This window comes from Dechloromonas sp. HYN0024 (assembly GCF_003441615.1).
In the GTDB taxonomy this organism is placed as follows: domain Bacteria; phylum Pseudomonadota; class Gammaproteobacteria; order Burkholderiales; family Rhodocyclaceae; genus Azonexus.
The window spans coordinates 2,749,639-2,805,050 of sequence record NZ_CP031842.1 but is presented as its reverse complement, the minus strand read 5'-3'; the positions used below and the strand labels follow the sequence as shown (position 1 = coordinate 2,805,050).

The window sequence follows — 55,412 nt, the reverse complement described above, 5'->3', positions numbered from 1 at the left end:
GCTGGAGCATGCCAAGACAGACGATCCACGTACCGAGGCGGCGACACTCATGCTTGACGCCGAAATGGCCAACGAGGAGCGGCGCTTCGATGCCGCGCTGGCCGCGCTCGACAAGCTGCAGGGCAAGCAGGGGCGTCATATTGCCGCCCTGCGCCTGGAACTGCGGGCCCGTCAGGGGCTGGGTGACTGGGACGGCGTCCTCAAGCTGGCACGTCAGTTGGTCAAGCGTGATGCCCTGCCGCTTGAAGTGGTCCGCGAAGTGTTCAGCCAGGCTCACCTCGGCAATATTGCCAGGCGGGTGGCCGATCAGGGCAAGCTGACCAGCTATCTGCGCACCGTGCCTGACGATGAGCGCGGTCGCCGCGTGGTGCTCGCCGCCGCACGTGCGCTGGTTGGTCTGGGGGCCGAGGCAGAGGCGCAGAAGCTGATTGAAAGTGTGCTTGATGCCGCCCAAGACGACGAATGGCAACCCGACCTGGCGGCCATTTATGGTCGTCTGGCCAACAGCGAGCAGACCGCCCGTATCGCCAAGGCTGAGGGCTGGCTGCGCCGCCATCCTGACGATGCTCGCCTGCTCAAGGCCCTGGGTCGCATGTGCCTGCGCCAGCGACTGTGGGGCAAGGCGCAAAGCTATCTGGAAGCTTCCCTGTCGGTGCACCCATCGCAGCAGGGCCATCTTGAACTGGCCCGGCTATTCGATCAGCTGGAACGCCCCGAAGAAGCCAACAAGCATTACCGGGCCAGCGCCCTGCTCGATAGTCGGTAGTTTGGTCGCTGGCTTTTCGCTAGCGATGGCCGGCCAACAACGCTAAACCACCCAGTCCTGCGGCTTGAGGAACACCTCGTAGAGTTCTGCTTCCGGCGTGCCGGTTTCCGGCTGCCAGTCGTAGCGCCATTTGACGATGGGCGGTAGCGACATCAGGATCGATTCGGTACGGCCACCGGATTGCAGGCCGAATAGCGTGCCGCGATCCCAGACCAGATTGAATTCGACGTAACGACCCCGACGATAAGCCTGGAAGTCGCGTTCACGTTCACCGTAAGGCACCTCGCGGCGCTTGGCCAGCACCGGCAGATAGGCCGTGGTGAAGGCATTGCCGACGGCCTGGGTGAGGTCGAAACAGCGTTCGAAACCGCCTTCATTGAGATCGTCGAAGAAGACGCCGCCGACACCGCGCGGTTCGTTGCGATGCTTGAGGAAGAAGTAGTCGTCACACCAGTTCTTGTATTTCGGATAGACCATCTCACCAAAAGGGGTCAGGGCATCCTTGCAGGTCTGGTGAAAATGGACGACATCGTCACGCTGGCCGTAGTAGGGGGTCATGTCCATGCCGCCGCCAAACCACCAGACATCCTCTTCACCTTCCTTGCGGGCGACGAAGCAGCGGACATTCATGTGGGCTGTCGGGCAATAGGGATTGCGCGGATGGAGGACCAGGGAAACGCCCATCGCCTCCCAGGCGCGGCCGGCCAGTTGCGGACGGACAGCGGTGGCCGAGGCCGGAAGTGACTGGCCGGTGACATGTGAGAAATTGACGCCGCCCCGCTCAAAGAAGCTGCCATCCTCGATCAGTCGCGAAATGCCGCCGCCACCTTCCGGGCGTTCCCAGCTATCGGTACGGAAGGACTGTCCGTCGAACGCTTCGAGTTCGGCCACGATACGGGTTTGCAGGCCGGTGAAAAAGGTTTTTAGCTGGGCGGTGTCGATGCTCATGGGGCGTTTTCAGGAGTCTGTGGTGGGGGGGAGGGCGTAGCGGTTTCGGCCTTCGGCCTTGGCCTGGTACATGGCAGTGTCAGCCTGGCTGACCAGTTGTTTGACGGTCATTGTTGCGGCTTGTTCGCTGCTGCAGGTGGCAATGCCGATGGAAACCCCGAGATGTATCTCCAGATTGTTGATGGAGATTGTTTCGGCAAGTGCGGCAATACATTTTTGGGCCACCCGTTCGGCGGCATCCTGCGGCTTTTCGGTGTCGGTGAGCAAGATCAGGAATTCGTCGCCGCCGAGGCGGGCGACGGTATCGACATCGCGGACGGCACGCGTAAGGCGGCCGGCGATTTCGGCCAGAACCAGGTCACCGACGGCGTGCCCGTGAGTGTCATTGACCGGCTTGAAGCGATCAAGATCAAGGAAGAGCAGGGCCAGACCAAGCTGGTTACGCTGTATCCGGTGCAACTCGATGTCCAGGCGCTGGTCGATCATCCGCCGGTTGGGCAAGCCGGTCAGCATGTCGTGGTGAGCCATCTCGGCCAGGCGCTGCTCCTGGGACCGGAGGCGTTCCTGCAAGCGATTGAAGCTGAGGGCGACGTCGGCCACTTCGTCAGCCGTATGGGTTGCCACTGGTTGCATCGGGCGCGTCCCGTCGGCCATGTCGTGAAGCTCGCGGGCCAGTTGGGCGATCGGTTGGAGCAGGCGGTTCAGTACCCAGAGCAGAATGATGATGCTGGGCAGGGAGAGCAGGGCGGTAATCAGCAGGGTGTTGCGCAGGGAGTTTGACACTGGCTCGAAGGCCTCGTCGGTCGGCTGTCGGGCCACGAGAAGCCAGTTGGCGCGCGGTACCTCGGCCGTGGCAATCAGTTCATCCTGGAGTGCTGCGTTGCGGATGATTTTGATGCCGCGCTGGCCCTTGATCGCCGCATCAATTATCGGGTCGTCGCCGGCGGCGGGGATAGGGGTGACTGCCTTGCTGGCATCCGAGGTAATAACGAAGAGGCGATGCTGCGGCGAAACGAGTTGGTAGCTGCCATGTTTACCAGGGCTGGTGCCGTGGATCAGGTCGAGAAAACCGGGCGCCGCGAGCGGGGTCACACCGGCCAGAATGCCGAGCAGCTTCTTGTCGTTATCAAATACGGGGATGGCGATGACCAGTGCCGGCTCGCCCGTGGCCCGGGCGATCAGCGGCTTGCTGATGACCGGGCGGCCGGTACTGGTTGCAGCGATATACCAGTCGCGATCAACAAACGATTTTGGGCGGGTTTTCAGGCGCGGAGCGTCGCCGATCGTCGGGCCGCCATCAGCCGGCACAACCATCAGCCCGATGGTGAACAGGGTGTGGATGGCCTTGCGGTCCTCCAGCCATTGCTGCATCGCCGGGGGGTCGGTGAACAGGGCTGGCGGCATGTTCAGGGCAACCCGTTTGAGGCTCTCCTGACGCAGCGTCAACTTGGCGTCAATGTCGCGCGCAATATAGCTGACGCCGGTCATCTGCCGATTGGAGAGCATGGCCTGCATGTCGTCATGCAGGATGCGCGTCGCAAAGAAGGTGATCAGGCTGATGCCGGCGAGAAACAGCAATACCGAAACGACGGCGATCCGCGCCTTCAGACTGCTGCCCAGGGTCGCCAGCATGGCCTCTGAGCCTTAGCGGGAAATGGCCCGGAAGCCAATGTCCTTGCGGTACTGCATGCCATCCCAGCTGATCTGTACGGCCGCCTCGTAGGCTGCCTTCTGGGCCAGTTTGACGTTTTCACCCAGGGCCGTGACGCAGAGGACGCGGCCGCCATTGGTGACTACCTTGCCATCCTGCTCGGCCGTGCCGGCGTGGAAGACATGGGCGTCGGTGCCAAAACTGTTGCCAGCCGGCAGCCCCTGGATGACATCACCTTTTTTCGGGGTGTCGGGGTAATTGGCCGCGGCGAGAACGACACCGAGGGCGATGCGACGATCCCATTCGGCTTCGACCTGGTCAAGCGTGCCATCGATGCCGTGTTCGAGCAGATCGACGAAATCGGACTTGAGGCGCATGAGGATCGGCTGGGTTTCCGGGTCGCCCATGCGGCAATTGAATTCCAGGGTCTTGACCGAGCCATCCTTGCCAATCATCAGACCGGCATAAAGGAAGCCGGAGAAGGGAATGCCGTCGGCCGCCATGCCACGCACCGTCGGCAGGATGATTTCGCGCATGGCCTTGGCGTGAACTTCCGGGGTGACGCACGGGGCTGGCGAATAAGCGCCCATGCCACCGGTGTTCGGGCCCTGATCGCCATCGAAAATTCGTTTGTGATCCTGGCTCGAGGCGAGGGCCAGGACGTTCTTGCCATCGACCATGACGATGAAGCTGGCTTCCTCGCCGTCGAGGAAGTCCTCAATGACGACGCGGGCACCGGCGTCGCCGAGCTTGTTGCCGGACAGCATGTCGTCGATGGCAGCGTGGGCTTCCGGCAAGGTCATGGCGACCACGACGCCCTTGCCGGCGGCCAGGCCGTCGGCCTTGATGACGATAGGCGCACCCTGCTTGTCGATGTAGGCATGGGCGGCAGCCGGTTCGGAAAAGGTTTCAAAGCCAGCGGTCGGAATGTTGTGGCGGGCCATGAAGCGCTTGGCGAAATCCTTCGAGGATTCGAGCTGCGCAGCTTCCTTGGTTGGCCCGAAGATTTTCAGGCCACGGGCCCGGAAAGTATTGACCACCCCGGCGGCCAGCGGGGCTTCCGGTCCGACCACGGTGAGGTGCACCTTGTTCTGTTCAGCGAAGTCAGCCAGCGCTTCCGGATCGGTTATGTTGACGTTCTCCAACTCGTGCTCGCGCGCCGTACCGGCATTGCCGGGAGCGACAAAGACGCGTTGCAGGCCGGGCGTTTGTGCCAGGCGCCAGGCCATGGCGTGCTCGCGGCCGCCGGAACCGATGACTAGAAGTTTCATGGCTGTTTCCTTGTTAGTTGCACCACTGTCTTTCGCAGGGGATGCCGTCGTTATTGCCGTCCATCTTGGTCCCCGGGCAGTTTCTGAGGAACCAGGTTGCTTCTTCGCAGGATTTCATCTGCGAGCAGTAAATTCGTCCGTCGCAATGGTAGTTCACACTGGCCGGTCGCTCGGGCCGGCTTTGCGGTCGTTCCCCTGGCAGGTCGGCGAGGGCTGTTGGGCTCCCCGCTGCCAGCGTTCGTGCCGTCGCCAGCTGATATTTGCCGTAGCCGTGCCAAGCCAGTGCTGCAAGTATCAACAGGACGATGACGTGTTTCATCAAGTATCTGGTGATTGGTCTGGACGTTTAGCCGCTGTGCGCGCCCTAACCATCCAGACTGCTTTTAGTGGCGGAAGTGACGCGCACCGGTGAACACCATGGCCAGGCCATGCTCGTCGGCTGCCGCGATGACTTCGTCGTCGCGCATCGAGCCACCCGGCTGAATCACCGCCTTGGCACCGGCCGCCGCCAGAACGTCGACGCCGTCGCGGAACGGGAAGAAGGCATCCGAGGCGACGACCGAGCCGTTCAGGTCGAGGCCGGCGTGCTGGGCCTTGATGCTGGCGATCTTGGTCGAATCGACGCGGCTCATCTGGCCGGCACCGACGCCGAGGGTCATGCCGCCGCCACAGAAGACAATGGCGTTGGACTTGACGAACTTGGCAACGCGCTCGGCGAAGAGCAGGTCTTCGATCTGCTGGGCGGTCGGCTGGACCTTGGTGACGATCTTCAGACCCGAGGCCTGGGCCGTGAAATCATCCGGCGTCTGGACCAGCAGGCCACCGCCGACGCGCTTGTATTCAAGGGCGTTGAGCTGGCGCGAGATGGGCACGACGAGGACGCGCAGGTTGGTCTTGCCGGCCAGCGCGGCCTTGGCTTCCGCCGTGTAGGACGGGGCGATCAGCACTTCGACGAAGTGCTTGCGCTCGTTCATGGCATTGACGACGTCGAGGCCAACTTCGCCGTTGAAGGCGATGATGCCGCCGAAAGCCGAGGTCGAGTCGGTCTTGAAGGCCTTTTCGTAAGCAGCGAGCAGGGTGCCGTCGATGGCCACGCCGCACGGGTTGGCGTGCTTGACGATGACGCAGGCCGGGGTGTCAAAGGACTTGACGCATTCCCAGGCGGCATCGGAGTCAGCGATGTTGTTGTAGGACAGTTCCTTGCCTTGCAACTGGCTGTAGGCGGCGATGCTGCCGGCGACCGGGCTGGGTTCACGGTAGAAGGCGGCAGACTGGTGTGAGTTTTCGCCGTAGCGCAGGATTTCCGTGCGGTCGAAGGCCAGTTGCAACTTGGCCGGGAAGATGGCCGGGACCGGGGCAGCCGCTTCCGGCGTAGCTTCGACGCCGTCGTCGAGACCGGTCAGCCAGTTGGCGATCATGCTGTCGTAGCGGGCGGTATGGGTGAAGGCCTTCTTGGCCAGACCGAAACGCGTTGCCAGTTGCAGGGCGCCGCCATTGGCCTTCATCTCTGCCAGCAGGGGGGCGTAGTCTTCCGGGTCGGTGACGATGGCGACGCCGGCGTAGTTCTTGGCCGAGGAGCGGACCATGGCCGGGCCACCGATGTCGATATTCTCGATGGCATCGGCCAGCGTGACGCCGGCCTTGGCGATGGTGGCGGCGAAGGGGTAGAGATTGACGCAGACCAGATCGATGGTCGGGATACCGTGCGCTTCAATGGTCGCCAGATGTTCCGGCAGGTCGCGCCGGGCCAGGATGCCGCCATGCACCTTCGGGTGCAGCGTCTTGACACGGCCATCGAGCATTTCCGGGAAGCCGGTGTAGTCGCCGATTTCGGTGACAGACAGGCCGGCATCGCGCAGCATCTTGGCGGTGCCGCCGGTCGACAGCAGCTTGACGCCCTGGGCGGCGAGGCCTTGGGCGAATTCGAGAACACCCGTCTTGTCGGAGACGGAAATCAGGGCTTGTTTGATGGTCATGGTGATTACAGTAGTTGGTGTTCTGTCAGTTTCTTGCGCAGCGTATTGCGGTTGATGCCCAGCATCTCCGCCGCCAGCGTCTGGTTGGCACCGGCCTTGGCCAGCACCACTTCGAGCATCGGCTTTTCGACGCTCTTCAAAACCATGTCATAGATTGCGCCCGGCTTTTCGCCATCGAGGTCGCGGAAGTACTGCTCCAGTGCACTGATGACGCACCGCCCCAAGTCTTGTTGGCTCATGCTGCCAACGCCTCCTCTTTGTCATATTTTAAGATGTCGTTTTCTTCCGCCTGGCGGATGAAAAACTCGTTCACTGCCTGCATCTGTTGTTCGATGCTGGGCAGGACGTTCATTTCCTTGCGGAAGGCCGCCGAGCCAACCAATCCCTTGGTGTACCAGGAGATGTGCTTGCGGGCGACCTTGAACCCCGTTTCCGGGCCGTAGAAAGCGTAAAGGTCCTCGAGATGGGCCAGCAGAATGGCGTGGATCTCGGTGACTCTGGCCGGCGGCAAATGCTCGCCGGTCTTCAGATAATGTTCGATTTCGCGGAACAGCCAGGGGCGGCCCTGGGCGGCCCGACCAATCATGATGCCGTCGGCGCCGGTGACGTCGAGCACGTGCTTGGCTTTTTCCGGTGTCGTGATGTCGCCGTTGGCGATGACCGGGATGCGGATCAGCGTCTTGACCAAGGCGATGGTGTCGTACTCGGCTTCCCCTGTGTATTGCTGGCAGCGCGTCCGGCCATGGATGGCGACGGCACGGATACCGGCCGATTCAGCAATGCGCGCGATGGTCGGCGCGTTCTTGTTGGCGATGTTCCAGCCGGTGCGGAATTTGAGCGTGACCGGCGTGTTCGGCACGGCAGCGACGACGGCGTCGAGAATCCGACCGACGTGTTCCTCGTCCTGCATGAGGGCCGAACCGGCCATGACGTTGCAGACCTTTTTGGCCGGGCAACCCATATTGATGTCGATGATCTGGGCGCCGTTATCGACGTTGTGTCTGGCCGCTTCGGCCATCATCTTGGGGTCGGCCCCGGCAATCTGCACCGAAATCGGTGCCACTTCGCCTTCGTGATTGGCCCGGCGCAAGGTCTTCTTGCTGCCGTAGAGCAGCGAGTTGGATGTAACCATCTCGGAAACGGCCAGCCCGGCCCCGAGTTTTTTGCACAACTGGCGGAAAGGCCGATCCGTCACGCCGGCCATGGGGGCGACGAACAGATTGTTGCGGAGCTGAAAACCGGCAAATTCCATGGGCGTACGAAGGGTCGGGTAAATCTTGGGGAGCCACGAATTTTACCCGAGTCGGCGCTTAAAAAATAGTCAAATCGTCAGGCTCAGCGTTAAGAGTAGGGCAAACCCTAATTGCAGTCCGGCCGTCGCAGCAAGGATGCTGTTGAACGCCGGACCCGGTGCTTCGCGGTAAAAGCGGTGGATCAGCCGGAGAGCCAGCGGCAGCGTCAGCAGCGGCAGGGCTGTGGGCCAGCCGAGGTTGGCGAGGAGGGGCAGCAGCGCATAAGGGGCGAGCATTTCTGCGGCGTAGATGCGGCGGCAACCCGGTCGGCCGAGGCGAACAGCTAGGGTGTTCTTGCCATTTTTTGCATCGCCATCGAGATCGCGGTAATTATTGACGGTGATCACTGCCGCAGCGTGAATTCCGACCAGAGCGCCGGCCAGCAGGGCAGTGGGAGACAGGCTCAACGTCTGCAGGTAGTAGCTGCCGCCGACAGCGATCAGGCCGAAGAAGATGAACACGAACACTTCGCCCAGCGGTCCATAGGCAATCGGTTTTGGCCCGCCGGTGTAGGCCCAGCCGGCGGCGAGTGAGGCGAGGCCGATGGCAACGATGGGCCAGCCGCCGTGGGCGACCAGATAAATGCCACACAGGAATGCCAGGGCGAAACTGAGCCAGGCCCCCGACCTGACCTTGCCCGGGGTCAGCCAGCCTTCAGCTGTGGCGCGCTTCGGGCCGAGGCGTTCGGGCGTATCAGTGCCGCGCAGAAAATCGCCGACATCGTTGAACAGGTTGGTGCCAATCTGGATGAAGGCCGCGCCGAGCGCGGCCGCGAGCAAGGGCAGCCAGAGCAGGGTGGCGCTGTCGTGCCAGGCGACGGCCGTCCCGACGAGGACCGGCGATAACGAGACCGACAATGTCTTCGGACGACAGGCAAGAAACCAGGCGGTGCTTGTCTTCATGCGAGGGTGCTTTGGCGTTGCAGGCGATGCCCGGAACTGATGCCGTGAAGGGGGTTCAAGGCCAGGCCCGGGCGCCCCAGATCATGCGTTTGGCGACGAAGTGGCGGGCTGGTGGGCAGAGGTCAAGCGCGAGGAGGCCGAGGCCGCGGGCCAGTTTGAGCGGGCCGAAGTTGTTGGAGAAGCCGCGCACGATCTGGTCGGTGAACAAGGCGCTGCCGCGGCGGTCGAGGCGGCGGCTGGCGGCGTAGTCGGCGAGTGCGGCGGGGTCGAGGCCGTTGCCGAGGAGAATTTCGGCCAGTTGCCAGGCGTCGCGGATGCCGAGGTTGAAGCCCTGGCCAGAAACCGGGTGTAGCGTTTGCGCGGTATTGCCGATCCAGACCTCGTTGTCCTTGACCAGGGTGTCGCGCAGGCGCAGGGCGAGCGGAAAGCGGCTGCGTTTGCCCGGATTGGCGAAGCGCAGGCGCTGACCAAGCTGTTTTTGCAGAGCGTCGATGAAGGCGTCGTCGTCCATCGCCATCACCGCATCGGCCTTGGCCGGCGGCAGGGTGAATACGATGGAGTACTCGTCGCCGAGCGGCAGCAGGGCGAGCGGGCCGTCCGGTGTGAAACGTTCCCAGGCGCGCCGGTTGTGGCCCGGTGTCGGGATCACTTCGCAGATCACCGCGTGCTGGTCGTAGTCGCTGACCTTGACGGCCGGATTGTCGCCGGGAGTGCCCTCGGCGTGGACCAGCAGTCGGGTTTGGATGTTGCGCAGTTGACCGGCGTGGCGCAGCGACACGGTGACGTGCTCCGCGCCTGGGGTGATGTCGATCACTTCGGCTTCCGACAGAACGGCGTCGGCGGCAAGATTGGCAGCGAGTGCGCTAGCCAGGTCGCGGTAACGGACGACGTAGCCGAGGGCGGGCAGGGCGTATTCCTGATGGTCGATCAAGGTGCGGCCAAAACCATCTTTCTGTGAAACGTGAATGGTTTCGATCGGTGTCGCGGCACGGGTTGGCCAGCTATTGATCTGTTCGAGCAGCTGGCGGGCGCCATGTGACAGGGCAAGGGCGCGCGGGTCACCTTGCTGGGCTTGCGGCGGGCGACGGTCGAGCAGCAATGATTTTATGCCGCCGGCGGCAAGGGCCAGATGCAGCGTCATGCCGACCGGGCCGGCACCCATGATCAGGATGTCCACGTTTTCAATAACCGGGTTAGTCATGGCGCATGACTTCCTCAATCTCGGCCACCGTTTTCGGCGCCGTCGTGAATACCGCACAGCCATCTTCCGTGACCCGCACATCGTCCTCGATGCGGATGCCGATACCGGCCAGGGCGGGCGGAATGTCGGTCCCGGGGCGGATGTAGAGGCCTGGTTCGACGGTAAGTGTCATGCCGGGGACGAGCGTCGTCCATGCATCGCCGACTTTGTATTCACCGGCGTCGTGTACGTCGAGGCCGAGCCAGTGGCCGGTGCGGTGCATGTAGAAGCGGCGGAAATCGCCCTTGTCGATCAGGTTGTCGACGTTGCCGTGCAGCAACTTGAGGTCGACCAGGCCTTGCGTCAGGACGCGTACGGCGGCGTCGTGACCTTCCATGAAATGGCGTCCGGGGACGGTGGCCGCGATGGCTGCCGCCTGCGCGGCGAGGACGATTTGGTAAACGTCGCGCTGCGCAGCGTTGAAGCGGCCATTGACCGGGAAGCTGCGGGTGATATCGGCGGCGTAGCCGGCAACTTCGCAGCCGGCATCTATGAGGACCAGGGTGTTGTCGTTGAGGATCTTGTCGTTGGCCACGTAATGCAGCACGCAGGCATTCGCCCCGCCGGCGACGATGGGCGTGTAGGCGTGCGCGTCGGCACCGCGCTTCCTGAATTCATAGGTCAGTTCGGCTTCCAGTTCGTACTCTGCCATGCCGGGGCGGCAGGCGCGCATGGCGCGGGCGTGGCCGGCGCTGGCAATGTCGGCGGAGCGTTGCTGGATGTCGGCTTCGGCGTTGTCCTTGATCAGGCGCATGGCGTCGAGTTCGCAGCGCAGGTCGTGGATGGCGCGTGGCGCCCGCTTGCCGGCCCGGGTCTGGGCGCGGACTTCGTTGAGCGCTTTGGCGATGCGGCTGTCCCATGCGGCGTCGTGGCCGACGGCATGCCATAGCGTGTCGCGGTCAACAATGAGTTCAGCCAGTTTCTTGTCGAGTTGCTCGATGGGATAGGCAGCGTCGAAACCGAAGGCGGTCTTGGCGGCTTTCGGGCCATAGCGGTAGCCGTCCCAGATTTCCCGCTCTTCGTGCTTTTCGCGGCAGAAGAGGATGGATTTTGGCTTTTTTCCACCGACCAGTACGACGACGGCTTCCGGCTCGGGAAATCCGGTCAGGTACCAGAAGTAGCTATCGAAACGGTAGAGGTGGTGGGCGTCGCGGTTGCGGATGACTTCCGGTGCAGTGGGCACGATGGCTACGCCGTCGCCGATGATTTTCAGCAGGCGCTGGCGACGGGCGAGAAAGTGGGCGTGGCTCATGCGGTTGTCAGTTCCCGATCCAGTTCGGCAAGGCGTTGCGGTGTTCCTACATCGACCCAGCGGCCGGTAAAGCGTTCCCCAGTCAAGGTGCCGGCGGCGATCGCGGCGTCGAGCAGGGGGCGCAGCTTCATGACTGTGCCGGCTTGAATGTGGGCGAAGAAGGATGGCGAAAAAACAGAAATTCCGGCGTAGGTGAGCGTTTGCTCACCATGGGCGTAGATAACCTGCTCGCCATTCAGGCTGAAGTCGCCACCGGTGTGATGGGCCGGGTTGGCGACCATGACGAGGTGGGCCGATTTGTCGGCTAATAAGTGGGCACGGTTGAAATCCCAGTCGCAATAAACATCACCATTGACCACCAGGAAGGGCTGCTCGCCCAGCAGAGGCAGGGCGCTGGCAATGCCGCCGGCGGTTTCCAGTGCGCCCGGTGGTTCGGGTGAGTACTGGAGGCGCAGGCCCCACCGCGCCCCATTGCCAAGTGCTTGCTCGATCTGTGCCCCGAGATGGGCGTGGTTGATGACGATTTCCTTGAATCCTGCGGCCGCCAGTCGTTCCAGGTGCCAGACAATAAGCGGCTTGCCACCGGCCACCAGGAGCGGCTTGGGGGTGTGGTCAGTCAGCGGTCGCATGCGTTCGCCACGACCAGCGGCGAGGATGAAGGCTTTCATTGGGCTTTAGCGGCGATAACCGATCTGCTCGGTATTGCCTTCGAGCTTGTCGAGCAGGTTGAGCAAGGGCTTGAGCTGGACGTAGCGGTGGGCCGTCTTGCGGGCGTAGTTCATGAAGCGGGGCAGGTCTTCGCTGTATTTTTCCTTGCCGTCGCGGTATTTCAGGCGGCAGAAGATGCCGAGCACCTTGAGATGGCGTTGCAGGCCCATCAGTTCGTAGTCGCGCCAGAAGGCACCGAAATCCTCGCGTACGGGCAGGCCGGCGGCGCGGGCTTTTTCCCAGTAGCGGACGACCCAGTCGATTTCCTGTTCTTCTTCCCAGGAAATGAAAGCGTCGCGGAAGAGCGAGACGACGTCGTAGGTGATCGGGCCGTAAACCGCATCCTGGAAATCGATGATGCCCGGCGTCAGGCGCTCGGCACTTTCGACAACCATCAGGTTGCGCGGCATGAAGTCGCGATGGACGAACACCTTGGGCTGGTTGAGCGCCGAGTTGATGAGGAACTTGAAGGTCCGGTCGAGCATGGATTTTTCAGCGTCATCGAGTTCGACGCCGAGGTGGCGGCCGATGAACCATTCCGGGAAGAGATCGAGCTCGCGGCGCAGCAGGCTGCCATCGTAGGGCGGCAGGACCCCGGCGGTGGACGAGCATTGCCACTGGACCAGTGCGTCGAGTACCGGGCGGATCAACAGGTCGGCCAGGCTGAGGTCGGCGTTGAGCGCATCGAGGTAGCCGATGCGGCCGAGATCGGTGAGGACCAGGAAACCGTTATCGAGATCCTTGTCGAGAATGCGCGGCGCGGCGAGATCAGCCTTGGCGAGCAGGCCGGCGACGTGAATGAAGGGTTTGCAGTCTTCCTTCTCCGGCGGGGCGTCCATCAGGATGCGCGTCTGGCCATCCGGCCAGGTCAGGCGGAAATAGCGGCGAAAGCTCGCATCGGCCGAGGCCGGGGTGATGTGGACGGACTGTTCGGGAAAGCGACTGGCAACCCAGTCGGTAACAAGTTGATCGCGCGGCATGGGTTCCATAAGCGGCTTGGGTTCGCTTCGTTGTAAAATGGCGCGATTTTAACACTCGGGCATCGGCCGTTCCGGTCCCGGATTTTCACAGATTGCCCAGATGCCCGGTTTTTGCCGTCGTCCGCTTGCTGTTTTTGTCTGCTGCCTGTTTGTCGGGGCGCAGTCGAGCCATGCCGCCGACGATATCCTGCATCTGCGGCTGGCCAGCCTGGGGAACGGTGGCGAAGCACAGGCTGTATCTGAAGTCATGCAGCTGGCGGCGCTCGATGTACCGCTCCGGCTCCGTACCGAGCGTCGGTTCAATGTGCTGGGCAAGAAAAGGAATGTGCCGACGCCGGTCGTCGTCGGCATCGAACTGCCGGCTGCGCTACAAAAGGACGATACCTACCCGCTGTTCATCACGGCCGACCAGATCGAAGGCCAGACCGACGATTTGACGGTGGCCGAGGGCAATGTCGAGATGCGCAAGACGGGGTCGCTGGTTCTCGCTGATCGCATGACCTATCGTATGCTTGACGACGAGATCGAGGCTTTTGGTTCGGTTCGCGTGCTGCAGGACGGGGCCGAGATCAATACGCCGCATTTCCGGATGAAGCTTGACGAGCAACTGGGCTCGGCCGAAAAGGTCAGCTACCAGATACTCAAGGAAACCAAGAGCCGTTTCTATAGCCCGACGCAGACCGTCGTGACGGTGGCGAGCAGCAACGCCAACACCTCCGGTGCGCCGATGATGCTCAATGTCGCCAACAGCTACGGCCTGCCGACGCAGTCGCCGCCGCAGCGGCCGACCGAAGCCAACGGTCGGGCGGAACGCGTCGATTTCGAGGGTGAGAACCAATACACCTTCTGGTCGAATTCGTTTTCGACCTGCAAGCCGGGGCGTGAAGACTGGTATCTGAATACCGCCGAAACTCACCTCGATTACGACCGCAACGAAGGTACGGCCAGCCATGCCTCATTGTGGTTTGGCGGCGTACCGATCTTCTATTCGCCCGTTGTTTCTTTTGCCTTGAATGGTGAGCACCGCTCCGGTCTGCTGCATCCGCATTTTTCCATCTCGTCACGTAGCGGCTTCGACTTCACCCAGCCCTATTACTGGAATATCGCCCCCGACTACGATCTGACGCTGTATCCACGCTACATGAGCAAGCGCGGCTTTCAGCTCGGTGCCGAGGCGCGTTATCTGCAGCACAATTTCCAGGGCATGACCCGCGTCGAGTATCTGCCCAACGATGAGGTGCTCAATCGCCAGCGTTATGGCTACCGCATCGAGCATGTGCACAATCTCGGTCGCGGCGTGTCGGCCGCCGTTAACCTGAACGGTGTTTCCGACGATTTCTACTGGCAGGACATGTCGTCCCGCCTGTTGCAGACCTCGCTGACCCAGTTGCCCAGGCAGGTGGCGCTCAACTACTCGCCTTCGCCGTGGCTGCAGAGCAGCATGCAGGTCTTGCGCTACCAGACCCTGCAACTTGATCCGACGGCACCGGTGGCGCGTCCCTATTTCCTTGAGCCGCAGATCAATGTCATCGGCTACCGGCCGAATGTCCTGCATACCGATCTGAGCATGATCGGTCAGTATTCGCGCTTCACCCACGTTGATGTCGCCAAGGACCAGGGCGATCGTATCGTGTTTTATCCGCAGGTCTCGGTGCCTTTCGTCAATCCGGCTTTCCAGATCACGCCGAAATTCGGTCTGCACATGAGCAAGTACGCCCTGGACCGGCGCGACCCGGCGAGCACCGGTTTTCCGGATACCATCAGTCGCGCCCTGCCGACATTTACCCTCGATTCGACGGTGATCTTCGAGCGCGAAGGGGACTGGTTCGGCAAAGGCTATATCCAGACCCTGGAGCCGCGCCTCTACTACGTGAATATTCCATATCGCGACCAGAGCAAGATTCCGCTGTTTGATACCGGCCTCTCCGACTTCAATTTTGCCCAGATATTTTCCGAGAACCGCTACAGCGGCTACGACCGGATCAATGACGCCAACCAGTTGACGGCCGCCGTGACGACCCGTCTGCTCGACGGTGAAACCGGTGTCGAGCGTTTCAAGGCGATGGTGGGTCAGCGCAGTTACTTCAAGCCGCAGCAGGTCTCGATTGCCGGTGAAGTCGTTCGGACGGCCAATACCTCGAACCTGGTGGCGGCGGTAAACGGGCTGATTGCGCCGAAGACCTACTCCGACGTGGCCTGGGAGTACAACTACCACGACAACCTGAGTGAACGTTTCTCAGCTGGCGTCCGTTTCCAGCCGGAACTTGGCAAGGTCCTTTCGGCTAGTTACCGCTATACACGCAATCCCCTGACTACTACGTCAACCGTCGATCAGATCGACATGGCCGGGCAGTGGCCGCTGTCCTCGAAATGGTACGTGGTCGGGCGTTACAACTACTCGCTGCGTGACAAGAAGACACTGGAATCGATTGCCGGCGTCGAGTACAACGCCGGTTGCTGGGCCGTTCGCGTCGTTGGTCAGCGGCTGGCGGCGATTTCCGGGGCGCCTAACGACACATTGTTTTTCCAGCTAGAACTCAACGATTTCGGTAGTATCGGCACCAATCCGATCGGCCTGCTCCGGCGCAGCATTCCCGGCTACGGCAAAATCAACGAACTGCCCAATAGCGATCTGCTTGGCAATTAACGCAAAATGAAAGCCCGTTCCCGCTTTTCCGGCGCTCTTTCGCCAATTACCCAACAGGCCGCTCGCGGCACTCTGCTCAACTCCCAATGAACGCCATGACCAAACTTATCCGTCACCTGCTTGTCTTCATCTGCTGCCTTGGTGGCCTGCTGGCGCACCCGGTATTCGCGGCCCCGGCCGAGCCGGTCGAGGCCGACCGTATCGTTGCTGTCGTGGGCGACGAGGTGGTCACCTATGTCGACCTGCGGACCCGCCTGGCTGCTGCCCTCAAGCAATTGCAGAAGCAGGGTACGCCGCTGCCGCCGCAGGACGTGCTGGAACGCCAGATGCTGGAACGTCTGATCATGGAACGCGTACAGCTTCAATATGCCCGCGATTCCGGCATGAAGGTTGATGACAACCAGCTCGACCAAGCCATCGGACGCATTGCCGCAAGCAACAAGATGACGCTGCAGCAGTTCCGCTCGGCACTGGAAAAGGATGGCATGGAGTTCAAGCAGTTCCGCGAGGAAATCCGCAACGAGATGGTGACTGTTCGCCTGCGTGAGCGCGAGGTGGAAAGCAAACTGGTTATCTCTGACGGTGAAATCGACAATTATCTGGCCGACCAGACCAAGACAGGTGCCAGCGGTGGTGAGGAGTATCAGCTCGCGCACATCCTCCTGCGTGCCCCGGAGTCAGCCAGTCCCGAGCAGTTGCAAAAGCTGCGTCTGCGCGGCGAGCAGGCCCTCAAGCGGGCCGAGGCTGGCGAGAATTTCGCCCAGCTGACAGCCGCTTTCTCTGATGCGCCGGACGCCCTTCAGGGCGGTGACCTTGGCTGGCGTCCGCTGGACCGTCTGCCCGCCCTTTACGCCGAAGCCGGCGGCAAGCTGCAACCGGGGCAGGTCAGCCCCCTGCTCCGCTCGTCGGCCGGTTTCCATATCGTCAAGCTGATCAACAAGCGCGGTGGTAGCGCGCCGGCTTCCGTCCAGCAGACCCATGCTCGCCATATTCTGGTTCGCATCAACGAAGTGGTATCCGAAGCCGAGGCCAAACACCGGCTTGATGTGATTCGTGAACGGATCGTCAATGGTGTTGATTTTGCCGAGCAGGCCCGTCTTAACTCGCAGGATGGCTCGGCCGCCAAGGGCGGTGATCTGGGCTGGCTGAACCCGGGCGATACCGTGCCGGAATTCGAGCGGGCGATGGATGCACTGAAGATCAACGAACTCAGCCCGGTTGTCCAGTCGCCCTTCGGCATGCACCTGATCCAGGTCACCGAGCGCCGCGAGCGCGATGTCTCGGAAGAGCGCCAGCGCGGCTCGGCTCGTCAGGCCCTGCGTGAGCGCAAGCTCGATGAGGCCTACCAGGACTGGCTGCGCCAGTTGCGCGACCGTAGCTACGTCGAAAATCGCCTCGAAGAAAAGTGATGTACCCGGTCATCGCCGTGACCAGTGGCGAGCCGGCCGGTATCGGACCGGAAATCTGCTTGCGTCTGGCCGGCTATGCGGGTGATGCCCGGCCGGTCATTCTCGGTGACCGCGTCCTGCTGGCCGCACGGGCAGCGCAGCTTGGCCTTGAGGTCAGCCTGCGCGATTACGCGCCGGAAAATCCATTTTATCCGGACTGTCTCGAGGTCCTGCATCTGCCCGTGGCGGTGCCCTCGCGGGCCGGTCAACTCGATGCCGCCAATGGCCCCTATGTGCTGGCCCTGCTCGATCGGGCGCTGGCCGGCTGTCAGTCCGGTGAGTTTGCCGCGATGGCGACGGCACCGGTGCACAAGGGGGTCATCAACCAGGCTGGCGTACCGTTCACCGGCCATACCGAATACCTCGCCGAGCATACGGCGACGCCGCTTGTCGTCATGATGCTGGCCGGCGATACCGAACGCGGCCCACTGCGCGTCGCACTGGCCACGACGCATTTGCCGCTCAAGGACGTGCCGGCAGCGATTACCGCTGATGTCCTGGAAAAGACCTTGCGCATCCTGCACGCCGATCTGCGCGGCAAGTACGGCATCGCTCAGCCCCGCATCCTGGTCGCCGGCCTCAATCCGCACGCCGGGGAGGGGGGCTATCTCGGCATGGAGGAAATCGAGGTGATCACACCCGTGCTCGACAAGTTGCGGGCCGAAGGTATGTTGCTGTCCGGGCCGCACCCGGCAGACACCATGTTCACCCCGCCGATCCTGGCGCAGGGCGATGCCGTTCTGGCCATGTATCACGACCAGGGCCTGACAGCGCTCAAGTACGCGACTTTTGGCAAAGGCATCAACGTCACGCTCGGCCTGCCCATCATCCGCACCTCGGTCGATCACGGCACGGCGCTCGAACTGGCCGGCACCGGCCGGGCCGATCCCGGCAGCCTGTTCGAGGCGGTAGCCGAAGCGGCCCGTATGGCCATAAGGAAAACACAATGAAGGGTCACGTCGCCCGCAAACGCTTCGGCCAGAATTTTCTCGTCGACCACGGCATCATTGCCGCCATCGTCTCGGCCATCAATCCCGGGCGTGGCGACACGGTTGTCGAAATCGGTCCCGGTCTCGGGGCGATTACCGAGCCGCTGATGCAGCGTGTCGATCATCTGCACGTCGTTGAAATTGACCGCGACCTGATTGCACGCCTGAAAAAGCAGCACACGCCGCAACGCATGACCATCCACGAAGGCGACGCCCTGGCATTCGACTTTGCCAGCATCGGCAAGGATCTGCGTCTGGTCGGCAATCTGCCCTACAACATTTCGACGCCCCTGCTTTTCCATCTGGCCGACTATGTCGATGTCGTGCACGACATGCATTTCATGCTCCAGAAGGAGGTTGTCGAGCGTATGGTGGCCGAACCGGGCAATGCGGATTTCGGTCGCATGTCGGTGATGCTGCAATACCGTTTCTATCTGGAGTGGCTGATCGATGTGCCACCGGAAAGTTTCGATCCGCCGCCCAAGGTTCAGTCGGCTGTGGTCCGCCTGATCCCGAAGCCGGTATCGGAACTCAATGCGAAGAATCAGGAAAAGCTCGCGCAAGTCGTGCTCACGGCTTTTTCTCAGCGTCGCAAGATGCTGCGTAACACGATGAAGACCCTACTCAGTGACGAGGCGTTTGCCGAACTGGGTATTGACCCGACCAATCGACCAGAAAATATCCCGGTCGAGGATTACGTACGTATCGCCAACTATCTGAGCTGAGGGGCAACATGTTTCCCGAAGAAAAAAGAAAGCAGGAACGACATTCCTTCGAAAATCCCCCCGAAGGTGCGCTGTTTCTATTGAGTAATGGCGCCCGTCTGGAAGTCGCGGGAATCAACGATATTTCCAATTCCGGCGTCAGCCTCGGCCTGGATCAGCCACTGGTCGTTGCCCAGCAGGTTACGGTTGGATTCGCCGACGCTGCCGTTTGCGTGCAGGTGCGCGGTACCGTCACCTGGTGTGCGCCGGCTGACGATGCCACAAAGCCGGGCAGTTTTGCCGTCGGTATCGAACTGACCAGCCCGATGCTGCTTCTGTCGATGCTCAAGAAGCACTGAACTGCTTGCGCAGAAAAAAGGCGGATCAGGTCACCCTGTCCGCCTTTGGCATAAAGCCTGAAAAGCCTTGTGCTGATTCAGTCCTTCTTGGCCGGGCAGGTGTTCATGCCGAGCAGCGGATACAGCGGGCACCAGCCCATCAGGCCGGTGGCCAGGGGGACGATGCCGATGTAGCCCCAGACCGGCAGCATGCCGGCTGCGGTGGCGCCGATCAGGCCGGCGCCGGCAACGATGCGAAGGATTTTGTCGATACCGCCAACATTTGCAGCCATGGTGTGTTCTCCGTCAGTTTGTGTGGACAACGCCAATGTAACGGTGCTGCCGGGCAGTGTATGTAACCTCTGTCACACAGCCGCGAGTTTTTGCAGGCCGGCCCGGTCGGTAATGGTGATTTGTTCGCGGCCGAGCGTGACCAGCCCTTGCGCGGCAAAGCCCTTGAGCAGGCGGCTGACAATTTCGCGGACACTGCCCAGTTCGTCGGCTAATTGCTGGTGCGTGACGCCGAGGCTGGTTTCATTGCGGGCGACAATCAGCTTGGCCAGGCGCTGGTCGAGGCGGGCGAAAGCGACTTCCTCGACCAGTTGCATGAGTTCGCCGATGCGGTCGGCAAACAGGTGAAAAACGAAATCGCGGAAGGGCGGGTGTTCGACCATTAACGTGGCAAATGCACCGACGGGCAGGGCGAGCAGGGTCAGCGGCGTTTCGGCGATGCCACGGGCGTTGTAGTCGGTGTGGCCGAGCAGACAACTTGAGGAAATGATGCACGAACCACCCGGGGTGACGCGGTAGAGCATCAGTTCACGCCCGCTGGCCGCCAGTTTGATGACCTTGATGGTGCCTTCCAGCAGGAGCGGGAAGCCCTGGCAGGGCTGGCTTTCGGCAAAGACCTGGGTGCCGGCCGGCAGGTGCATGAGGGCCTGCGCCGTGAGCAATTCGGCCAGACGTCCGGCCGGCAAGCCGGCCAGTGCCGGGTACAGGGCCAGTACTTTTTCCCGGTTGGCGACGGCGTTCATGATCAGGCGTTCACCTCGGCCCACACCGGCGCATGGTCAGAGGGGCGTTCCAGTTTGCGCGGTGCGCGGTCGATGCCTGCTGCCGTGCATTGTTCGGCCAGCGGCTTGGAGAGCAGGACATGGTCGATACGCAGCCCCTGGTTTTTCTGGAAGCCGAGCATGCGGTAATCCCACCATGAGAAGGTCTTTTCCGGCTGCTCGAAGAGTCGGAAACTGTCGCTCAGGCCGAGGTCGATCAAACGCCGGAAGGCTGCCCGCTCAGGGGGTGAAACCAGAATGCAGTCGGCCCAGGCCTTGGGGTCATGTACGTCGCGGTCGTCGGGGGCGATGTTGTAATCGCCGCACAGGGCGAGTTTGGGGTGCTTCGCCATTTCCTCGCCGAGCCAGACTGCCAGCCCATCCAGCCAGCGCAGCTTGTATTCGTACTTGTCGCTGCCGACGGCCTGGCCGTTCGGCATGTAGGCGCCAATGATGCGGGTGTCGCCGACGGTGCCGCTGATCAGGCGCTTCTGTTCATCCGGGAAATGCGGGTTGCCGCAGACGACGTCGTGAATCGGCTGGCGGGCGAGCAGGGCGACGCCGTTGTAGGTTTTCTGGCCGGAAAAAGCGACGTGATAACCGGCTGCCTCGATCTCGGCGCGCGGGAAATTATGGTCTTCGAGCTTCAGTTCCTGCAGGCACAGGGCATCCGGGCTGGCGGCTGCGAGCCAGTCGAGGAGGTGTGGCAGGCGGACCTTCAGCGAATTGACGTTCCAACTGGCGATCTTCACTTGCTTGCGCCCACCGCCGGTTTGCTGCCCGGAGGCGCTGATTTCGGATAACTCGCCAGATCGAGCAGGTTGTTGTAGGCACCGGCCTCGAAGCCACGGAAACGCTGGCTGCCGACCTTGAGCGATGGAACGAAGACATCGCCGATCAATTGTTTCAGTTCCTCGAAATCCTCCGGCTTTTGCATCACCTTCTCCGTGAAGGGAATACCCCGGCTGTTGAGCAGGTCACGCGCCGCCTTGCATTCGCCGGGGCAGTCAGCCGAGGTGTACAGCACCACCGGGAAGGACTCGACCGCCCGCTTCATGGCAAACGAGAGCTTGTCGTCCGGCTCACCCTTGCCGCCTAATCGGCTTAGTCCTTTGGCCTTGCCCTGCGGCGGGGTGTCCGATATGACGGTGTTGCCGCTGGTGTCGGTCCACCGATACGTCTCGGCGGAGGCGCCGGCGGCGAGAACAATCAGCAGGCAGGTAAACAGATAGCGCATGGATATTCTCCGTGAACGACTTAGGCTGCAATCATACCGCTATGACGGAGCAGTGCATCGACACTCGGCTCGCGACCGCGAAACGCCTTGAAGGACTCGATGGCCGGACGCGATCCGCCGACCGACAGGATTTCGTCGAGGAAGCGCCGGCCGACCGTGGCGTCGAACGGATCGCCGGCCTCTTCGAAGGCGGCATAGGCATCGGCCGACAGCACCTCGGCCCACTTGTAGCTGAAATAGCCGGCCCCATAGCCGCCACCGAAAATATGCGAGAAGCTGTTGGGGAAGCGGTGCCAGGCCGGCGGCAGGAGCACAGCGACTTCCTGGCGAACCTGGTTGAGCACATCCATCACGGTCAGGCCCGATTTCGGGTCGAAGTCGGAATGGATGAGCATGTCAAAGAGCGAGAACTCGATCTGGCGCACGGCCATCATGCCGCTCTGGAAGTTGCGGGCAGCCAGCATCTTGTCGAACAGTGCGCGCGGCAAGGGGGCGCCGGTATCAACGTGGGCGGTCATGCCTTCGACGACTTCCCATTCCCAGCAATAGTTTTCCATGAACTGGGAGGGCAGTTCGACAGCATCCCATTCAACGCCGTGGATGCCCGAAACGCCGAGCTCTTCTCCACGTGTCAGCAGGTGATGCAGGCCGTGCCCAGTTTCGTGGAAGAGCGTGGTGACGTCGTCGTGCGTGAAGGTGGCCGGCTTGCCGCCAACCGGACGCGAGAAGTTGCAGTTGAGATAGGCGATCGGCTTCTGGATGCCATTACCCACCCGGCGGCGCGACCGGGCTTCGTCCATCCACGCCCCGCCGCGCTTGGTTTCGCGGGCGTAGAGGTCGAGGTAGAACTGGCCGACCAGATCGCCGGACGGCGTTTCCAGGCGGTAGAAGCGGACATCCTCGTGCCAGACCGGGGCAGTGTCGGGCTTGACCCTGACGTTGAACAGGCTCTCGATCACCTTGAACAGCCCGGCGAGTACCTTGGGCTCGGTGAAGTATTGCTTCACCTCCTGCTCGGAGAAGGCGTAGTTGGCCTGCAGCAGCTTTTCCGACACGTAGGCGGCATCCCACGGCTGGAAATCGGCGAGGCCGAGTTTGTCCTGGGCAAAGGCGCGCAGTTCGGCGATGTCCTTTGCGGCAAAGGGCTTGGCCTTGGCCGCCAGTTCGCGCAGGAAGGCGAGCACCTGGGCGGGGGTGTCGGCCATTTTTGGGGCCAGCGAGACTTCGGCGAAATTGTTGAAGCCGAGCATTTTCGCGTCATCCTCGCGGAGTTCGAGCATGCGGGCGATGATTGGCGTGTTGTCCCATTCCGGCTTGCTGGATCCGTCGTGGAATTCGGCGGCGCGCGTGGCGTAGGCACGATACAGGCGGGCGCGCAGGTCGCGGTTGTCGGCGTATTGCATGACCGGGCCATAGGAGGGGGCCTGCAAGCTGAAACGCCAGCCATCGACACCGGCTTTCTCGGCGGCGGTTTTGGCTGCTGCCTTGGCATCCTCGGGCAGGCCGGCGAGCAGGGTTTCGTCGGTGACTACCTCGGAGAAAGCGTTGGTGGCGTCGAGGAGGTTTTCGGCGAACTTGGCCGAGAGCTGCGACAGCTCTTCCATGATGGCCTGGAAACGCGGCTTCTGGTCTTCCGGCAATTCGGCACCGGAGAGGCGGAAGTCGCGGATTTCGTTGTTCACGACCTTTTTCTGTTCGACCGTCAGCGTGGTGTATTCGGTGCTGTCACGTAGCGCCTTGTATTTCTCGAACAGCTTGAGGTTCTGGCCGAGTTCGGCATAGAAGCGGGAGACTTCCGGCAGCATCTCGTTATAGGCCTCGCGCCAGGCGGGAATGTCATTGACCGAATGGAGGTGGCCGACAATGCCCCAGGCCCGGCCAAACGGCTCCAGGCCATCGGACAAGGCGCCGGCAAAGTCAGGCCAGGTGGCCGGCGTGGTGTCGGCCGTCAGACGTTCGATCAGTTCGCGTCCTTGTGAGAGCAGCGATTCGATGGCTGGTTTGACGTGTTCGGGCTGGACGGTGTCGAAGCGGGGGAGGTCAGTGAAGTCGAGAAGGGGATTGGTCATGTCGGCTCTGGGGAAATGAAAAAAGGGCGGTCATGGCCGCCCTGTGTTGTGTTTGCTTACAGCGTCTTGCCGGTCAGCTTTTCGTAGGCCTCGATGTACTTGGCGCTGGTTTTTGCAATGACGTCGGCCGGCAGCGAGGGGCCGGGGGCCACTTTGCCCCAGTCCAGGGTTTCCAGATAATCGCGGACGAACTGCTTGTCGTAGGAAGGCGGGTTCTTGCCTTCTTCGTACTGATCGGCCGGCCAAAAACGCGACGAGTCCGGGGTCAGGGCTTCGTCGATCAGGTGCAGGGTGCCGGCGGCGTCGATGCCGAACTCGAACTTGGTGTCGGCGATGATGATGCCGCGGGTACGGGCAAAGATGGACGCTTCTTCGTAAAGGCGGAGGGCAGCAATACGGGCTTCATCGGCCAGTTGGGCGCCGTTCTTGCCGGTGCCGGCGAGGGCCTCGGCCAGATCGGCAGCGCAGTTGGCCTGGGCGACGGCGAAGGAGACGTTCTCGTCGTGATCGCCGACGGCGGCCTTGGTGGCCGGGGTAAAGATTGGGGCGGGCAGCTTTTGCGCCATTTTCAGGCCGGGCGGCAGGGCGATGCCACAGATGGCGCCGGTTTCCTGATAGTCCTTCCAGCCGGAACCGATGACGTAGCCACGGACGACGGCTTCAATCGGCAGCGGACGCAGGCGCTTGACGACGACCGAGCGACCACGCACCTGAGCACGTTCGTTTTCGGCAACGACGGATTCCGGATCGACGCCGGTCAATTGGTTCGGCACGATGTGGCCGAGTTTTTCAAACCAGAAATCGGCTACGGCGGTGAGCACTTCGCCCTTGCGCGGAATCGGGTCCGGCAGGATGACGTCGAAGGCGGAGAGGCGGTCGGAGGTGACAATCAGCAGCTTGTCGGCGTCGACGGCGTAGATGTCGCGGACCTTGCCTTTGGAGAGCAGCGGCAGGCTGGTGATGGAGGACTGGAAGAGGGGAGCGGTCACGGCAGATTTCCCGAAAGCAAAAAAGAAGGATTATAAATTAATGTGCGCCATCTGCTTCGGCGGCGAGCTTTTTGCGCATCCGGCGTGTGCCCCAGAAAACCAGCCCAGCGATGATGGGGATCGACACGGCAGTAATCATGTCGGTGTTGAGGTGGTGCAGTTCTTTGGTGCCCTTGGCCAGGTACTGCACCAGTTGCGAGCCGTAATAGGTGAGGACGACGACGGAGAGTCCTTCGACCGTTTCCTGCAAGCGAAGTTGCAGCTTGGCGCGGCTATTCATCTGGCCGAGGAGTTCCTGGTTCTGGCGCTCCAGTTCGATGTCGACGCGGGTGCGCAGCAGCTGGCTGTTGCGGGCAACGCGGGCCGAGAGTTCTTCCTGGCGACGGCTGATCGCCTCGCAGGTATTCATCGCCGGCATCAGGCGGCGCTGCATGAATTCGAAAAAGGTCGGCAGGCCGGAGATGCGCGTTTCGCGCAGTTCTTCGATGCGCTGCATGACCAGCCCGTGATAGGCGCGTGAAGCACCGAAGCGGAAGGTGGTGCGGGCGACCGAGTGTTCGACCTCGGCGGCGAGCGAGGACAGCGTGCCAAGGACTTCACGTTCGTCGGTCGGCGACTTGGCCTGGCCGATGCGGTCCATCATTTCAGCCAGTTGCTTTTCGCCGGTATAAAGCCATTTGCCGACTTCCTTGGCGATGGGCAGGCCGAGTAGGGCCATCATCCGGTAGGTTTCGATCTCGCACAGGCGTTGCACGGTACGACCGGTCTGCCGCTGGGTCATGCCATCATTGAGGACGAGAAAGCGCGAGAAGCCGTTGTCGATCTTGAAGTCGGTAAAAATCCAGGCGGTGTTGTCGGCTACCCGTGCGGCGACCATCGTCCGGCCATTCGGGGTCAGGCTGGCGAGGATCGAATCCGGACTGATTTCTATGGTCGACCGCAACTCGACATGGGTGGCGACAATCAGCTTGCCGGGAATGCCGGACAGCCACTCGGGATGGACGGCATCGAAGGCGGTGACGTCGGGATGCAACTCCTCGCCGCTGGTCAGCGGGCGGAAGAAGGTATAGCTCGAAAATTCGGTATGCAGTTCCCAGCGCATGCGGAAGGCGCCGGTGTCGAGCATCATGTGCGCGTCCGAGCTTTCGATCGAATTGCAGACGTGACCCTGGCAGAGTTTCGCCAGATTGTCGCGCGCGGCTGGTGCTTTCTCTGTGCTGTGCTTGAAGACCAGGTGCGAGACGAGCATGGCGCCGACCAGAGGGATCGGTGGCCGGGCGTGGAATTCGTTATTGAGACGCTGGCGGAGCGGGTGCTCCTGAAGGTCAGGAAGCATCAGGCGAGGGTGCATGGTGGCGATCGATGGTGTCGTTGTTGCGGCGCAACAGATTGTATCTTAAGCAAATCAGGATACGGTGAGTGGCGCACGCTTGCGCCCGAATTCCTTTTTCGGTCGGGCTGTCGACCGGTCCCGAATGACCTGGTAGAAACGCTCGCCGGCTGCGCGGAGGGCGCTTGCTGGTCGGGTGAAAACGTGCCCAACACCTTCCTCCGGTGTCCCGGCCGGAAGATCAGCTAGACCGATTAATACATGGCAGGTACCTGTTCTTGCTGGATTATTCAGTGATGGCGGCTGTGTTTTCCTGCGTGCTTACCCTGCACGTGATCGACAAAGTCCTTAAAATACGCCGCCATGAAGTCTCCTTTCTTTCCTTCGTCGTTGTGCCGCTCCCTGTTTCTGACCCTGTCGGCCGGCCTGCTGCTGGGCGCCTGCCACGCCACGAAAGCGCCTCGCTCCTATCAGTCGGAGACCTTCACCAGCGAAACGCCCTTTCAGTACTACAGCAGCCGCGAAGCTGAAGGGGCTTGTGAAGTTGGCAAGCGCGCCTTGCTCAGCCAGGGCTACCAGATCGGCGAAGAGAAGCCACACAGCATTCGCGGCGAAAAGTTTTTCCGGCCGCGGGCCGATGAGGCAACACGCCTGAGCATTACCCTGGTTTGCCTGCCGAGCAGTCTGGGGGCGGTCATTTACGCCAGTGCCCTGGAAACCCAGTTCGAGATGAAATCAAAAGGCAGCAGTGCCGGTGTCAGCGTTTCGGCGCTCGGTTCGGTGTCGCTGCCTTGGGCCATCGACAAGGACACCCTGGTCAAGGTTGGTGAGGAGACGGTTATCGCACCGGATTTCTACCAGCGCCTTTTCGACCTGATCAAGTCGCTTGATACGTAAATTACGGCCAGCAACTGTGAGGTCGCGGCGTAATTTCCCCGGCGCGAAATTTTCAGACGGGCAATAAGCGACCCGACAGCGTGCCCCGGAGTGCTATCGTTGAGCACATCGTCAGTGATTGGCGGTGCCGGGTGTGGGTTCGTCATGCCTGCCGGCTTACCGTCGTGCCTTGAGGTCTATGCATCTCCTATCGAAAACCGATCAACAACTGATCTTTCATCCCCTCGACTTCACCCTGACGGTGCTGCGTAATTTCAGCCGCAACCAGGGCTTGTTGCTGGCCGGGGCGGTGGCGTATTACGGCTTGCTGTCGTTGTTGCCGATGATTTCGCTGTCGGTGCTGGTGCTGTCGCACTGGGTCGATCAGGCCGAGTTGCTGGCAACCTTGCAGCGCTATCTGGAATGGCTGGTGCCGAGTCAGGCTGCTGCGGTGTTGTCCGATGTCTCTGGCTTTATCGATAACGGCGTGTCGATTGGTGTGGTCCTGCTGGGCACCATGCTGTTCTTCAGTTCGCTGACTTTTTCCATTTTGCAGAAGGCGATGGCGCAGATATTTGCCCATCGTCATGTTTCGAAGAAGCGCCACGCCGTGATTGTTGCGCTGTTGCCCTATAGCCTGGTCCTGCTGGTTGGCGTGGCTTTGTTCGGCATCACGGTGCTGTCGGTGACCATCCTCGGCGTGGCGCAGGAAAGCCTCCATCTGTTCGGGAGTGACTGGTCGCTGCGCGGCTGGTCCGGACCGGCTTTTTACGCCTTGGGGCTGGCTTCGGAAGTCCTCATTCTGACCTTCTTCTACATTGTTCTGCCGGTCGGCCGAACCCGCGTTCGTCACGCCCTGCTAGGGGCGGTGGTGATTACACTGATCTGGGATGTCATCCGCCATGTGCTGGTCTGGTATTTCACCACACTGTCAAAAGCCAGCGTGGTGTACGATTCCCTGACCACAGCCGTGGTGGTGCTGTTCAGTATCGAGCTGGCGGCGACCCTGCTGCTGCTCGGCGCGCAGGTTATTTCGGAGTATGAGCAACTGGAGTGGACGCTAGGCAGTTGAGTGCTGGCGGCGGCGATGCGCACTCAAGGCCGGCAGGTGGCTGCGTCACTGAAGTAAGCGCCGATGCCCAGCTTGCGCAGGCGTTGCAGGTAGCAGTCGTGGCGGGCGACCCACTGATAGCCACGGTCGTCGGCGAGCAGGCCGGGTAGGTTGGTCAGGTCGATTTCGGCAATGCGCAGGTCGTGGCCGCCGGTGGTTTCGACCAGCCCTTCAACCAGCAGCAGGTCGGAGATGAGGTAGGCGGCATGCTTGCGTTCGCTGCCCAGGCGCTCGGCCATGTCGTCAAGGCTCAGGCTGGCAACGGTGTCGACGGTGGCACGGAGTCGGGTCGGGGAGATTTCGCTGAGGCCGGCCGGAAGATTGAACAGGTTGGCGACGGCAGGGGCGACACCGCGGGTGACCGGGCGGCTGATGGCCGTCATTGTCGCGCCTTGTGGCAGGTCGCGGGCGATCCCTGGCAGGCGGCTGCGTAGCAGGCGGCGGGCACTGTCCACTTCTGCTCGGCTCATCGGTTGTAGCTGGCAGGGCAGTTCGGTGGCGTTACGCAGGGCCTTGCACAGTTCGCGGTGCCATAATTTCTGGCCGAACAGGGCGCCGAACGAGTGGCTATTGCCGGCGATCTGCAGGCTGCCGCCGCCGATATCCAGAATGTGCGACGTGGTCAGCCGGTCACCCAGTAACTGTTGCGCCCCCTGATAGCCGTAGGCGCCTTCCTGACGCTGCGGGATGACGATCACAGCAACGCCGCTGGCCTGGCGAATGGCGGCGAGGTCGCTGGCGAGTTGCCGGCGGTCTTCGCTGGCGGCGATGCGCCAGGCCGAAAAGCCGCCGCCAAGACGTGGGCAGTCGGTGGCAAAACCGCCGCTGGCCGGCAGGTCCCGCAGGGCTGCGATGGTCGGCGGAAAGGTTTCGGCCAGGCCGCGCCCGGCCGACAGGGGGGTGAGGTAGTCGATGTCGGCGCGCCGGATTTCCGGGTGACCGGATTGACCGGCGCGAATGCCGGAAGAGCCCATGTCGAAGGCGATGCGACAGGGCTCCCCAGCCATCGCCAGGGTGGCGAGCAGGCAGCTGGCCAGTCCGGCCAGCTGTCGGCAGAGGCGGTTCATGCCGCTCAGAGGTGGAGGTAGCCCATGATGCCGGCAACCACACCCAGTGCCGATGATCCATAGACCCCGACCAGCATCCAGCGCTTGCGGGTGAGCAGGGTGATGGCAGAGAGGGCGATGGCGATCTGGATCAGCGTCGTGGCCAGGGCCCAGCGCTCGTGCACGTGCATTTCCTGATTGCTGTGGTGGTCGGAAGCCTTGGCTTCGGCTTCAAGTTTCTCGGCCTCGACCTTGATCTCTTCCTTTTCCTTCTTGTATCGCTCGATGGCCTGCTTGAACTTTTCCTGGTCCTCACCGTGGGTCAGCACGACCGACAGTTCGGCCAGGTTCTGCTTGTTGCTCTTGGCCTGGTAGTAGTTCCACTGGTTGGAGGCAGCGGTTTTCTGGATGGCTGCATCGTTCTTGAAGAGCAGCGCGGCGTTTTGCGAGTGACCGCCCATGTAGCCGAAGATGGCACCGACGGTCGACAGGACGGCGGTGAGAACCGCGATGCGCGAGGTGAAATTGTCGCCGCCGTGCTGGGCAACGTGTTCGACTTCGTGATCGTGCGGGCCATGAACGTGAAAACCGTGTCCGGACATTGACTTTCCTTTTTGCAAATGGGTTCGGCGAAGCGGCGTATTTTATATCCGCTGGCGCTGAATGGAATATCGGCACTCGGCGTGCTGCGTTGTCGCAAAAGTGACTAAAAAGCGATTCGTGACAAATAGTGTGAAATATTTCCGAGCCTATGGCTTTCGTTATATTACCATTCGCCTATATTGTGATTTGCGAGGAAAGCTCAATGAGTGCAAGCCAGGATCGCCGGATTAAGAAAGATAGACGTGGGCGTGACATCGGGCCACCGCCCGACTGGAATGATCGCCGCCATAGTGTCGAGCGTCGTCTGCCCACGGCCGAAGTCACCGAGATGTCGGCCGAGGACTTCGCGCTGTATTTCGGCAACATGCCGGCTGCCCGGCAGATAGACAACTACCTCCTCGACAAGGCGGCCGAAGTGTTCGATTCGACGCGTACCCTGTATTGACCGATTTCCAGCGATCGTAAAAAAGCCGCCCGCAGGCGGCTTTTTTCTTGGCCCTGGCTGATGCCTATTTGACGATCTGGTTCAGTTCGCCCTTGGTGTAACGCTCGGCCATCTTTTCCAGCGACATCGGCTTGATCTGGCTGGCGCGGCCGGCACAGCCGAAGGCTTCGAAGCGGGCCAGACAGATTTTCTTGGCTGCTTCGCGGGCCGGCTTGAGGTAGTCGCGCGGGTCGAACTTGCCGGGGTTCTCGAACAGATAGCGGCGAACGGCACCGGTCATGGCGAGGCGGATGTCAGTGTCGATATTGACCTTGCGCACGCCGTGCTTGATGCCCTTGACGATTTCCTCGACGGGCACGCCGTAGGTTTCCTTCATGTCGCCGCCGAATTCGCGGATTTCGGCCAGCAGTTCCTGCGGCACACTCGACGAGCCGTGCATGACGAGGTGGGTGTTCGGGATGCGGGCGTGGATTTCGGCGATGCGGTCGATGGCGAGGATGTCCCCCGTCGGCTTCTTGGTGAACTTGTAGGCGCCGTGGCTGGTGCCAATCGCGATGGCGAGAGCGTCGCAGTTGGTCTGCTTGACGAAATCGGCCGCCTGCTCGACGTCGGTCAGCAGTTGTTCGCGCGTCATCGTGCCTTCGGCGCCGTGGCCGTCTTCCTTGTCACCCATCATGGTTTCGAGCGAGCCGAGGACACCCAGTTCGGCCTCAACCGAGACGCCGATGGCGTGGGCAAACTTGACCACTTCGCGGGAGACACCGACGTTGTACTCATACGAGGCGGTGGTCTTGCCGTCGGCTTCGAGCGAACCGTCCATCATCACCGAGGTGAAGCCTGAGCGGATGGCCGCCATGCAGACAGCCGGACTCTGGCCGTGGTCCTGGTGCATGACGATGGGCAGGTTGGGATAGGCTTCGAGGGCGGCGAGAATCTGGTGGCGCAGGAAGGGCTCGCCGGCATATTTGCGGGCGCCGGCCGAGGCCTGCATGATGACCGGGGCGTCGATCTGGCTGGCCGCTTCGCAAATGGCCCAGACCTGTTCCATGTTATTGACGTTGAAGGCGGGCAGACCGTAGCCGTTTTCAGCGGCGTGGTCGAGCAGTTGGCGCATGGATACGAGCGGCATGGGGACTCCTGTTCGGGTTCTTGATTAGGTAATCGGACTATTTTAAGTGATTTGATGTTCGCCGACGCGGACGATCTTGAGCGTGTTGGTGCCGCCGGTCGAGCCGATTGGTTCGCCGATGGTGAGGGCCATCAGATCGCCCAGTTCAACCACACCACGGTCGATCAGCAGTTGCTCGGCTTCGGCCAGCAGCAGGTCGCGGTCAGTGTGCTGCTGATTCATGAGCAACGGGCAGACGCCACGGTAAAGGGCCATGCGGCCGACCGACTCGGCATCCGGCGTCAACGCATAAATCGGCACGCCGCAGTTCATTCGGCTCATCCACAGCGCCGTGGAGCCGGACTGGGTGAGGGCGGCGATGGCCTTGACCTTGAGGTGATGGGCCGTCCAGATGGCGGCCATGGCAATCGACTGGTCGATGCGCGTGAACACCCGGTCGAGAAATTCGCGGTCGAGGGTGATTTCGGCTGAACGCTCAGCTTCGACGCAGATGCGCGCCATCGACTCAACGACTTCGACCGGGTATTTGCCGGCCGCCGTTTCGGCCGAGAGCATCACCGCATCGGTGCCGTCGAGGACAGCATTGGCTACATCGGAAACTTCAGCGCGGGTTGGTACCGGCGACGAGATCATCGACTCCATCATCTGCGTGGCGGTGATGGTCAGCTTGTTCTTGTCGCGTGCCATGCGGATCATCTTCTTCTGCAGGGCAGGCACGGAGGCGTCGCCGACTTCGACGGCAAGATCGCCGCGGGCGACCATGACGCCATCCGAGGCGTCGAGAATATCGGCGAGATTTTCAACGGCTTCAACCCGCTCGATCTTGGCGATCAGAACGGCCATGCTGCCGGCGGCGCGCAGCAACTGGCGGGCCATGTACATGTCAGCGGCGCTTTTCGGGAAAGAAACGGCAACGAAATCGACGCCGATCTGGGCCGCCGTCTTGATGTCTTCCATGTCCTTGGCGGTCAGGGCCGGGGCGGTCAGGCCGCCACCCTGGCGATTGATTCCCTTGTTGTTCGAGAGCTCGCCGCCAACCAGCACGCGGGTATGGATTTCATGCCCGCGCACGCCAGTGACTTGCAGTTTCAGGCGGCCATCGTCGAGCAGGAGGATGTCGCCATGCACGACATCCTTCGGCAGATCCTTGTAGTCAAGGCCGACGCGCTCCTGATTGCCGAGCGTGCACTGGGCATCGAGGATGAATGGTTCGCCAATGACCAGCGTGATCTTGCCGGACTCAAACTTGCCGACGCGAATCTTCGGTCCCTGCAGGTCGCCGAGAATGCCGACCGTCCGGCCATACTTGGCGGCAGCGGCGCGAATGGCGTCGGCGCGGGCCTTGTGGTCATCGGCCGTGCCGTGCGAGAAATTCATCCGGACGACATCAATGCCGGCCTGGACCATGCGCTCCAGCACCTCCGGCGTCGATGAGGCGGGGCCGAGGGTGGCAACAATCTTGGTGTGGCGTGACATGTCTTCTCTATCCCTTTGTTCTTATAGTGGTTTTTGCAGCGACCGCAGCCAGGCTATGGTCGCTGCATGGCCGCATTATTTCGCGGCGCGTTCTTCCAGTACCTGAATGGCTGGCAGTGTCTTGCCTTCGAGGAATTCGAGGAAGGCTCCGCCGCCGGTCGAGATATAGCCGACGTCGTCGTGGATGTGGAATTTGGCGATGGCGGCCAGGGTGTCGCCGCCGCCGGCGATCGAGAAGGCTTCAGAGTGGGCGATGGCCGAGGCGAGCATCTTGGTGCCGCCAGCGAACTGCGGCAGTTCGAATACGCCGACCGGGCCGTTCCAGACGATGGTGCCGGCGTTGGCGATGATTTGCGAGAGCATGGCGGCGGTTTTCGGGCCGACGTCGAGGATGCGGTCGTGGACATGCACGTCATCAACGGAAATCTTGTTGGCACGTGCCAGAGCCGACACTTCGTCAGCGACGACAACGTCGACTGGCAGCGGAACTTCAGCGCCGCGTTCCTTCATGATGTCCATGATGGTGTGGGCTTCCTTGACCAGATCGGCTTCCGCCAGGGAGTCGCCGATGCGCTTGCCGGAAGCGAGCAGGAAGGTGTTGGCGATGCCGCCACCGACAATCAGCTGGTCGACCTTGCTGGCCAGCGACTTGAGGATGGTCAGCTTGGACGATACCTTGGAGCCGCCGACGATGGCGACGAGCGGCCGCTTCGGATTGGTCAGGGCCTTGGTCAGGGCGTCGATTTCAGCGCCCATGAGGATGCCGGCGCAGGCCGTCGGGGCGTACTTGGCGATGCCGTGGGTGGTGGCTTCGGCGCGGTGGGCGGTGCCGAACGCGTCATTGACGTATACGTCGCACAGTTTGGCCATTTTCTGGGCCAGTTCGTCGTTGTTTTTTTTCTCGCCCTTGTTGACGCGACAGTTTTCAAGCAGGACCACCTCGCCGGGTTTGACCTCGAAGCCGCCGTCGACCCAGTCGGTAATCAGGCGCACGGAGGTGTGCAGCATCTGGCCGAGACGGACGGCGACCGGCATCAGGCTGTCTTCGTGGGTCAGTTCGCCTTCGGTCGGGCGGCCGAGGTGAGAGGTGACCATGACCGCCGCGCCCTTTTCGAGGCAGTACTTGATGGACGGCAGCGAGGCACGGATGCGGGTATCTTCGGTGATGTTGCCGGCTTCGTCCTGCGGCACATTCAAGTCGGCGCGGATGAAGACGCGCTTGCCGGATACGTCGAGGTTGGTGAGTTTGATGACGTTCATGGATATCTCCAGGGATGATTCAAGTTTTGGATGCTTGCGCCCAGTGTTGTGACCAGTAGCCGGCCACGTCGAGCATGCGGTTGGCGAAGCCCCATTCGTTGTCGAACCAGACAAAGAGGTTTACCAGATGCGTCCCGCCGGTGCGGGTCTGGCTGCCGTCGATGATGGCTGAATGGGGGTCGTGATTGAAATCGATGGAGGCGTGGGCTGCCTCCGAGTAGGCCATCAGCTTTTTCAACGGGCCGCGCGCCGCATCGGCGAGCAGGGCGTTGATGCTATGGGCCGAGACCGGACGCTGGGTGCTGATCGTCAGGTCGATCGCCGAAACATTGAGGGTCGGCACACGGATGGCCTTGGCTTGCACCTTGCCGGTCAGTTGCGGCAGCAGGCGCTCGACGCCGCGCGCCAGACCGGTCGACACCGGGATGATCGACTGCATGGCCGAGCGCGTACGGCGCAGGTCGTCGTGGTGGTAACCATCGATCAGCGGCTGGTCGTTCATGACCGAATGCAGTGTGGTGAGGAGGGCCTGATCGATGCCGACTTCGCGGTCGAGCAGATCGAGGATCGGCACGATGGCATTGGTCGTGCAGGAGGCAGCCGACACCAGGCGTTCGTGGCCGGTCAGGCTGTTCTGATTGATGCCGGCGACAATGGTCGCATCGACATCGTCGCCGCTGGCCCCCGGGTGCGAGAGAAGCAGTCGCGGGCAGCCGGCAGTGATGAAGCGGGCCAGTTCATCGCGGCGACCATAGGCGCCGGAGCATTCGACGACAAGGTCGATGTCCCGCCAGTCCACCTCTTCCGGGGTGCGCACATGGCTGATGTGGAGGGGGCTGTTGTTGATCAGAAATTGGCCGTCGGCGACCTCGACGCTGCCGGGAAAACGCCCATGCGTCGAATCGAAGCGCGTCAGGTAGGCCATGCTCTCGAGGTTGGCCGGTTCGTTGATGGCGACGACCGCAAAATCATGGGTAACCGGCGACTCGAGAAGGGCGCGCAGGAAGCAGCGACCGATGCGGCCATAGCCGTTGATGGCAAGACGCAGGGGCATGGCGTGGTGGTCGTTGTCCAATGGCTTACTTGGCCAGTTCGCCCGTGCTTTCGGGATTGTAATTAACGTGAATCAGGGTGGTAGGCTTGTCGGCCTTGCAGATACGGAAGGGGTACAGGCTGACATCCGAGTTGAATTTCAGCTGGCCCATGCCTTTGAAATTGGCTTCGGCGCGGCCGCGGTCAGAGCCAAAATAAAAGGGAATGTGCTGCTTGCCGGTGCACCAGCTGTTTTCGCTGGTTGGCTTGCCGACAATGGCGAGTACTTCCTCGTAGCTCATGCCGATCTTGAGTTTGCCAAAGGCGGAGTCGGCTGGCGGGTTGCCGACAATGACCGGTTCTTCCGCCTCCTGCTTCTTGGCGGCATCTTCGGCGAAAACATGGCCGCCGGCCAGGGTCAGCGAAAGGCACAGGGTGGCGAGGGTCATGCGGCGAGTCTGGTTCAGCATCGTGATTCCTCCACGGGTCAGTTGAGACATGAGGCTAGGTAGGGCGAAACAAAAGGGGCCTTGCGGCCCCTTTTGATGCAACAAACAGCTTACTTGGCTGCCATCCAGGCGCGGGCGGCATCGAGCATGCGGCAGGAGTAGCCCCACTCGTTGTCGTACCAGGCGAGGACCTTGACCAGTACGGAACCGTCTTCACCCTTGATGACGCGGGTCTGGGTGGCGTCGAAGGTCGAGGACACGGTGGTGTGGTTGAAGTCGGACGACACCAGGGGCTCGTTGTTGACGTCGAGGATGCCCTTGAGCGGGCCATTGGCGGCGGCGGTCATCAAGGCGTTGATTTCTTCCTTGGTGGTGCTGCGGTTGGCCGTGAAGGTCAGGTCGACCAGCGAGACGTTGATGGTCGGCACGCGCAGGGCGAAACCATCAACCTTGCCAACCAGTTCCGGGAGGACGAGGCCGACGGCCTTGGCAGCGCCGGTCTTGGTCGGGATGATGTTGGCGGCAGCGGCGCGGGCGCGGCGCAGGTCCTTGTGGCGGACGTCCACCGTCACCTGGTCGTTGGTGTAGGCGTGGATGGTGGTCATCAGGCCCTGCTTGATGCCGATGGCGTCGGACAGGATCTTGGCGACCGGGGCCAGGCAGTTGGTGGTGCACGAGGCGTTCGAGACCACGGTCATGCCGGCCTTGATGGCGCCTTCGTTCACGCCGACGACGATGGTGGTGTCGACGTCATCGCCGCCCGGGGCGGAGATCAGGACGCGCTTCGCACCCTGGTCGAGCAGGGCCTGGGCCTTGGCCTTGGTGGTGTAGGCGCCGGTGCATTCGAGGACGATATCAACGCCGTGGTCGGCCCAGTTGATGTCTTTCGGGTTCTTGGTCGAATAGAAGGCGACCTTCTTGCCGTCGATGATGATGCAGTTCTCGCCTTCGGTCTCGACGCTGGTGCGGAAGCGGCCGTGCGTCGTGTCGTACTTGAGCAGGTGGGCGTTGGTGGCCAAGTCGCCGGCGGCGTTGATGGCGACGACGTCGAATTCGTTCTGCAGACCCTGCTCGTAAATGGCGCGCAGCGTGCAGCGACCGATACGACCGAAACCGTTGATTGCAACCTTGATAGCCATGAATCTAACTCCCTCTCTAAAAAATCAGGACAACAGCGCCTTGGCCGTCTTGACGACGTTGGCGACCGTGAAACCGAACATTTCGAACAACTGGCCAGCCGGGGCCGACTCGCCGAAGCGGTCAATGCCGATGACGGCGCCGTGCAGGCCGACGTATTTGCGCCAGAAGTCGGGGTGAGCGGCTTCGATGGCGATGCGTTTCTTGCAGCCGCCGAGAACGGCGGTCTTGTAGTCGGCGCTCTGGCGGTCAAATACATTCGAGCAGGGCATCGAGACGACGCGGGTCTTGATGCCTTCGCCAGCCAGCGCGGCCTGGGTGTCGAGCGCCAGCTTGATTTCAGAACCGGTGGCGATGAAGGTGATCTGTGCTTCGCCATCTGCCTCGGACAGAACATAGCCGCCCCGGGCGATGTCGGCATCGCTGACATTCTGGGTTACGGTCGGCAGGTTCTGACGGGACAGGGCGAGGATGCTGGGGCCATCCTGACGTTCGACGGCAAAGGTCCAGGCGATGGCGGTTTCGGTTGCGTCGGCCGGACGCCAGACGTCGAGGTTCGGAATGATACGCATCGACGGGATGTGCTCGACCGGCTGGTGCGTCGGGCCGTCTTCGCCGAGGCCGATAGAGTCATGGGTGTAGACCATGATCTGGCGCTGCTTCATGAGCGCCGCCATGCGGATGGCGTTGCGGGCGTAGTCGGAGAAGACCAGGAAGGTCGCGGTGTAGGGAATCAGGCCACCGTGCAGGGCGAGGCCGTTGGCGATGGCGGTCATGCCGAATTCGCGCACGCCGTAGTAGCAGTAGTTGCCGCCTTCGGTCTTGGTGACGCCCTTGCTGCCCTTGACGAAGGTCAGGTTGGAGCCGGCCAGGTCGGCCGAGCCGCCAAAGATTTCCGGCACGGCCGGGACAAGTGCGGCGATAGCGTTCTGCGAAGCCTTGCGGGTGGCGATGTTCTCGGCCTTGTCGCGGCATGCGGCGATATAGGTGGCCTTGGTCGCGGCCCAGTTGGCCGGCAGTTCGCGCTGCATGACGCGGCGCTCGAACTCAGCGGCTTCGGCCGGGAAGGCGGCGCGGTAGGCGGCGAAACGGGCATTCCACTCGCCTTCGGCAGCAGCGCCGGCAGCCTTGCGGTCCCAGGCGGCGTAGATATCGGCCGGGATTTCGAAAGCCGGGTGGTTCCAGCCGATATAGGCGCGGGCAGCGGCGATTTCGTCCTTGCCGAGCGGCGCGCCGTGGCAGTCGTGCGAGCCCTGCTTGTTCGGCGAGCCGGCGCCGATGGTCGTCTTGCAGCAGATCAGGCTGGGCTTGTCGGTGACCGACTGGGCGGTGAGCAGGGCGGCTTCGACCGCAGCGCTGTCATGCCCGTCGACGTCGTCGATGACATGCCAGCCATAGGATTCGAAGCGCTTCGGGGTGTCGTCGGTGAACCAGCCTTCGACATGGCCGTCGATGGAAATCCCGTTATCGTCCCAGAAAGCAATCAGCTTGCCGAGGCCGAGCGTGCCGGCCAGCGAGCAGGCTTCGTGCGAGATGCCTTCCATCAGGCAACCGTCGCCGAGGAAGGTGTAGGTGTGGTGATTGACGATATCGTGGCCGGGCCGGTTGAACTCCGCGGCCAGCACCTTTTCGGCCAGCGCGAAACCGACGGCGTTGGTGATGCCCTGGCCGAGCGGGCCAGTCGTGGTTTCGACGCCGGGGGTGTAGCCGAATTCCGGGTGGCCCGGAGTACGGGCATGCAACTGGCGGAAATTCTTGAGGTCGGCAATCGACAGGTCGTAGCCGGTCAGGTGGAGCAGGGCATAGATCAGCATCGAGCCGTGGCCGTTCGACAGCACGAAGCGGTCGCGGTCAGGCCAGTGCGGGTTCGTCGGGTTGTGGCGCAGGTGGCGGCGCCACAGTACTTCGGCGATTTCCGCCATGCCCATCGGGGCGCCGGGATGACCGGAATTGGCCTGCTGGACGGCATCCATGGCCAGTGCGCGGATGGCGCCGGTCAGGGGAGAGAACTTGGGGAGATTGCTGACGCTCATGATCCGGAAATCCAGCCTGCTGAAAAGCCTAAATTATCGGGGAAAACCCTATTTTTGGGTAGGCGTTTCGTTGTTTTCCGGCATTGGTCAGCGGCCAGGGTGGCGTGTTGCATTGATCCCGATATACTGCAATACCACCGGGCGGAGTTGCCCGAGCCCCGATTTTTCCGAGAGCCTACCCATGAAAATTATGAACGGAAACTCCCTGTCATCCCGATTGTTCGCTGCCGCGATGATTCTCGGTCTGGCCGCCTGTAACACTAACCAGAGCAAGCCGGAGGCTGAAACGGCGCCGCTCAAGGCGGCCAGCAAGGCCCCCGAACCGGTTGTCGAGAGCAAACCGGTGCCTGAGAGCAAGCCGGTGTGCAAGGAAGAGGGCAAATCGAAAACAAAGGGTGGCAAAACGAAAAGCAAGGCCGTAGCGCCGCTCGATTGCGTGCCGGCCTCGGCAACCGCCGCGACGCCGGTCGTGCCGTCAGCTAGTGCCGCTGGTCACTACGATTTGTCGAAGAACAAGCCGGTTACCGATTCGACCAAGGTCGAAGCTGGTCAGGGGACGCAGGTCAAGGGGCTCAATGACTGGCAGGGCGAAATTAGCGGCCTGCCGGCTGCCAACAGCCGTTTCACCCGTCTCAAGATCGGCATGTCGCAGCAGCAGGTAACCGATATCGTCGGCCAGCCGACCGATCAGGGGGCCTATGTTACCGGCAAGGCTTTCATTCCCTTCTACTTCGGTAGCGACAAGACACGCTGGGAAATGACCTACAAGGGTCAGGGGCGCCTGATATTCTCGAATCAGGCTGGCTTCGGCAGCGGCCACTACCTGACCTGGATCATTCACAATGCCAACGAAAGCGGTTACCGCTGACAAACCAGGATGCCGAATAGGGAACGGGGCCTGTTAGGCCCCGTTTTGTTTTGACGCAGATGCTTCGGATCCCGTTGGATAAAACCTTACAAAACAGACTGTTTTCTGCTCGTCTGGCTTAATTCACTTCCTCCGCGTCAAAAGCCATTTCAGAACTGCCCCGCGTGATAGCCCATAACGCGCTCGACTTCATTTTTCGAGCCGAGGATGACCGGGACGCGCTGGTGAAGTTTTTCCGGCTGAATGTCCAAAATGCGCTGCCGGCCGGTCGTGGCCGCCCCGCCCGCCTGTTCGACCAGGAAAGCCATCGGGTTGGCTTCGTACATCAGGCGCAGCTTGCCGCCCTGGCCCTGAAGCTTGCTGTCCATCGGATACATGAAGATGCCGCCGCGCGTCATGATGCGATGGACGTCGGCGACCATCGAGGCGACCCAGCGCATGTTGTAGTCCTTGCCGAGCGGGCCGGTCCTGCCCGCCTGCATTTCGCCGACGTAACGCTGGACCGGCGGTTCCCAGAAGCGCTGGTTGGCCATGTTGATGGCGAACTCCTTGGTGTCGGCGGGAATCTGGACGTCTTCCTGGGTCAGGATGAACTGGCCCTGCTCGCGGTCGAGGGTGAAGACGACGACGCCGTCGCCGACGGTGAGGACGAGCAGGGTGGTCGGGCCATAGACGGCATAACCGGCTGCGACCTGGGCGGTGCCCGGTTGAAGGAAGGCCGCTTCCGCCGCCTCCGGGGTCGACAGGTCGGCGCCCTCTGGACATTTGAGGACAGAGAAGATGGTGCCGATCGAAACATTGACGTCGATATTCGACGAGCCGTCGAGCGGGTCGAAGGTGAGCAGATATTCACCCTGCGGATAACGATTCGGGACGAGGTGCGGCAGGTCCATTTCCTCGGAGGCCATGGCGGCAAGGTGGCCGCCCCATTCGTTGGCGTCGAGCAGAATGTCATTGGACAGGACGTCGAGTTTTTTCTGTGCTTCGCCCTGGACGTTGTCGCTGCCGGCTTCGCCGAGCACACCGCCGAGCCCGCCCTTGCCGATGGCGATGGAAATCGCCTGGCAGGCCCGCGAGACGATTTCGATGAGGAATTTCAGGTCGCCGGTGATGACGCCCTTGTTGCGCTGCTCTTCAGTGAGATAGCGTGCCAGCGTGCGCTGTGCCATGTGAACCCCTGCGACAAAAAAGCGGGATTTTACTCTGCCTGCGCCCTGGCGTGGAGGAAGGCAAAGACTGCAGCACTACTGAGCGGCTTGCTGAACAGGTAGCCCTGAACCTCGTCGCAGCCATTGCCGCGCAAGAGATCAAGCTGGTCCTCGGTTTCGACACCTTCGGCAATGACCCTGAGACCAAGGGAATGGGCCAGCGCGATGGTGCCGAAAGCAATGGCGCGGTCGTTGAGGTCGGTTTCGATGTCGGCGACGAAGGAGCGGTCGATTTTCAGGTGATCGATCGGGAAAAGTTTCAGATAGGCCAGCGATGAATAGCCCGTGCCGAAATCGTCGATGGCCAGGGTAACGCCCATGCGACCGAGGCGTTCGAGAATGAGCACGGCTTCCTGCGGGTTTTCCATCACCGAGCTTTCGGTGATTTCCAGTTCGAGCAGGTCGGCTGGCAGTCCGGATACGATCAGGGCATTGGCCACCGTTTCGCAGAAGTCGCGGCGGCGCAACTGCCGGGCCGAGACGTTAACGGCCATGCGGATTGGCTCGAGTCCTGCGTCGAGCCAGCGTTTCAGTTCGCGGCAGGCGGAGGCCAGAACCCAGTCGCCGATCTCGACGATGATGCCGGTTTCCTCGGCGACCGGGATGAAGCGGTCTGGCGAAATCATGCCTTCGGTCGGGTGATGCCAGCGGATAAGGGCTTCGACGCCGGTCGGTCGGTTGTCGTTGGCCCGGAACTGCGGCTGGAAGCAGAGCGCCAGTTCGTTGCGGGCAATGGCATGGCGCAGCTTGTGTTCGATACTCAGCCGTTCCGAGGTGATGCGATTCATCTCGGCCGAGAAAAACTGGAAGTTGTTTCGGCCAGCCGACTTGGCGTGATACATGGCTGTGTCGGCATTTTTCAGGACGGTGTCGGCATCGGCGCCGTCGTCGGGAAAAAGGCTGATGCCGATCGACGGACTGGTATGCAGTTCGTGTCCAATCGCCTCGATGGTCGACGATAGCGCCACGATGGCCTTGTTGGCTGCGATGGCGGCGTCGGCTGCCGAGTTGATGCCGGGCAGGATGATGACAAACTCGTCGCCGCCCAGCCGGGCGACAAAGTCGGTTTCGCGGACCACGCTGGACAGGCGGCAGGCTACTTCGCGCAACAGTTCGTCGCCCACCTGGTGACCCAGGGTGTCGTTGATGATCTTGAAGCGGTCAAGATCAAGAAACATCATGGCGATCTTCCAGCCATGACGGCGCGCCTCGGGCAATAACTGGCCGAGGCGGATGAGCAGGGCCATGCGGTTGGGCAGGCCGGTCAGGGCGTCGTGCTGGGCAATATGCCGCATGCGCTCTTCCGAACGCTTGCGTTCGGTAATGTCGGCAAGAATCCAGACATAGTGGGCCGGTAGGCCGCTTTGCGGGTCGTCCACGCGGTTGACCCGGGTGCCAGCGGGGAAGCTGTCGCCGCCTTTGCGGGTCAGTTCGAGTTCTCCCTGCCAGGAGGCGTGCTCGGCAATATCCTTCTCGAAGGCCTCTTGCGACTGTTCCTCGCTCAGGTCGATCAGTCCGAAGACGGTTTGCCCGACCAGTTCGAACGCGTCGTAGCCCGTCATCTGGGTGGTTGCCGGGTTGATCGAGAGGATGCGGTGGGCTTCGTCGGTGAAGATGATGCCGGCCGGTGTGTGGGTATAGACCTTCTGGGCCAGCTGTTCGCGTTCGGCACTGGCGCGCTGCTCCGAAATGTCGGTGTAGGTGGTGATGATGCCAGCCAGTTTTTGATCGATCGTCAGCGGTTCGCTGTCGACTACATAAGAGCGTCCGTTGGCGAGGCAACGTTCGACCTGTCCAGCCTCGAATTTTGCGGCCTGTGCGGTAAGGCTGGCCACTTGCCCCTCAACTTCGTCGGGGCCGTAATCGCCGCGTTCAACCTGGATGCGGATCAGGTCGGAATAGTGCGCGCCATCGTGGGCCACCCCGGCGGGCAGCTCGAGCGCGTCAATAAAGCCCTGATTCCAGACCCGCAGGCACAGCCTGTCATCGAATACGCTGATGCCCTGCGGCATGCTCGATACCACGGCCTGAAGATAGGCCAGTTGGCGTCGCGTTTCGGTGGAGGCGGGCGGAAGAGGGTCCGGTGAACTCAATGACGTTGGCAAGGTTGATGACGATGGTTAATCATAGCCCAGCCTTCATGCGGCCGCCATAGCTTTGGGGGCTTTATTGCTTCTTGCGAATGTTTGTTATATCTGCCATTTGATCGAGCAGCCGATGGAGGCTGTCTGCTCCGCCGGTCCCCTCCCGGAGCGGGCGATTTCCAGCATGGCGTCGTGTAGTTCGCGGCGCGCCTCGGGGGCGGCGGGCTGGCGCCCCGAGGCGTCGAGACGGCCCCGATATTGAAGTTCTAGCTGACTGTTGTAGCCGAAAAAATCGGGTGTGCACACGGCGCCATAGGCGCGGGCGACGGCCTGGGTTGCATCGTAGAGGTAGGGGAAGGGAAAGGACAGTTCGGCCGCCCAGCGTGCCATCGCAGCGGGGGAGTCTTCAGGGTAGGCGGCGACATCGTTGCTCATGATGGCGACGCAGCCGATACCCTGTTTCTGCAGGTCGCGACAGTCATGAATGAGGCGGTCGATGATGGCCTTGACGTAGGGGCAGTGGTTGCAGATGAACATCACCAGCAATCCGTTGGTGCCCCGGCAACTGGCCAGGGTATGGCGTTTGCCATCAGTGCCGGGCAGATCGAAAGCGATGGCGGGTAGGCCAAAATCACAGACGGGCGGGTTGAGGGCAACCATGTTTTTCCACTCCCAAAGGCATTTCGCCCATAATAGCACTGATGAATTTACCTCGTTTTTACTGCCGGGAAGCCCTCTCGCCGGGGGCTCATGTCGATCTTCCAGAACCTGTGGCCCGCCACGCGGTTCGTGTCTTGCGCCTGCCGCCGGGCGCGCTGATGGTGCTGTTTGATGGGCGGGGCGGCGAATATCCGGCCCGCATCCAGCGCATCGAGCGCGACCGTGTAGTGGCCGAACTGGCCGAATGGCATGATGTGGAACGGGAGTCGTCCCTTGCTGTGACACTGGTTCAGGCCCTGCAGTCGGGGGACAAGATGGATTTCACGATCCAAAAGGCGGTTGAGCTGGGCGTTCGTCATATTGTTCCGGTCGACAGTCGGCGCAGTGTCTTGCGCCTGGCCGGCGAAAGGGCTGGCAAGCGGGTGGCGCACTGGCAGGGGGTAGTGGCGTCGGCTTGCGAACAGTGTGGCCGTAATCAGGTGCCCCTTGTGGCGCCGCTGGAAAAGCTGGAAAACTGGCTGGCCCGGCCGGCCGAAGGCGGCTTGCGCCTGATGTTGGCACCGGATGCCGAACAGACGCTGGCGACCATAGCGCCGGCAAAAAATGTGCAATTGCTGATTGGGGCCGAAGGGGGCCTTGATCCGCAGGAAGTGATCGCCGCACAGCAAGCGGGTTTTCAGGCGGTGCGCCTGGGGCCGCGGGTATTGCGGACGGAAACGGCGGGCCTGGCTGCGCTGGCAGCATTGCAGGCTCTTTGGGGGGATTTCAGGGAGGGGTAGGCGATGTTTGAATCTGCAGAACTGGGTCATAAAGTAGACAAGAAGACCTTCAAGACCGAAGTGCCGAAACTGCGTGCCGAATTGCTCGACGTCCAGTACGACATGCTGCAAAAGAAGGAGTTTCCGGTCGTCATCCTGATCAGCGGGGTCGACGGCAGCGGCAAGGGCGAAACCATCAACCTGCTGTATTCCTGGATGGACCCCCGGCACATTTCGACGCTGGCCTTCTCCGAGCCTTCCGACGAGGAACGGAGCCGTCCCTACATGTGGCGCTACTGGCGCGCCCTGCCGCCCAAGGGCAAGGTCGGCATCTTTGCCGGCTCGTGGTATTCGCAGCCAATTACCGACCGGATCACCGGCCAGATGCGGCGTCCTGAGATGGATGAGCGGCTTGACGACATCAACCGTTTCGAGGCCATGCTGGTTAACGAAGGGGCGCTCGTCCTCAAGTTCTGGTTCCATTTGTCGAAGGACGGCCAGAAGACCCGCCTCAAGGCGCTGGAGAAAAACCCGAACACCGCCTGGCGCGTCACCAAGGAAAGCTACGATCGCCTGAAGACCTACAACAAGCTGCAGGAAGTGGCAGGCCATGTGCTGCGTGTGACCAATACCGCCCATGCACCGTGGATCATCGTCGAGGGCACGGATGACGAATATCGTTCGCTGACCGTCGGCCGGATCGTGCTTGATGCCATGAAGCGTCGCCTGCAGCAGGAAGGTCGTCAGCAGGTGCCGGTGGCGCCGCCGATCATCCATGCCATCGACCAGAAAAACGTCCTGAGTGAACTGAACCTGACCCAGAAGCTGGTCAAGAAGGATTACGAGACCCAGTTGTCCAAATATCAGGCACGCCTGTCCGAACTGGTCCGCGACCCGCGGTTTGTCGGCAAGCGTTCGCTGGTGCTAGTCTTTGAAGGTTCCGATGCGGCCGGCAAGGGCGGCACCATCCGTCGCATCGGCGCGGCGATGGATGCCCGCCAGTATCAGATCGTGCCGATTGCCGCACCGACCGAAGAAGAACGGGCGCAGCCTTATCTCTGGCGTTTCTGGCGGCACTTGCCACGCACCGGGCGGGCGGCGATTTTTGACCGCTCGTGGTACGGTCGCGTCCTTGTCGAGCGGGTCGAGGGCTTTTGTACCGAGGCCGACTGGCTGCGCGCCTACGCCGAAATCAATGATTTCGAGCATCAGCTGGTCGATGCCGGTGCGGTGGTCGTCAAGTTCTGGTTGCAGATCAGCGCCGACGAGCAGTTGCGTCGCTTCAAGGAACGTCAGGACACCGAGTTCAAGCGTTTCAAGATCACCGACGAGGACTGGCGCAACCGTGAGAAGTGGGACGATTACGTGTCGGCCGTCTGCGACATGGTCGACCGTACCTCGACCGGGCTTGCCCCGTGGACCCTGGTCGAAGCCAACGACAAAAACTTCGCCCGGGTTAAAGTATTGAAAACGCTGTGCGAGCGGCTGGAATCGGCGCTCAAGGACGACAACGGAAAATATTCGGAAAAATGAGCGATACCCCTTACGACGAGCATTTCGTCTCCTGGTTCCGGGCGGTCACGCCCTACATCAACGCCTTTCGCGGCAAGACCTTCGTCATTGCCTTCGGCGGCAAGGCGGTGGCCAGTGAGTTCGCCAAGACGCTGGCTTACGACGTCAACCTGCTGGTCAGCCTGGGCATCCGCCTGGTGCTGGTGCATGGGGCGCGGCCACAGATCGAGGAGGAGTTGCGCGAAAAGAATCTCGAATCGGTCTATCACCGGGGCTACCGGGTGACCGACGCCGAGGCGCTCGATTGCGTGCTTGATGCCGTCGGCAGCGTCTATCTCGAAATCGAGGCCATGCTGTCGCAGGGCTTGCCCAATACGCCGATGGCCAACAGCCGGATTCGCGTCATCGGCGGCAATTTCATCACCGGCCAGCCGATCGGCGTGCTCGACGGCATCGACATGCAGTACGCCGGCAAGGTGCGCAAGGTCGATAGCGAAGGCATCAACGCCCAGCTCGGCCTGGGTAACATCGTGCTGCTTAACTGCGAAGGACCGTCGCCGACCGGCGAGATTTTCAACCTGCAGATGGAAGAAGCCGCCGAGGCCGTGGCCACAGCGATCAAGGCCGACAAGCTGGTCTATCTGACCGACAGCACCGGTGTCACTGACAAGGCCGGCGAGTTGCTCGACGCCATGACCGCCGACGAAGCCTCGCAACTGCTGCGCGATGCCGACTGGCTGTCGGCCGACATCAAGCGCTACCTGCCGTGCGCCGTGCGGGCCAGCCGGACCGGCGTCGGCCGGGTGCACCTGATTGGTTTCGAGCAGGATGGTGCGTTGTTGCTCGAACTGTTCACGCACGATGGCGTCGGTACCGTGGTCACCCGCGAATCGCTGGAAAACATCCGCGAAGCCAAGCCGGACGACATTGCCGCCCTGATCGCGCTGATCGAGCCGATGGAGCAGGAAGGTATCCTCGTCCATCGGCCACGCGAACTGCTCGAGCGCGAACTCGACCATTTCTCGATCATGCTGCACGACGGCATCATCGTCGGCTGTGCCGCGCTCTATCAGCATTCCGAACAGGAGGCCGAGCTGGCCTGTCTGGCGGTCAGCCAGGAGCATCGCGAGTGGGGCTACGGCGAGCAGCTGATGATGCGTATCGAACAACGGGCCCGCAAGGCTGGCTTCAAGCGGCTGTGTGTCCTGACGACACGCACCGAGCACTGGTTCGTCGAGCGCGGCTTCAAGGTCGGGACGGTGGATGACCTGCCGGCCAACAAGCGCGACATGTACAACTATCAGCGGCGCTCCAAGGTGCTGTTCAAGACTTTATAATTCGCCCATCAATCCCCACGGAGTTTCACATGGCACGTACCGTCAATTGCATCAAGCTCGGCCGCGAGGCTGAGGGTCTCGATCAGCCGCCCTATCCGGGCCCGCTCGGACAGCGCATCTTCGAAAATGTGTCGAAGGAAGCCTGGCAACAGTGGATCAAGATGCAGACCATGATCATCAATGAAAATCGTCTCAACCTGGTCGATGCCAAGCATCGCAAGTATCTGTCCGAGCAGGTCGAAAAGCACTTCTTCGGCGCCGGTGCCGACCAGATTCAGGGCTACGTGCCGCCAGCTGCCTGAACCTCGGGCGCGCTGACAAAAGTCCCGCTGCGGCGGGATTTTTCTTGTTCAGGCGATGCGGTGAAGGACGTAAAAAAGAAGCATGCCGCCGCCCATCGCCGTGGCGGCGAGAATGGCACTGGTCCGCTTGAGGTGGCCGGCCTGTTCTTCGATGAATTGTTCCAGCCCGTCGAACAGTTCGGGAAAGGCGGCGATATCATTGTTGCTCTGCTTGTTCATGGGTTCTCCTTGATCGGCCGATATCCGGCCTCACTAACCCCTCAACTATCGCCACCGAATATTGCAGGGGCGTGACGGAATTTTGTATCTCTGCTTACCAATGGCCCTTCAGCTTTCGTCGGGGCACGCCAGATCTTAGAAACGCCGGACCAGCAAGTGCCGCCCATCAATGTTGCTGTTCCGGACGTCGACAAAACCGAGGTCGCGGAAACGTTTGGTCTTGGTCGCCGAGACGAGGATTCGCCCGGTCTTGAAGTTTGCTTCCAGCCAGTCGAGGCGGGCCTTGATCATGGCGCGGCCGATGCCCTTACCGCGGCGCTCGGGGGTGACTGCCGACAGGTAGAGAAGGTGTGTCTTGGAAGCCCAGTCGGCCGCCTTGACACCACCGACGGCGACGATTTCGCCGGCCTCCAGGGCAACAAAGAAACGCCGGTAGAAGGCCGGGTCATCGCCGCGCAGTTCCCGGCGCACCCGCTCGGCGCTATAGCGCTCGGGGTCGGCGAAGGCGTTGACGATGAGCGTTACGCTCGCCGCCAGCAAAGGCGGACTGCTCGTGTCGAGCGTGTCGATGCGGAAGGTATCCACGGTTGGTGTTATGCCGCCAAGGCCACGCCCTGGCGCAGCCGCTGGCCAAGTTCGGCCGCCCGGCGAGCGGTTTCGCGATTGATCGCGGATTGTTGCTGACCGAAGGCGTCGCGTTCCCGGCGACTGCTCGCCGCCGCCTCGATACTGCGCAGGCAGCGCCAGCGATAGCCCTGGCGGGTCGGAAACAGTCGCATCACGGTCTTGTCATGATGGACGCGGCAGCAGTAGCAAAACAGTGTTTCAGTCATCGAGCCCTCGGGATAGCTAGGATGGCTTCAGGTTGTCTCAGTCATGTTGCGGGAAGATGACTGAATTGGCGATCTGGTTGTCACCGGGCTGCAACATGGCCTGTCTAGACTGGATGTCCTGTTACTCTCGATGGAATCCGATGATTGTCCTGATCGATGATGAGGTCACGGAGTTACGGCGAATCATGGCCGAAGGACTTCTTTTTCCGGTCTTTCAGCCGATTCTCGATTTTCGCGTGCGGGCCATTCTCGGTTATGAGTCGCTGATTCGCGGGCCAGCTAACAGCCACTTGCAGTTTCCCGATCAGTTGTTTGCCGCTGCGGCGCGCAACGGGCTGACCCTTGATCTGGAACATGCCTGCCGGGAGGCGAGTCTGCGCGCCTTTGCTGCGCAGCGTCTGTCGGGCCGCCTGTTCCTGAATGTGACGCCCGGCTGCCTGCGCGATCATCGCCTGATGAATGGGCATACCCGGGATCTGCTCAATGAACTGGGTATTGCGCCTAACCGCATTGTCATCGAGCTGACGGAAAATCAGCAGATTACCGATATGCCCGGTATTCAGGAGGCCTTGCTGGATTATCGCGGCCGGGGCTTCCAGTTTGCCATCGACGACCTCGGCGAGGGATTCGCCAATCTCCGCATGTGGTCGGAGTTGCGCCCCGAGTTCGTCAAGATCGACAAACACTTCGTCAGCGGTATCGCCAGCGACCGGATCAAGTTTCACTTTGTGCGGGCCATGCAGGATCTGGCGGAAATCTGCAATGCCCTGTTGGTCGCCGAGGGCATTGAATGCAGCGAGGATCTGCTGTGCCTGCGGGACATGGGTATTGCCTGCGGTCAGGGCTATTTTATTGCCCGGCCGGAAAGGCGGCCGATCCGCCAGTTAGCTGGGCAGACACTGGTCGCCCTCGGCCATCAATCACTGGCGCTGTCGCCGCTGACCGGAGGCCCCGGCAAGGTGCCGACCGCGCGCACGCTGGCCCGACTGATCGAGCCCGTGCCGATGAATGCGAGCAACGGGAGTGTCATCGCCCGCTTTGAAGCTGACCCGGATCTTGATGTCCTGCCGGTTGTCCATGGCCATCAGCCGGTCGGCATGATCAACCGGCACAGCATGATCGACCGCTTTGCCCGTCCCTTTCGCAAGGAGTTGTTCGGGCGAAGGAGTTGCGAGCTGTTCATGGATCATGCCCCCCTGGTGGTTGATCAGCACGCCACGATCCAGGAGTTGGCCATGATGCTGGCGTTGGCCCCCAAGCACTATCTTTTCGACGGTTTCATCGTCACCGCCGACGGCCAGTACATCGGCGTCGGCAGTAGCCATGATCTGATGGGGACGATTACCGAAATGCAGATCAGCGCCGCCCGCTATGCTAATCCCCTGACCCAGTTGCCAGGCAATGTGCCGATCAACGAGCATGTCGACCGCATGCTGCAGATGGATAATCCGTTTGTCGCGGCCTATATCGACATTGATAATTTCAAACCCTACAACGATGCCTTCGGCTATCGGCGCGGCGACGACGTGATTCAAACCTTGGCCCGCCTAATTTGCGAGGCCTGCGATCAGAAGGTTGATTTTGTCGGCCATATCGGGGGCGACGACTTTTTTGTGATTTTCCGTAGTGAAGACTGGGAAGTCCGTTGCTGGCAGATCATCAGTGCATTTTCGCAGGCGATGGCCAACATGCTCGGGGTCGAGGAACGTCTGCGCGGTGGCTACATGGCAGAAAACCGTCGCGGTGAACTTAGTTTCCAGGCTTTGCCGACCCTTTCAATCGGTGCGGTAAAAGTGGCGTCGGGTGATTGCGAGTCGCATCGGGAGGTTGCAGCCGCCGCGTCGGCTGCCAAGAAGCAGGCCAAGAAAAAAGGCCGGGACCCGGCCAATGAGCCGCTAGGCGGCAGTCTGTTTGTCGAGCGGCGCCGGGTCGCCGTGGCCGATGTGGCGCCAGCGCCGGTACGCTACATGAACTGAGTGTCCCCTTCGCTGATCCGGCCAAGGGCTGACCCTGGCGCGCGGGATCAGGGGCGGCGTGAGGGATCGAGCAGTTGTGCGATGGCAGCGTACATTTCGTCAGCCCTGATCGGCTTGGCGAGATAATCGTCCATCCCGGCGGCGACGCAAATTTCCCGGTCTCCTTGCATGGCGTTGGCGGTCATCGCGACGATCGGCACCGGCTTCCTTCCGTCGGTCTTTTCGTTGGCCCTGATCTGTCGCGTTGCCTCCAGTCCATCCATGACCGGCATCTGCATATCCATCAGGATGATGCTGAAAGCGTTTGGACTGGCTCTGACGAGTTCCACGGCCTGCGCTCCGTTTTCGGCCAGGGTGACGCGATAGCCCTGACGTTCAAGGAGGGCGGTAGCCAGTTTCTGGTTGACCTGGTTGTCTTCGACCAGCAGGACGTCGGCACTGGTGCCGGAAGTCTCCGCCCGGAGGGGGGGTGTGGCCATGCCGAGGTCGCTGACCGGATCGTCGACAACCTTCAGAGGCAGGGTGAAATGGAAGGTGCTGCCGACGCCGGGTGTGCTTTCCAGCCAGATGTGACCGTCCATCAGCATGACGAGCTGGCGACAGATGCTCAGGCCGAGGCCGGTGCCGCCAAAGCGCCGGCTGGTCGAGCTGTCCTCTTGCGTAAAGGCTTCAAAAATAGCCGCCTGTTTTTCCGGCGGGATGCCGATCCCGGTATCGCGAATGGCAAAGTGAAGCTGGTTCCTGCCATCCGCTTGGGGCTGGCCGGTGATGCTCACTTCGACGATGCCCCGCTCGGTAAATTTGACGGCATTGCCGAGCAAATTGAGGAGGACTTGCCGGAGTCGCAAAGGGTCGCCCAGAACCCATGAGGGTACGCCGTTGCCGATGATGCAGTTGAATTGCAAAGACCCGTTCGTCGGCCTCAGCGCGAGCGGCCGGACGGCTTCCCGAATCATCTCGGGGAGGTCGAAGGCGATGCTCTCGACGGGCAGTTTGCCGGCTTCGATCTTGGAAAAGTCGAGAATGTCGTTGATGATGCCCATCAAGCTGTTGGCCGACGACTTGACGGTCTCCAGATAATCGCGCTGGTCAGCCGAAAGCTCGGTATCCAGGGCGAGTTCGGTCATGCCAATGATGCCGTTCATCGGTGTTCTGATTTCGTGGCTCATATTGGCGAGAAACTCGCTTTTTGCCTTGTTGGCGGCTTCGGCGGCATCGCGCGCCTCGGTCATGGCCACGCGGATCGCTTCGCGTTCGTTGACCATCCGGGAAATGGTGGTCGACAGTTCCGAGATGTCGCCATCGCTGACCGGGGCGATGCCATCCTGCGAATGCCCCAGTCCGGAGAGCAGTGCGCGCAATGATACCAGGGCTTTTTCACGCGAAGCCAGTTCGTCGCGCAGACTGCCGGCGGTGCGGCTGAGCAGTTCGAAAGCCGGGCGAAACTCGAGTGGCACATCGGTTGGCGTCAGGGATGCGAGGACCTCTTTGTCGGCTGAGTTCTGCTCGAACAGGCGGATGCGGTCGAGGGCACTGAGCCAGCGTTTGAGGGGGAACCAGATAAGGAGGAGCCCACCCATGAAGGCGGAGATGGCCAGTCCGGTCGCCGTGACGATCAATTCCCAGATCGAGCCGGCAATACTGTCGACGGCAAAGGTCAGGCGCAAGACCCCGTAGTCGATACCACCCGCCGATATGTTCCGGTTGACGTCATAAAGAAGGTTGGCAATCTGTTCTCGCAGCCAGTCCGGCGGCGATGTCTGGGTCTTGGTCGGGTTAACGCTGCGGATGATGCCGCCCTTGATATCGATGAAAGTCGCCGAGCTGAATTGCGAGCGGGCGATGGCCCGGTCAAGGGTACGGTTGATCGTATCGTAGTCGCCGATCACGGCACTATCGGAAAGAACCTGGGTAACCACCTCGACCAGCATGCTCGACGACTCCTGGGCATCCTGAACGCTGAGCTGGATCTGCGCCTGATAGAACAAGGCCAGCCCGAGGCTGATGAATAACAGCAGCGTTGCCGAATACAGGAGATAGACCCGGGCAACCAGGGTTTGCGGAAGGAGGCGGGACAGCACTGAGTTCATGAACAGTCGCTGGCCGTATCAGCGCAGTGATGCCGGGGCGCTTTGGTAAAACTTGCGGTAACTGGCGTAGTCGGCGGCGCCGGCTGGAATGAAATAGGCATCCTCGCCGAGGCCGACTCCGCGTGATGCCTGGTGCAGGATGGTTTTGCCTTTGGGGTCGAGGTGCATGCCATAGAACGCACTGGCGATGGCCTTGAGGTCTTTGTCCGGGACGCGGCCCGATACCATCAGGGCCAGGTCGTTGTATTCATCGGACGACCACAGCACCCGGAAAGCCTTGTTTTCGCGGGTTGCATAGCCCTCGATCAGTTGCGAGTTGCTGCCCACTGCCTTGACCCGGCCAGCAAACATCTGGGCGAAGGCGGCGTTCTGGTTGCCGCCAAAGACTACCTTGGCGTCGATGCCCTTGCTCAGCAGATGGGCGTAGGGTACCTTGTAACCGACGAATGCCTCCGGGCCGGCAAACGCGATTTCCTCACCCTTCAATTGTTCGAGGCGGGTGATCGGCGAGTCGGCCGGTACGGCAATCTGGCCGCGCAGGGCGGGCATTTGCCGGCGGCCAAAGACTTTCCAGCCGAGTTTGTCGCGTTCCGGGCTGAACATGTGGTTGGTGAAGACGAACTCGACCTCCTGAGCCAGAACATAACTTGTCGTGTCGGCCGAGGTGCGACCAATTTTTAACTGAAGTTTGACGCCGCTTTTTTCAGCAACGTAGTTGATGATCGGGTTCCAGTAAGCGGCTGTCTTGTTGATGTCCCACTGGTTTACCGGCGAGAAACGATAGCCGGAGGCTTCTTCGGCCTGGGCGGCGGTGACCAGGGAGAAGGCTGCGACGCAGCCGAGAACGAGACGACGCATGGGGCGACCTCAGAAGGATAGATATAAATTATCGTATTTGGGGATTTTAGGGGTTTGCCCGATAAATACAATCCGCCCAAGCGTGAAAATGCCAGCCTGCCGGGAGGTCAATAAAACAGTTGCCCCAGGTCGAGGGTAGAGGCTTTGCCCAAACTGCCGTGATGTTGATCCAGCCAGTGTTGCGCATGCTCGCGTCCGCTGTCGCGAAGGCGCTCGAAAAAGGGCAGGTTGACGGCCAGTTTGCTGTCCGCCGGCAGTTCGCCGAGCAGGGCGTCGGCGGTTATGGCGTGAAAGCGTAGTTGCCCGATGCGCCGCTCCAGGCGACCGCCGGGTAACCAGCGGGGGCGCCAGGATGAGCCGGCTTCCTCGCGGAGGTGGGCAAACATCCGCATTTCGCGCAGGAAAGTCGAATTGAACGACAGTTCAAGCAGGCGTTGCCGGATATCTGCCGCCGAAACCGGTGTTTCAACATAGCGTAGTGGGGTCAGCAGGACGAGCAGGATATCCGGCGAGGCGCACTGGTAAGCCAGCGGAAAGACCGCCGGGTTGGCGCTGTAGCCGCCATCCCAGTAAGGCTCGCCGTCGATCATGATGGTCCGGTGGATGGTCGGCAGGCAGGCCGAAGCGAGCAGGGTGTCGACCGACAGTTCATGGTTGCGAAAGAGGCGCAGCTTGCCCGAATTGGCGTGGGTGGCGGCAATGAACAGTTTGATCGGGGACTCGTGGCGCAGGCGGGCAAAGTCGAACTGCTCGCCGAGAATGTCGCGCAAGGGGTTGAGGTCGAAGGGGTTGAGTTGCTCGGGGCTGAGGTGGTTGGTCCACTGCAGCATCAGTTTGAGCGACTGGCTGACCTCGCCACCCCCATCGCCGGCAGCAAAGGGGGAACTGGCCGCGATGCTGGTCCAGAAGCGGGCGAGGGTTTCCCGGGCCCCGTCGCGGCCGCCGGTCATCAGGCCATGCGCCAGACAGAGCGCATTCATGGCCCCGGCACTGGTGCCGCTGACCCCCTCGATGTCGAATGTCGATTCTTCAAGCAGCGCATCGAGCACACCCCAGGTAAAAGCGCCGTGGGCGCCACCGCCCTGCAGGGCGAGATTGAGTGTTTTGGGCTTGGCGGTGCGCAAGATCATGGGGTGGCTAAGCTTCAGGTAAGTGTGGCATTCAATGGCCGTCGCGTGGGGGTGCCGGTTCGGTCACCGCGTCGACAATGGGGGCTGGCGTTACCGAGGTCGGCTGCTGGAAAGGGTTGCCCTGAATCAGCACGATGGCGGCGGTCGGCGCGGCGGCGAGGGCGAACAGGATGACCGCAACCATCGCGGCGCGCGGCTTGTCGACATGGACCACGGATATCGACAGCAGGGTGAGGAAGCCGAGAAAGGCCATGCCCAGCCATTTGAGCGGATTGACGTGGGTCTGGCTGAGGCCGATGCGCAGGTCGCGCTCGTCGCGAATCTCGATGGCTTTGCGCAGCATCAGGGCCTGAACGTTGTCGCCGGCACCGGCTTTGACGGAAGGGCTGGCGAGCAGGGTGAGCAGGGCGTCGGCCATTGCCCTGACTTCCACACTTGACTGGCGAGCTGCCAGCATAGGCCATTCACCCGCACTGGCATGGCCGTACTTCGAGACGGCACCGCGTACATCGCTGCGTAGCGGTTCGTTCAGTTGCTCCGCGAGTACAGCAATGCTGCGCAGCGAGTCGGCTTCCTTGAATACCGCATTCATCGCCCGATCATGGGCGCTCCAGGTGTCGTTGGCAAGAAAGGCCAGCGTCAGGCCGAAAAGCACGCCGATGATGTTGATGAAGGGCGGTGCCACCCCCTGCAGCGAGGCAATCCAGCACGCCCAGTGTGGCCGCTGCAATGCCCACTGGACGGCTGCCACAGCGGCAAAGGTGCCGGCGACGGCGAGAAAGGCGTAACCGTAATGATCGTAGATGTGCCAGTTATTGATGGGCATGCGCAGCCTGTCTGTTGTCTTGAATTAACCTGATGAGTCTGGGTGATGGCATGGTTGCGCGTCAATGCTCAGCGGGGCCGACGGCGAAAAAAATCCCGGCGCATAGCCGGGATTGAAGGGAGAGATTGCTTTCTGCTTATTCGTTTGGACCGGGGTCCGCAGAGGCAGAAACAGCTTAGTTAAGTCATGTGACAGACGGATGACTCAGCGGAGCGTCCTGACGCCGTCAGCCGTGCCGAGCAGCAGCAGGTTGGCCGGTCGGACGGCGAACAGGCCGTTGGTGACAACGCCGGTGATCTGGTTGATCTGAGCCTCAAGCCCCTTGGGGTCGGTAATTGACAAGCCCTTGACGTCGAGGATCAGGT

General features: G+C 61.6%; 54 protein-coding genes (2 of these 54 only partly in view). 15 read left to right on the top strand and 39 right to left on the bottom strand.

What is annotated here, in order from left to right; translation table 11 throughout:
- On the top strand, window positions 1-766 hold the 3' portion of the coding sequence (locus HYN24_RS13480) for a heme biosynthesis protein HemY (RefSeq protein ID WP_117609729.1). The gene continues 419 nt to the left of window position 1, outside the view; the window shows 766 of its 1,185 coding nt (coding positions 420-1,185); its start codon lies beyond the left edge, outside the window; the stop codon is at window positions 764-766.
- Between the two features lie 42 nt (window positions 767-808).
- Here HYN24_RS13480 and hemF read toward each other — a convergent pair whose 3' ends face one another.
- The 12 genes from hemF to HYN24_RS13420 all read right to left on the bottom strand — a co-directional run bounded on the left by hemF (window position 809) and on the right by HYN24_RS13420 (window position 12,986).
- Window positions 809-1,714, bottom strand: coding sequence for an oxygen-dependent coproporphyrinogen oxidase (hemF, locus tag HYN24_RS13475; RefSeq protein WP_117609728.1), 906 nt, complete (start codon window positions 1,712-1,714; stop codon window positions 809-811).
- 9 nt (window positions 1,715-1,723) lie between these two features.
- Entirely contained in the window at window positions 1,724-3,346 is a 1,623-nt protein-coding gene (locus HYN24_RS13470; RefSeq protein WP_117609727.1) for a GGDEF domain-containing protein, read from the bottom strand.
- A gap of 12 nt (window positions 3,347-3,358) precedes the next feature.
- Window positions 3,359-4,636 (bottom strand): phosphoribosylamine--glycine ligase, encoded by a 1,278-nt coding sequence (gene purD, locus HYN24_RS13465; RefSeq protein ID WP_117609726.1) that lies wholly within the window; start codon window positions 4,634-4,636, stop codon window positions 3,359-3,361.
- A gap of 13 nt (window positions 4,637-4,649) precedes the next feature.
- Window positions 4,650-4,955 carry an excalibur calcium-binding domain-containing protein gene (locus tag HYN24_RS13460; protein WP_117609725.1) on the bottom strand — a complete coding sequence of 102 codons (306 nt, stop codon included), beginning with the start codon at window positions 4,953-4,955 and terminating at the stop codon, window positions 4,650-4,652.
- 64 nt (window positions 4,956-5,019) lie between these two features.
- Window positions 5,020-6,612, bottom strand: a complete 1,593-nt coding sequence (gene purH / locus HYN24_RS13455) for a bifunctional phosphoribosylaminoimidazolecarboxamide formyltransferase/IMP cyclohydrolase (RefSeq protein WP_117609724.1) — start codon at window positions 6,610-6,612, stop codon at window positions 5,020-5,022.
- 5 nt (window positions 6,613-6,617) lie between these two features.
- Window positions 6,618-6,851, bottom strand: a complete 234-nt coding sequence (locus HYN24_RS13450) for a Fis family transcriptional regulator (RefSeq protein WP_117609723.1) — start codon at window positions 6,849-6,851, stop codon at window positions 6,618-6,620.
- Window positions 6,848-7,864 (bottom strand): tRNA dihydrouridine synthase DusB, encoded by a 1,017-nt coding sequence (dusB, locus tag HYN24_RS13445; RefSeq protein WP_117609722.1) that lies wholly within the window; start codon window positions 7,862-7,864, stop codon window positions 6,848-6,850. The genes HYN24_RS13450 and dusB overlap by 4 nt, the downstream gene beginning before the upstream one ends.
- A 69-nt stretch (window positions 7,865-7,933) precedes the next feature.
- Entirely contained in the window at window positions 7,934-8,806 is an 873-nt protein-coding gene (locus HYN24_RS13440; protein WP_117609721.1) for a 1,4-dihydroxy-2-naphthoate polyprenyltransferase, read from the bottom strand.
- A 55-nt stretch (window positions 8,807-8,861) separates the two neighbouring features.
- Complete coding sequence (locus tag HYN24_RS13435) at window positions 8,862-10,007, bottom strand: FAD-dependent monooxygenase (protein WP_117609720.1); 1,146 nt, start codon at window positions 10,005-10,007, stop codon at window positions 8,862-8,864.
- Window positions 10,000-11,298 (bottom strand): aminopeptidase P N-terminal domain-containing protein, encoded by a 1,299-nt coding sequence (locus HYN24_RS13430; RefSeq protein ID WP_117609719.1) that lies wholly within the window; start codon window positions 11,296-11,298, stop codon window positions 10,000-10,002. Before HYN24_RS13430 ends, HYN24_RS13435 begins: the two co-directional genes overlap by 8 nt.
- Window positions 11,295-11,966 carry an N-acetylmuramate alpha-1-phosphate uridylyltransferase MurU gene (gene murU, locus HYN24_RS13425; RefSeq protein ID WP_117609718.1) on the bottom strand — a complete coding sequence of 224 codons (672 nt, stop codon included), beginning with the start codon at window positions 11,964-11,966 and terminating at the stop codon, window positions 11,295-11,297. The genes HYN24_RS13430 and murU overlap by 4 nt, the downstream gene beginning before the upstream one ends.
- Before the next feature lie 6 nt (window positions 11,967-11,972).
- On the bottom strand, window positions 11,973-12,986 hold the full coding sequence (locus HYN24_RS13420; protein WP_117610392.1) for an aminoglycoside phosphotransferase family protein: 1,014 nt from the start codon (window positions 12,984-12,986) through the stop codon (window positions 11,973-11,975).
- A gap of 100 nt (window positions 12,987-13,086) precedes the next feature.
- Here HYN24_RS13420 and HYN24_RS13415 point away from each other — a divergent pair, with 100 nt between their 5' ends.
- The 5 genes from HYN24_RS13415 to HYN24_RS13395 all read left to right on the top strand — a co-directional run bounded on the left by HYN24_RS13415 (window position 13,087) and on the right by HYN24_RS13395 (window position 19,133).
- Window positions 13,087-15,633: an LPS-assembly protein LptD gene (locus tag HYN24_RS13415; RefSeq protein WP_117609717.1), complete on the top strand. Its 2,547-nt coding sequence runs from the start codon at window positions 13,087-13,089 to the stop codon at window positions 15,631-15,633.
- A gap of 95 nt (window positions 15,634-15,728) precedes the next feature.
- Window positions 15,729-17,042: a peptidylprolyl isomerase gene (locus tag HYN24_RS13410; RefSeq protein ID WP_117609716.1), complete on the top strand. Its 1,314-nt coding sequence runs from the start codon at window positions 15,729-15,731 to the stop codon at window positions 17,040-17,042.
- Entirely contained in the window at window positions 17,042-18,031 is a 990-nt protein-coding gene (pdxA, locus tag HYN24_RS13405) for a 4-hydroxythreonine-4-phosphate dehydrogenase PdxA (RefSeq protein WP_117609715.1), read from the top strand. Before HYN24_RS13410 ends, pdxA begins: the two co-directional genes overlap by 1 nt.
- The gene (gene rsmA / locus HYN24_RS13400) at window positions 18,028-18,795 is read left to right on the top strand and encodes a 16S rRNA (adenine(1518)-N(6)/adenine(1519)-N(6))-dimethyltransferase RsmA (protein ID WP_117609714.1); all 768 of its coding nucleotides are present in this window, start codon (window positions 18,028-18,030) and stop codon (window positions 18,793-18,795) included. Before pdxA ends, rsmA begins: the two co-directional genes overlap by 4 nt.
- A gap of 8 nt (window positions 18,796-18,803) precedes the next feature.
- Window positions 18,804-19,133, top strand: coding sequence for a PilZ domain-containing protein (locus tag HYN24_RS13395; protein WP_117609713.1), 330 nt, complete (start codon window positions 18,804-18,806; stop codon window positions 19,131-19,133).
- A gap of 77 nt (window positions 19,134-19,210) precedes the next feature.
- Here HYN24_RS13395 and HYN24_RS13390 read toward each other — a convergent pair whose 3' ends face one another.
- The 7 genes from HYN24_RS13390 to HYN24_RS13360 form a co-directional block, all read right to left on the bottom strand.
- Window positions 19,211-19,405, bottom strand: a complete 195-nt coding sequence (locus tag HYN24_RS13390) for a DUF2892 domain-containing protein (RefSeq protein ID WP_117609712.1) — start codon at window positions 19,403-19,405, stop codon at window positions 19,211-19,213.
- A gap of 72 nt (window positions 19,406-19,477) precedes the next feature.
- A complete protein-coding gene (locus HYN24_RS13385; protein ID WP_117609711.1) occupies window positions 19,478-20,146 on the bottom strand; it encodes a Crp/Fnr family transcriptional regulator in 669 nt (222 codons plus the stop codon).
- A gap of 2 nt (window positions 20,147-20,148) precedes the next feature.
- Complete coding sequence (xth, locus tag HYN24_RS13380) at window positions 20,149-20,916, bottom strand: exodeoxyribonuclease III (RefSeq protein WP_117609710.1); 768 nt, start codon at window positions 20,914-20,916, stop codon at window positions 20,149-20,151.
- Entirely contained in the window at window positions 20,913-21,401 is a 489-nt protein-coding gene (locus HYN24_RS13375; RefSeq protein ID WP_117609709.1) for a glutaredoxin family protein, read from the bottom strand. The genes xth and HYN24_RS13375 overlap by 4 nt, the downstream gene beginning before the upstream one ends.
- A gap of 20 nt (window positions 21,402-21,421) precedes the next feature.
- Complete coding sequence (locus tag HYN24_RS13370; RefSeq protein ID WP_117609708.1) at window positions 21,422-23,470, bottom strand: M3 family metallopeptidase; 2,049 nt, start codon at window positions 23,468-23,470, stop codon at window positions 21,422-21,424.
- A 56-nt stretch (window positions 23,471-23,526) separates the two neighbouring features.
- Window positions 23,527-24,459, bottom strand: coding sequence for a phosphoribosylaminoimidazolesuccinocarboxamide synthase (locus tag HYN24_RS13365; protein ID WP_117609707.1), 933 nt, complete (start codon window positions 24,457-24,459; stop codon window positions 23,527-23,529).
- A 37-nt stretch (window positions 24,460-24,496) separates the two neighbouring features.
- Window positions 24,497-25,810: a DUF3422 family protein gene (locus tag HYN24_RS13360; RefSeq protein WP_205421394.1), complete on the bottom strand. Its 1,314-nt coding sequence runs from the start codon at window positions 25,808-25,810 to the stop codon at window positions 24,497-24,499.
- 342 nt (window positions 25,811-26,152) lie between these two features.
- Between HYN24_RS13360 and HYN24_RS13355 the strand changes: the two genes are divergently transcribed.
- Window positions 26,153-26,686 carry a DUF2242 domain-containing protein gene (locus HYN24_RS13355; RefSeq protein WP_117609706.1) on the top strand — a complete coding sequence of 178 codons (534 nt, stop codon included), beginning with the start codon at window positions 26,153-26,155 and terminating at the stop codon, window positions 26,684-26,686.
- A gap of 178 nt (window positions 26,687-26,864) precedes the next feature.
- A complete protein-coding gene (locus HYN24_RS13350) occupies window positions 26,865-27,737 on the top strand; it encodes a YihY/virulence factor BrkB family protein (RefSeq protein ID WP_117609705.1) in 873 nt (290 codons plus the stop codon).
- A 23-nt stretch (window positions 27,738-27,760) separates the two neighbouring features.
- On the opposite strand, the gene HYN24_RS13345 is transcribed toward HYN24_RS13350, so the two are convergent.
- Complete coding sequence (locus HYN24_RS13345) at window positions 27,761-28,843, bottom strand: hypothetical protein (protein ID WP_117609704.1); 1,083 nt, start codon at window positions 28,841-28,843, stop codon at window positions 27,761-27,763.
- 5 nt (window positions 28,844-28,848) lie between these two features.
- Window positions 28,849-29,424: a DUF4337 domain-containing protein gene (locus HYN24_RS13340; protein ID WP_117609703.1), complete on the bottom strand. Its 576-nt coding sequence runs from the start codon at window positions 29,422-29,424 to the stop codon at window positions 28,849-28,851.
- 203 nt (window positions 29,425-29,627) lie between these two features.
- On the opposite strand from HYN24_RS13340, the gene HYN24_RS13335 reads away from it, so the two are divergent.
- Entirely contained in the window at window positions 29,628-29,870 is a 243-nt protein-coding gene (locus tag HYN24_RS13335; protein ID WP_117609702.1) for a hypothetical protein, read from the top strand.
- A 64-nt stretch (window positions 29,871-29,934) separates the two neighbouring features.
- On the opposite strand, the gene fba is transcribed toward HYN24_RS13335, so the two are convergent.
- The 7 genes from fba to tkt form a co-directional block, all read right to left on the bottom strand.
- On the bottom strand, window positions 29,935-30,999 hold the full coding sequence (gene fba, locus HYN24_RS13330; RefSeq protein WP_117609701.1) for a class II fructose-bisphosphate aldolase: 1,065 nt from the start codon (window positions 30,997-30,999) through the stop codon (window positions 29,935-29,937).
- Window positions 31,000-31,041: 42 nt separating this feature from the next.
- Window positions 31,042-32,475, bottom strand: coding sequence for a pyruvate kinase (gene pyk / locus HYN24_RS13325; protein ID WP_117609700.1), 1,434 nt, complete (start codon window positions 32,473-32,475; stop codon window positions 31,042-31,044).
- Window positions 32,476-32,550: 75 nt separating this feature from the next.
- Window positions 32,551-33,735, bottom strand: a complete 1,185-nt coding sequence (locus HYN24_RS13320; protein ID WP_117609699.1) for a phosphoglycerate kinase — start codon at window positions 33,733-33,735, stop codon at window positions 32,551-32,553.
- 19 nt (window positions 33,736-33,754) lie between these two features.
- Complete coding sequence (locus HYN24_RS13315; RefSeq protein WP_117610390.1) at window positions 33,755-34,789, bottom strand: type I glyceraldehyde-3-phosphate dehydrogenase; 1,035 nt, start codon at window positions 34,787-34,789, stop codon at window positions 33,755-33,757.
- Between the two features lie 25 nt (window positions 34,790-34,814).
- Window positions 34,815-35,237, bottom strand: a complete 423-nt coding sequence (locus tag HYN24_RS13310) for a hypothetical protein (RefSeq protein ID WP_117609698.1) — start codon at window positions 35,235-35,237, stop codon at window positions 34,815-34,817.
- Between the two features lie 89 nt (window positions 35,238-35,326).
- The gene (gene gap / locus HYN24_RS13305) at window positions 35,327-36,355 is read right to left on the bottom strand and encodes a type I glyceraldehyde-3-phosphate dehydrogenase (RefSeq protein WP_117609697.1); all 1,029 of its coding nucleotides are present in this window, start codon (window positions 36,353-36,355) and stop codon (window positions 35,327-35,329) included.
- A gap of 24 nt (window positions 36,356-36,379) precedes the next feature.
- A complete protein-coding gene (gene tkt, locus HYN24_RS13300) occupies window positions 36,380-38,386 on the bottom strand; it encodes a transketolase (protein ID WP_205421393.1) in 2,007 nt (668 codons plus the stop codon).
- Between the two features lie 181 nt (window positions 38,387-38,567).
- Here tkt and HYN24_RS16215 point away from each other — a divergent pair, with 181 nt between their 5' ends.
- Window positions 38,568-39,254 carry a hypothetical protein gene (locus tag HYN24_RS16215; protein ID WP_240327679.1) on the top strand — a complete coding sequence of 229 codons (687 nt, stop codon included), beginning with the start codon at window positions 38,568-38,570 and terminating at the stop codon, window positions 39,252-39,254.
- A gap of 149 nt (window positions 39,255-39,403) precedes the next feature.
- On the opposite strand, the gene HYN24_RS13290 is transcribed toward HYN24_RS16215, so the two are convergent.
- The 3 genes from HYN24_RS13290 to HYN24_RS13280 form a co-directional block, all read right to left on the bottom strand.
- Entirely contained in the window at window positions 39,404-40,423 is a 1,020-nt protein-coding gene (locus tag HYN24_RS13290) for a class 1 fructose-bisphosphatase (protein ID WP_117609695.1), read from the bottom strand.
- 29 nt (window positions 40,424-40,452) lie between these two features.
- Window positions 40,453-42,474, bottom strand: a complete 2,022-nt coding sequence (locus HYN24_RS13285; RefSeq protein WP_117609694.1) for a bifunctional diguanylate cyclase/phosphodiesterase — start codon at window positions 42,472-42,474, stop codon at window positions 40,453-40,455.
- Between the two features lie 177 nt (window positions 42,475-42,651).
- Window positions 42,652-43,206 (bottom strand): thioredoxin family protein, encoded by a 555-nt coding sequence (locus tag HYN24_RS13280; RefSeq protein ID WP_117609693.1) that lies wholly within the window; start codon window positions 43,204-43,206, stop codon window positions 42,652-42,654.
- A gap of 41 nt (window positions 43,207-43,247) precedes the next feature.
- Between HYN24_RS13280 and HYN24_RS13275 the strand changes: the two genes are divergently transcribed.
- From HYN24_RS13275 to HYN24_RS13260, 4 genes are read left to right on the top strand one after another with little or no spacing between them, the layout of a single operon-like run.
- Window positions 43,248-43,985, top strand: a complete 738-nt coding sequence (locus HYN24_RS13275; protein WP_117609692.1) for a 16S rRNA (uracil(1498)-N(3))-methyltransferase — start codon at window positions 43,248-43,250, stop codon at window positions 43,983-43,985.
- Window positions 43,986-43,988: 3 nt separating this feature from the next.
- A complete protein-coding gene (pap, locus tag HYN24_RS13270; protein WP_117609691.1) occupies window positions 43,989-45,497 on the top strand; it encodes a polyphosphate:AMP phosphotransferase in 1,509 nt (502 codons plus the stop codon).
- Complete coding sequence (gene argA, locus HYN24_RS13265) at window positions 45,494-46,813, top strand: amino-acid N-acetyltransferase (protein WP_117609690.1); 1,320 nt, start codon at window positions 45,494-45,496, stop codon at window positions 46,811-46,813. Before pap ends, argA begins: the two co-directional genes overlap by 4 nt.
- Window positions 46,814-46,842: 29 nt before the next feature.
- Entirely contained in the window at window positions 46,843-47,115 is a 273-nt protein-coding gene (locus HYN24_RS13260) for an oxidative damage protection protein (protein ID WP_117609689.1), read from the top strand.
- Window positions 47,116-47,163: 48 nt separating this feature from the next.
- On the opposite strand, the gene HYN24_RS15970 is transcribed toward HYN24_RS13260, so the two are convergent.
- From HYN24_RS15970 to HYN24_RS13250, 3 genes are all read right to left on the bottom strand, one after another.
- Window positions 47,164-47,334: a hypothetical protein gene (locus tag HYN24_RS15970; RefSeq protein WP_162888740.1), complete on the bottom strand. Its 171-nt coding sequence runs from the start codon at window positions 47,332-47,334 to the stop codon at window positions 47,164-47,166.
- 135 nt (window positions 47,335-47,469) lie between these two features.
- Window positions 47,470-47,919, bottom strand: coding sequence for a GNAT family N-acetyltransferase (locus HYN24_RS13255; RefSeq protein ID WP_162888739.1), 450 nt, complete (start codon window positions 47,917-47,919; stop codon window positions 47,470-47,472).
- An 8-nt stretch (window positions 47,920-47,927) separates the two neighbouring features.
- On the bottom strand, window positions 47,928-48,167 hold the full coding sequence (locus tag HYN24_RS13250) for a hypothetical protein (RefSeq protein ID WP_117609687.1): 240 nt from the start codon (window positions 48,165-48,167) through the stop codon (window positions 47,928-47,930).
- Between the two features lie 140 nt (window positions 48,168-48,307).
- Here HYN24_RS13250 and HYN24_RS13245 point away from each other — a divergent pair, with 140 nt between their 5' ends.
- The gene (locus HYN24_RS13245) at window positions 48,308-50,143 is read left to right on the top strand and encodes a GGDEF domain-containing protein (RefSeq protein ID WP_117609686.1); all 1,836 of its coding nucleotides are present in this window, start codon (window positions 48,308-48,310) and stop codon (window positions 50,141-50,143) included.
- 47 nt (window positions 50,144-50,190) lie between these two features.
- Here the strand turns inward: HYN24_RS13245 and HYN24_RS13240 are convergent, their stop codons facing one another.
- The 5 genes from HYN24_RS13240 to rpiA form a co-directional block, all read right to left on the bottom strand.
- Window positions 50,191-52,233 (bottom strand): ATP-binding protein, encoded by a 2,043-nt coding sequence (locus tag HYN24_RS13240; protein WP_117609685.1) that lies wholly within the window; start codon window positions 52,231-52,233, stop codon window positions 50,191-50,193.
- An 18-nt stretch (window positions 52,234-52,251) separates the two neighbouring features.
- The gene (locus HYN24_RS13235) at window positions 52,252-53,091 is read right to left on the bottom strand and encodes a phosphate/phosphite/phosphonate ABC transporter substrate-binding protein (RefSeq protein ID WP_117609684.1); all 840 of its coding nucleotides are present in this window, start codon (window positions 53,089-53,091) and stop codon (window positions 52,252-52,254) included.
- Window positions 53,092-53,198: 107 nt separating this feature from the next.
- Complete coding sequence (locus HYN24_RS13230) at window positions 53,199-54,221, bottom strand: patatin-like phospholipase family protein (RefSeq protein WP_117609683.1); 1,023 nt, start codon at window positions 54,219-54,221, stop codon at window positions 53,199-53,201.
- 31 nt (window positions 54,222-54,252) lie between these two features.
- Window positions 54,253-55,047: a DUF4239 domain-containing protein gene (locus HYN24_RS13225; RefSeq protein ID WP_117609682.1), complete on the bottom strand. Its 795-nt coding sequence runs from the start codon at window positions 55,045-55,047 to the stop codon at window positions 54,253-54,255.
- 204 nt (window positions 55,048-55,251) lie between these two features.
- Window positions 55,252-55,412, bottom strand: partial view of a ribose-5-phosphate isomerase RpiA gene (gene rpiA / locus HYN24_RS13220; protein ID WP_117609681.1) — the 3' end only. The gene runs 508 nt beyond the window's last position; only the last 161 of its 669 coding nucleotides appear in the window; its start codon lies beyond the right edge, outside the window — the gene reads right to left on this strand; its stop codon occupies window positions 55,252-55,254.

Excerpts from the sequence above, each read along its gene's own strand:
- hemF (WP_117609728.1), bottom strand. The coding sequence starts at position 1,714 with ATGAGCATCGACACCGCCCAGCTAAAAACCTTTTTCACCGGCCTGCAA.
- HYN24_RS13470 (WP_117609727.1), bottom strand. The coding sequence starts at position 3,346 with ATGCTGGCGACCCTGGGCAGCAGTCTGAAGGCGCGGATCGCCGTCGTT.
- purD (WP_117609726.1), bottom strand. The coding sequence starts at position 4,636 with ATGAAACTTCTAGTCATCGGTTCCGGCGGCCGCGAGCACGCCATGGCC.
- HYN24_RS13460 (WP_117609725.1), bottom strand. The coding sequence starts at position 4,955 with ATGAAACACGTCATCGTCCTGTTGATACTTGCAGCACTGGCTTGGCAC.
- purH (WP_117609724.1), bottom strand. The coding sequence starts at position 6,612 with ATGACCATCAAACAAGCCCTGATTTCCGTCTCCGACAAGACGGGTGTT.
- HYN24_RS13450 (WP_117609723.1), bottom strand. The coding sequence starts at position 6,851 with ATGAGCCAACAAGACTTGGGGCGGTGCGTCATCAGTGCACTGGAGCAG.
- dusB (WP_117609722.1), bottom strand. The coding sequence starts at position 7,864 with ATGGAATTTGCCGGTTTTCAGCTCCGCAACAATCTGTTCGTCGCCCCC.
- HYN24_RS13440 (WP_117609721.1), bottom strand. The coding sequence starts at position 8,806 with ATGAAGACAAGCACCGCCTGGTTTCTTGCCTGTCGTCCGAAGACATTG.
- HYN24_RS13435 (WP_117609720.1), bottom strand. The coding sequence starts at position 10,007 with ATGACTAACCCGGTTATTGAAAACGTGGACATCCTGATCATGGGTGCC.
- HYN24_RS13430 (WP_117609719.1), bottom strand. The coding sequence starts at position 11,298 with ATGAGCCACGCCCACTTTCTCGCCCGTCGCCAGCGCCTGCTGAAAATC.
- murU (WP_117609718.1), bottom strand. The coding sequence starts at position 11,966 with ATGAAAGCCTTCATCCTCGCCGCTGGTCGTGGCGAACGCATGCGACCG.
- HYN24_RS13420 (WP_117610392.1), bottom strand. The coding sequence starts at position 12,986 with ATGCCGCGCGATCAACTTGTTACCGACTGGGTTGCCAGTCGCTTTCCC.
- HYN24_RS13415 (WP_117609717.1), top strand. The coding sequence starts at position 13,087 with ATGCCCGGTTTTTGCCGTCGTCCGCTTGCTGTTTTTGTCTGCTGCCTG.
- HYN24_RS13410 (WP_117609716.1), top strand. The coding sequence starts at position 15,729 with ATGACCAAACTTATCCGTCACCTGCTTGTCTTCATCTGCTGCCTTGGT.
- pdxA (WP_117609715.1), top strand. The coding sequence starts at position 17,042 with ATGTACCCGGTCATCGCCGTGACCAGTGGCGAGCCGGCCGGTATCGGA.
- rsmA (WP_117609714.1), top strand. The coding sequence starts at position 18,028 with ATGAAGGGTCACGTCGCCCGCAAACGCTTCGGCCAGAATTTTCTCGTC.
- HYN24_RS13395 (WP_117609713.1), top strand. The coding sequence starts at position 18,804 with ATGTTTCCCGAAGAAAAAAGAAAGCAGGAACGACATTCCTTCGAAAAT.
- HYN24_RS13390 (WP_117609712.1), bottom strand. The coding sequence starts at position 19,405 with ATGGCTGCAAATGTTGGCGGTATCGACAAAATCCTTCGCATCGTTGCC.
- HYN24_RS13385 (WP_117609711.1), bottom strand. The coding sequence starts at position 20,146 with ATGAACGCCGTCGCCAACCGGGAAAAAGTACTGGCCCTGTACCCGGCA.
- HYN24_RS13375 (WP_117609709.1), bottom strand. The coding sequence starts at position 21,401 with ATGCGCTATCTGTTTACCTGCCTGCTGATTGTTCTCGCCGCCGGCGCC.
- HYN24_RS13370 (WP_117609708.1), bottom strand. The coding sequence starts at position 23,470 with ATGACCAATCCCCTTCTCGACTTCACTGACCTCCCCCGCTTCGACACC.
- HYN24_RS13360 (WP_205421394.1), bottom strand. The coding sequence starts at position 25,810 with ATGCACCCTCGCCTGATGCTTCCTGACCTTCAGGAGCACCCGCTCCGC.
- HYN24_RS13355 (WP_117609706.1), top strand. The coding sequence starts at position 26,153 with ATGAAGTCTCCTTTCTTTCCTTCGTCGTTGTGCCGCTCCCTGTTTCTG.
- HYN24_RS13350 (WP_117609705.1), top strand. The coding sequence starts at position 26,865 with ATGCATCTCCTATCGAAAACCGATCAACAACTGATCTTTCATCCCCTC.
- HYN24_RS13345 (WP_117609704.1), bottom strand. The coding sequence starts at position 28,843 with ATGAACCGCCTCTGCCGACAGCTGGCCGGACTGGCCAGCTGCCTGCTC.
- HYN24_RS13340 (WP_117609703.1), bottom strand. The coding sequence starts at position 29,424 with ATGTCCGGACACGGTTTTCACGTTCATGGCCCGCACGATCACGAAGTC.
- HYN24_RS13335 (WP_117609702.1), top strand. The coding sequence starts at position 29,628 with ATGAGTGCAAGCCAGGATCGCCGGATTAAGAAAGATAGACGTGGGCGT.
- fba (WP_117609701.1), bottom strand. The coding sequence starts at position 30,999 with ATGCCGCTCGTATCCATGCGCCAACTGCTCGACCACGCCGCTGAAAAC.
- pyk (WP_117609700.1), bottom strand. The coding sequence starts at position 32,475 with ATGTCACGCCACACCAAGATTGTTGCCACCCTCGGCCCCGCCTCATCG.
- HYN24_RS13320 (WP_117609699.1), bottom strand. The coding sequence starts at position 33,735 with ATGAACGTCATCAAACTCACCAACCTCGACGTATCCGGCAAGCGCGTC.
- HYN24_RS13315 (WP_117610390.1), bottom strand. The coding sequence starts at position 34,789 with ATGCCCCTGCGTCTTGCCATCAACGGCTATGGCCGCATCGGTCGCTGC.
- HYN24_RS13310 (WP_117609698.1), bottom strand. The coding sequence starts at position 35,237 with ATGCTGAACCAGACTCGCCGCATGACCCTCGCCACCCTGTGCCTTTCG.
- gap (WP_117609697.1), bottom strand. The coding sequence starts at position 36,355 with ATGGCTATCAAGGTTGCAATCAACGGTTTCGGTCGTATCGGTCGCTGC.
- tkt (WP_205421393.1), bottom strand. The coding sequence starts at position 38,386 with ATGAGCGTCAGCAATCTCCCCAAGTTCTCTCCCCTGACCGGCGCCATC.
- HYN24_RS16215 (WP_240327679.1), top strand. The coding sequence starts at position 38,568 with ATGAAAATTATGAACGGAAACTCCCTGTCATCCCGATTGTTCGCTGCC.
- HYN24_RS13290 (WP_117609695.1), bottom strand. The coding sequence starts at position 40,423 with ATGGCACAGCGCACGCTGGCACGCTATCTCACTGAAGAGCAGCGCAAC.
- HYN24_RS13285 (WP_117609694.1), bottom strand. The coding sequence starts at position 42,474 with ATGCCGCAGGGCATCAGCGTATTCGATGACAGGCTGTGCCTGCGGGTC.
- HYN24_RS13280 (WP_117609693.1), bottom strand. The coding sequence starts at position 43,206 with ATGGTTGCCCTCAACCCGCCCGTCTGTGATTTTGGCCTACCCGCCATC.
- HYN24_RS13275 (WP_117609692.1), top strand. The coding sequence starts at position 43,248 with ATGAATTTACCTCGTTTTTACTGCCGGGAAGCCCTCTCGCCGGGGGCT.
- pap (WP_117609691.1), top strand. The coding sequence starts at position 43,989 with ATGTTTGAATCTGCAGAACTGGGTCATAAAGTAGACAAGAAGACCTTC.
- argA (WP_117609690.1), top strand. The coding sequence starts at position 45,494 with ATGAGCGATACCCCTTACGACGAGCATTTCGTCTCCTGGTTCCGGGCG.
- HYN24_RS13260 (WP_117609689.1), top strand. The coding sequence starts at position 46,843 with ATGGCACGTACCGTCAATTGCATCAAGCTCGGCCGCGAGGCTGAGGGT.
- HYN24_RS15970 (WP_162888740.1), bottom strand. The coding sequence starts at position 47,334 with ATGAACAAGCAGAGCAACAATGATATCGCCGCCTTTCCCGAACTGTTC.
- HYN24_RS13250 (WP_117609687.1), bottom strand. The coding sequence starts at position 48,167 with ATGACTGAAACACTGTTTTGCTACTGCTGCCGCGTCCATCATGACAAG.
- HYN24_RS13245 (WP_117609686.1), top strand. The coding sequence starts at position 48,308 with ATGATTGTCCTGATCGATGATGAGGTCACGGAGTTACGGCGAATCATG.
- HYN24_RS13240 (WP_117609685.1), bottom strand. The coding sequence starts at position 52,233 with ATGAACTCAGTGCTGTCCCGCCTCCTTCCGCAAACCCTGGTTGCCCGG.
- HYN24_RS13235 (WP_117609684.1), bottom strand. The coding sequence starts at position 53,091 with ATGCGTCGTCTCGTTCTCGGCTGCGTCGCAGCCTTCTCCCTGGTCACC.
- HYN24_RS13230 (WP_117609683.1), bottom strand. The coding sequence starts at position 54,221 with ATGATCTTGCGCACCGCCAAGCCCAAAACACTCAATCTCGCCCTGCAG.
- HYN24_RS13225 (WP_117609682.1), bottom strand. The coding sequence starts at position 55,047 with ATGCCCATCAATAACTGGCACATCTACGATCATTACGGTTACGCCTTT.